This is a genomic window from Pseudarthrobacter sp. lyk4-40-TYG-27 (assembly GCF_030209295.1).
In the GTDB taxonomy this organism is placed as follows: Bacteria; Actinomycetota; Actinomycetes; order Actinomycetales; family Micrococcaceae; genus Arthrobacter.
Genome location: NZ_JARVSH010000007.1, coordinates 173,015 through 230,685, shown reverse-complemented (window position 1 = coordinate 230,685; position 57,671 = coordinate 173,015). Strand labels below are relative to the sequence as shown.

51 protein-coding genes, 1 tRNA gene and 1 riboswitch (2 of these 53 running past the window's edge) are annotated in these 57,671 nt (G+C 65.7%); of the genes, 38 read left to right on the top strand and 14 right to left on the bottom strand.

The annotated features are described in order from the left end of the window. Nucleotides 1-546, bottom strand: partial view of an ABC transporter permease gene (locus QRM96_RS15180; RefSeq protein WP_285320124.1) — the start only. The gene continues 888 nt to the left of window position 1, outside the view; only the first 546 of its 1,434 coding nucleotides appear in the window; the start codon lies at nucleotides 544-546; its stop codon lies beyond the left edge, outside the window. A 351-nt stretch (nucleotides 547-897) separates the two neighbouring features. Between QRM96_RS15180 and QRM96_RS15175 the strand changes: the two genes are divergently transcribed. Then, nucleotides 898-2,283 (top strand): pectate lyase family protein, encoded by a 1,386-nt coding sequence (locus QRM96_RS15175; RefSeq protein ID WP_285320123.1) that lies wholly within the window; start codon nucleotides 898-900, stop codon nucleotides 2,281-2,283. 78 nt (nucleotides 2,284-2,361) lie between these two features. Here the strand turns inward: QRM96_RS15175 and QRM96_RS15170 are convergent, their stop codons facing one another. From QRM96_RS15170 to QRM96_RS15155, 4 genes are all read right to left on the bottom strand, one after another. Then, nucleotides 2,362-3,456, bottom strand: a complete 1,095-nt coding sequence (locus QRM96_RS15170; RefSeq protein WP_043424015.1) for a substrate-binding domain-containing protein — start codon at nucleotides 3,454-3,456, stop codon at nucleotides 2,362-2,364. Between the two features lie 49 nt (nucleotides 3,457-3,505). Beyond that, nucleotides 3,506-4,789, bottom strand: a complete 1,284-nt coding sequence (mmsB, locus tag QRM96_RS15165; RefSeq protein WP_018761952.1) for a multiple monosaccharide ABC transporter permease — start codon at nucleotides 4,787-4,789, stop codon at nucleotides 3,506-3,508. A 45-nt stretch (nucleotides 4,790-4,834) separates the two neighbouring features. Continuing rightward, a complete protein-coding gene (mmsA, locus tag QRM96_RS15160; protein ID WP_018761951.1) occupies nucleotides 4,835-6,394 on the bottom strand; it encodes a multiple monosaccharide ABC transporter ATP-binding protein in 1,560 nt (519 codons plus the stop codon). 131 nt (nucleotides 6,395-6,525) lie between these two features. Beyond that, a complete protein-coding gene (locus QRM96_RS15155; RefSeq protein ID WP_018761950.1) occupies nucleotides 6,526-7,716 on the bottom strand; it encodes an ROK family transcriptional regulator in 1,191 nt (396 codons plus the stop codon). Between the two features lie 237 nt (nucleotides 7,717-7,953). On the opposite strand from QRM96_RS15155, the gene QRM96_RS15150 reads away from it, so the two are divergent. Further along, nucleotides 7,954-8,862 carry a nitrilase-related carbon-nitrogen hydrolase gene (locus QRM96_RS15150; protein WP_109863497.1) on the top strand — a complete coding sequence of 303 codons (909 nt, stop codon included), beginning with the start codon at nucleotides 7,954-7,956 and terminating at the stop codon, nucleotides 8,860-8,862. Here QRM96_RS15150 and QRM96_RS15145 read toward each other — a convergent pair. Continuing rightward, entirely contained in the window at nucleotides 8,859-10,472 is a 1,614-nt protein-coding gene (locus tag QRM96_RS15145) for a PucR family transcriptional regulator (protein WP_285320122.1), read from the bottom strand. The genes QRM96_RS15150 and QRM96_RS15145 overlap by 4 nt on opposite strands. 172 nt (nucleotides 10,473-10,644) lie before the next feature. Between QRM96_RS15145 and QRM96_RS15140 the strand changes: the two genes are divergently transcribed. Continuing rightward, a complete protein-coding gene (locus tag QRM96_RS15140; protein WP_491329553.1) occupies nucleotides 10,645-12,171 on the top strand; it encodes an amino acid permease in 1,527 nt (508 codons plus the stop codon). Then, nucleotides 12,168-13,901 carry a flavin monoamine oxidase family protein gene (locus tag QRM96_RS15135; protein WP_206073946.1) on the top strand — a complete coding sequence of 578 codons (1,734 nt, stop codon included), beginning with the start codon at nucleotides 12,168-12,170 and terminating at the stop codon, nucleotides 13,899-13,901. The genes QRM96_RS15140 and QRM96_RS15135 overlap by 4 nt, the downstream gene beginning before the upstream one ends. Before the next feature lie 20 nt (nucleotides 13,902-13,921). Here QRM96_RS15135 and QRM96_RS15130 read toward each other — a convergent pair whose 3' ends face one another. Next, nucleotides 13,922-14,440 (bottom strand): gamma carbonic anhydrase family protein, encoded by a 519-nt coding sequence (locus tag QRM96_RS15130; protein ID WP_018761945.1) that lies wholly within the window; start codon nucleotides 14,438-14,440, stop codon nucleotides 13,922-13,924. Between the two features lie 108 nt (nucleotides 14,441-14,548). Next, a complete protein-coding gene (gene purU / locus QRM96_RS15125) occupies nucleotides 14,549-15,409 on the bottom strand; it encodes a formyltetrahydrofolate deformylase (RefSeq protein WP_285320121.1) in 861 nt (286 codons plus the stop codon). A 43-nt stretch (nucleotides 15,410-15,452) separates the two neighbouring features. After that, nucleotides 15,453-15,538, top strand: a riboswitch (ZMP/ZTP riboswitch). Between the two features lie 148 nt (nucleotides 15,539-15,686). On the opposite strand from purU, the gene glyA reads away from it, so the two are divergent. The 10 genes from glyA (at nucleotide 15,687) to QRM96_RS15075 (ending at nucleotide 24,939) form a co-directional block, all read left to right on the top strand. Beyond that, the gene (gene glyA / locus QRM96_RS15120; protein WP_133832107.1) at nucleotides 15,687-16,985 is read left to right on the top strand and encodes a serine hydroxymethyltransferase; all 1,299 of its coding nucleotides are present in this window, start codon (nucleotides 15,687-15,689) and stop codon (nucleotides 16,983-16,985) included. 3 nt (nucleotides 16,986-16,988) lie between these two features. Next, nucleotides 16,989-17,891, top strand: a complete 903-nt coding sequence (locus QRM96_RS15115) for a bifunctional methylenetetrahydrofolate dehydrogenase/methenyltetrahydrofolate cyclohydrolase (protein WP_018761942.1) — start codon at nucleotides 16,989-16,991, stop codon at nucleotides 17,889-17,891. A gap of 160 nt (nucleotides 17,892-18,051) precedes the next feature. Further along, complete coding sequence (locus tag QRM96_RS15110) at nucleotides 18,052-18,993, top strand: ABC transporter ATP-binding protein (protein WP_206073950.1); 942 nt, start codon at nucleotides 18,052-18,054, stop codon at nucleotides 18,991-18,993. Beyond that, nucleotides 18,986-19,834: an ABC transporter permease gene (locus QRM96_RS15105; protein ID WP_285320120.1), complete on the top strand. Its 849-nt coding sequence runs from the start codon at nucleotides 18,986-18,988 to the stop codon at nucleotides 19,832-19,834. The genes QRM96_RS15110 and QRM96_RS15105 overlap by 8 nt, the downstream gene beginning before the upstream one ends. Beyond that, nucleotides 19,831-20,667 carry an ABC transporter permease gene (locus QRM96_RS15100; protein ID WP_109863490.1) on the top strand — a complete coding sequence of 279 codons (837 nt, stop codon included), beginning with the start codon at nucleotides 19,831-19,833 and terminating at the stop codon, nucleotides 20,665-20,667. Before QRM96_RS15105 ends, QRM96_RS15100 begins: the two co-directional genes overlap by 4 nt. A gap of 65 nt (nucleotides 20,668-20,732) precedes the next feature. Next, nucleotides 20,733-21,296, top strand: coding sequence for a hypothetical protein (locus QRM96_RS15095; RefSeq protein WP_285320119.1), 564 nt, complete (start codon nucleotides 20,733-20,735; stop codon nucleotides 21,294-21,296). Between the two features lie 10 nt (nucleotides 21,297-21,306). After that, entirely contained in the window at nucleotides 21,307-22,140 is an 834-nt protein-coding gene (locus tag QRM96_RS15090) for an exodeoxyribonuclease III (protein WP_026264634.1), read from the top strand. A gap of 16 nt (nucleotides 22,141-22,156) precedes the next feature. Next, nucleotides 22,157-23,200 carry a tryptophan--tRNA ligase gene (gene trpS / locus QRM96_RS15085; RefSeq protein WP_018761936.1) on the top strand — a complete coding sequence of 348 codons (1,044 nt, stop codon included), beginning with the start codon at nucleotides 22,157-22,159 and terminating at the stop codon, nucleotides 23,198-23,200. Nucleotides 23,201-23,204: 4 nt separating this feature from the next. Next, nucleotides 23,205-23,909, top strand: a complete 705-nt coding sequence (locus tag QRM96_RS15080) for a 2'-5' RNA ligase family protein (protein ID WP_285320118.1) — start codon at nucleotides 23,205-23,207, stop codon at nucleotides 23,907-23,909. A 106-nt stretch (nucleotides 23,910-24,015) separates the two neighbouring features. Further along, complete coding sequence (locus QRM96_RS15075) at nucleotides 24,016-24,939, top strand: YihY/virulence factor BrkB family protein (RefSeq protein ID WP_196803324.1); 924 nt, start codon at nucleotides 24,016-24,018, stop codon at nucleotides 24,937-24,939. Nucleotides 24,940-24,956: 17 nt separating this feature from the next. Here QRM96_RS15075 and QRM96_RS15070 read toward each other — a convergent pair whose 3' ends face one another. Beyond that, on the bottom strand, nucleotides 24,957-27,224 hold the full coding sequence (locus QRM96_RS15070) for a hypothetical protein (protein ID WP_502934894.1): 2,268 nt from the start codon (nucleotides 27,222-27,224) through the stop codon (nucleotides 24,957-24,959). Between the two features lie 318 nt (nucleotides 27,225-27,542). Here QRM96_RS15070 and QRM96_RS15065 point away from each other — a divergent pair, with 318 nt between their 5' ends. Further along, on the top strand, nucleotides 27,543-28,844 hold the full coding sequence (locus QRM96_RS15065; RefSeq protein ID WP_285320117.1) for an ABC transporter substrate-binding protein: 1,302 nt from the start codon (nucleotides 27,543-27,545) through the stop codon (nucleotides 28,842-28,844). Between the two features lie 37 nt (nucleotides 28,845-28,881). Here the strand turns inward: QRM96_RS15065 and QRM96_RS15060 are convergent, their stop codons facing one another. From QRM96_RS15060 to sdhC, 5 genes are all read right to left on the bottom strand, one after another. After that, nucleotides 28,882-29,646, bottom strand: a complete 765-nt coding sequence (locus QRM96_RS15060; RefSeq protein ID WP_018761930.1) for an alpha/beta hydrolase family protein — start codon at nucleotides 29,644-29,646, stop codon at nucleotides 28,882-28,884. A 161-nt stretch (nucleotides 29,647-29,807) separates the two neighbouring features. Further along, nucleotides 29,808-30,590 (bottom strand): succinate dehydrogenase iron-sulfur subunit, encoded by a 783-nt coding sequence (locus QRM96_RS15055; RefSeq protein ID WP_018761929.1) that lies wholly within the window; start codon nucleotides 30,588-30,590, stop codon nucleotides 29,808-29,810. A gap of 1 nt (nucleotide 30,591) precedes the next feature. Continuing rightward, complete coding sequence (sdhA, locus tag QRM96_RS15050; RefSeq protein WP_018761928.1) at nucleotides 30,592-32,391, bottom strand: succinate dehydrogenase flavoprotein subunit; 1,800 nt, start codon at nucleotides 32,389-32,391, stop codon at nucleotides 30,592-30,594. 108 nt (nucleotides 32,392-32,499) lie between these two features. Beyond that, nucleotides 32,500-32,961: a succinate dehydrogenase hydrophobic membrane anchor subunit gene (locus QRM96_RS15045; RefSeq protein ID WP_018761927.1), complete on the bottom strand. Its 462-nt coding sequence runs from the start codon at nucleotides 32,959-32,961 to the stop codon at nucleotides 32,500-32,502. Nucleotides 32,962-32,964: 3 nt separating this feature from the next. Then, nucleotides 32,965-33,345 carry a succinate dehydrogenase, cytochrome b556 subunit gene (gene sdhC, locus QRM96_RS15040; protein ID WP_081624141.1) on the bottom strand — a complete coding sequence of 127 codons (381 nt, stop codon included), beginning with the start codon at nucleotides 33,343-33,345 and terminating at the stop codon, nucleotides 32,965-32,967. Between the two features lie 282 nt (nucleotides 33,346-33,627). On the opposite strand from sdhC, the gene QRM96_RS15035 reads away from it, so the two are divergent. The 23 genes from QRM96_RS15035 to QRM96_RS14925 all read left to right on the top strand — a co-directional run. Further along, nucleotides 33,628-34,761, top strand: a complete 1,134-nt coding sequence (locus QRM96_RS15035) for a mannose-1-phosphate guanylyltransferase (RefSeq protein WP_026264626.1) — start codon at nucleotides 33,628-33,630, stop codon at nucleotides 34,759-34,761. A 100-nt stretch (nucleotides 34,762-34,861) separates the two neighbouring features. Continuing rightward, complete coding sequence (locus tag QRM96_RS15030; protein ID WP_109863486.1) at nucleotides 34,862-36,079, top strand: amidohydrolase; 1,218 nt, start codon at nucleotides 34,862-34,864, stop codon at nucleotides 36,077-36,079. Nucleotides 36,080-36,231: 152 nt separating this feature from the next. Beyond that, nucleotides 36,232-36,666: a MarR family winged helix-turn-helix transcriptional regulator gene (locus QRM96_RS15025; protein WP_018761923.1), complete on the top strand. Its 435-nt coding sequence runs from the start codon at nucleotides 36,232-36,234 to the stop codon at nucleotides 36,664-36,666. 47 nt (nucleotides 36,667-36,713) lie between these two features. Then, nucleotides 36,714-37,145: an organic hydroperoxide resistance protein gene (locus tag QRM96_RS15020; RefSeq protein ID WP_109863485.1), complete on the top strand. Its 432-nt coding sequence runs from the start codon at nucleotides 36,714-36,716 to the stop codon at nucleotides 37,143-37,145. Then, entirely contained in the window at nucleotides 37,142-38,158 is a 1,017-nt protein-coding gene (locus QRM96_RS15015; RefSeq protein WP_285320116.1) for an NADP-dependent oxidoreductase, read from the top strand. The genes QRM96_RS15020 and QRM96_RS15015 overlap by 4 nt, the downstream gene beginning before the upstream one ends. Nucleotides 38,159-38,422: 264 nt before the next feature. After that, nucleotides 38,423-39,535, top strand: coding sequence for a BMP family lipoprotein (locus tag QRM96_RS15010; protein WP_109863483.1), 1,113 nt, complete (start codon nucleotides 38,423-38,425; stop codon nucleotides 39,533-39,535). A gap of 225 nt (nucleotides 39,536-39,760) precedes the next feature. Beyond that, complete coding sequence (locus tag QRM96_RS15005) at nucleotides 39,761-41,356, top strand: ABC transporter ATP-binding protein (protein ID WP_018761920.1); 1,596 nt, start codon at nucleotides 39,761-39,763, stop codon at nucleotides 41,354-41,356. Then, nucleotides 41,349-42,743, top strand: coding sequence for an ABC transporter permease (locus tag QRM96_RS15000; protein ID WP_285320115.1), 1,395 nt, complete (start codon nucleotides 41,349-41,351; stop codon nucleotides 42,741-42,743). Before QRM96_RS15005 ends, QRM96_RS15000 begins: the two co-directional genes overlap by 8 nt. Further along, complete coding sequence (locus QRM96_RS14995) at nucleotides 42,740-44,248, top strand: ABC transporter permease (protein WP_285320114.1); 1,509 nt, start codon at nucleotides 42,740-42,742, stop codon at nucleotides 44,246-44,248. Before QRM96_RS15000 ends, QRM96_RS14995 begins: the two co-directional genes overlap by 4 nt. A gap of 5 nt (nucleotides 44,249-44,253) precedes the next feature. Next, a complete protein-coding gene (locus QRM96_RS14990; protein WP_285320113.1) occupies nucleotides 44,254-44,697 on the top strand; it encodes a cytidine deaminase in 444 nt (147 codons plus the stop codon). After that, the gene (locus QRM96_RS14985) at nucleotides 44,694-46,016 is read left to right on the top strand and encodes a thymidine phosphorylase (protein WP_018761916.1); all 1,323 of its coding nucleotides are present in this window, start codon (nucleotides 44,694-44,696) and stop codon (nucleotides 46,014-46,016) included. The genes QRM96_RS14990 and QRM96_RS14985 overlap by 4 nt, the downstream gene beginning before the upstream one ends. 6 nt (nucleotides 46,017-46,022) lie before the next feature. Next, a complete protein-coding gene (locus tag QRM96_RS14980; protein WP_285320112.1) occupies nucleotides 46,023-46,652 on the top strand; it encodes a DedA family protein in 630 nt (209 codons plus the stop codon). 134 nt (nucleotides 46,653-46,786) lie between these two features. Further along, a complete protein-coding gene (locus QRM96_RS14975; protein WP_018761914.1) occupies nucleotides 46,787-47,518 on the top strand; it encodes a DedA family protein in 732 nt (243 codons plus the stop codon). A 39-nt stretch (nucleotides 47,519-47,557) separates the two neighbouring features. Then, nucleotides 47,558-48,694 (top strand): adenosine deaminase, encoded by a 1,137-nt coding sequence (locus QRM96_RS14970; RefSeq protein WP_285320111.1) that lies wholly within the window; start codon nucleotides 47,558-47,560, stop codon nucleotides 48,692-48,694. A gap of 79 nt (nucleotides 48,695-48,773) precedes the next feature. Further along, nucleotides 48,774-49,346 (top strand): MazG nucleotide pyrophosphohydrolase domain-containing protein, encoded by a 573-nt coding sequence (locus tag QRM96_RS14965; protein WP_081624148.1) that lies wholly within the window; start codon nucleotides 48,774-48,776, stop codon nucleotides 49,344-49,346. A gap of 118 nt (nucleotides 49,347-49,464) precedes the next feature. Continuing rightward, complete coding sequence (eno, locus tag QRM96_RS14960; RefSeq protein ID WP_285320110.1) at nucleotides 49,465-50,745, top strand: phosphopyruvate hydratase; 1,281 nt, start codon at nucleotides 49,465-49,467, stop codon at nucleotides 50,743-50,745. A 137-nt stretch (nucleotides 50,746-50,882) separates the two neighbouring features. Further along, nucleotides 50,883-51,563 (top strand): FtsB family cell division protein, encoded by a 681-nt coding sequence (locus tag QRM96_RS14955; protein WP_285320109.1) that lies wholly within the window; start codon nucleotides 50,883-50,885, stop codon nucleotides 51,561-51,563. Between the two features lie 27 nt (nucleotides 51,564-51,590). After that, a complete protein-coding gene (locus QRM96_RS14950) occupies nucleotides 51,591-52,262 on the top strand; it encodes a DUF501 domain-containing protein (RefSeq protein WP_285320108.1) in 672 nt (223 codons plus the stop codon). Next, nucleotides 52,259-53,206 (top strand): Ppx/GppA phosphatase family protein, encoded by a 948-nt coding sequence (locus QRM96_RS14945; RefSeq protein ID WP_285320107.1) that lies wholly within the window; start codon nucleotides 52,259-52,261, stop codon nucleotides 53,204-53,206. Before QRM96_RS14950 ends, QRM96_RS14945 begins: the two co-directional genes overlap by 4 nt. Before the next feature lie 4 nt (nucleotides 53,207-53,210). Continuing rightward, on the top strand, nucleotides 53,211-54,626 hold the full coding sequence (locus QRM96_RS14940) for a S8 family serine peptidase (RefSeq protein ID WP_018761907.1): 1,416 nt from the start codon (nucleotides 53,211-53,213) through the stop codon (nucleotides 54,624-54,626). A gap of 34 nt (nucleotides 54,627-54,660) precedes the next feature. Next, nucleotides 54,661-56,127 (top strand): NAD(P)/FAD-dependent oxidoreductase, encoded by a 1,467-nt coding sequence (locus tag QRM96_RS14935; protein WP_018761906.1) that lies wholly within the window; start codon nucleotides 54,661-54,663, stop codon nucleotides 56,125-56,127. A gap of 105 nt (nucleotides 56,128-56,232) precedes the next feature. Continuing rightward, a tRNA-Leu gene (locus tag QRM96_RS14930) sits at nucleotides 56,233-56,306 on the top strand. A gap of 246 nt (nucleotides 56,307-56,552) precedes the next feature. Then, nucleotides 56,553-57,671, top strand: the 5' portion of a protein-coding gene (locus tag QRM96_RS14925; protein WP_018761905.1) for a branched-chain amino acid ABC transporter substrate-binding protein. 114 nt of this gene lie beyond the right edge of the window; only the first 1,119 of its 1,233 coding nucleotides appear in the window; it begins with the start codon at nucleotides 56,553-56,555; its stop codon lies off the right edge, out of view.

Sequence of the window (57,671 nt, the reverse complement as noted above, 5' to 3'; positions counted from 1 at the left end):
GGTGTCCACCTCTGCGCCGATCCCCGTGGCAGTGATGGGCAGGGACCTGACGGCCTGGGTGCCCCCGGTGGAACCGGTGGTTCCGTTGGCCTGCTGGTTGCGGTTTCCCAGAGTGCCGGCGTCCACCGCCGCAGTCAGGCTGGTGGTCAGGGTCGCTGCCGACTGGCCGCCGGGGCCGCCCTGGCCCCCGGGACCAGTCTGCCCGGTCTGCCCCGCTGCTGCTTGCGCTGCGGCTTCAGTGGCGTTGCGGAGGCGGAGCGATGAGGTCCCGACGACGGCACTGACGTTGGGCACGGCAGCGGCGGCAGCTGCCTGGTCGGCGGTGAGCGGCTCTCCGCCGCCTTCGAAGCCTTGCCCACCGGCGGGGTTTACGGTCAGCACGGTGCCCACGGAGGCGTTGAGCTCCTGCACTTTCGCTCCGACCGCTTGGTTGGCCACCAGCATGGCCAGAGCCAGTCCAATGGCGACGGCCAGCACCGCGACAACAGCTGCGGTGCGGACCTTGTTTCTGAAGGCATTGCCTACGCTTCGGGCAAGGACGCTCACGTTACTCCTAGGACTCAGGTGCCGGCGCGGAGAGCCGGCTTCGAATCAACCTTCCCCGGGCATGCTGTGCAGGAATCCGGCCAAAGCTGTGTTTGTGCTGTGAAGTGCTATTGACAGCTTTGTCACAGAAGTACTAAATATTAAGAGTCTCCTCAGAAAGCGTTTTCTGACTCGAGTCGTAACCCATCCGATGCACCACGTACCAAGGCATGTGGTCTATTTGGCATGCCGGAAACCAGGCCAATGACGTCCCTGAAAATGCTTCGACCCTTCCCCTTAGCGCAGCGGTGTCTGCCGCGTGTCGCTGCGTTCTCCACTTCCGTCCTCTGCGCGCTGGCCGTCGGAATTGCTGTGGCAGCTCCCGCCCCGGCCACCCCGGCGCCAGCTGGCGGCGGCATCATCCGTGCTGATGATGCGGCACCTGCCGGTTGGGCCGCCGTCGGAAGCGGTACCAATGGCGGCGCCGGCGCACCTGCCGCAAACACCTATGAGGTGAGCACACTTGCCGGGCTGAAGGCTGCGCTCGCCAACCATGGTGAGCCCACGGCGCCGAAGGTGGTTTATGTCAGCGGCACCATCGACGGCAACCAGGCACCGGACGGCCGCATCCTCGGGGAACAGGATTACGCGCCCGGATACGACATCACCAAGTACATGTCCTGCTTCGGGCCGGAGGGCAAGGAGTGGAGCGACCAGGCCTTCGATTACTGCAAAAAGCAGCGCCAACTGCGCCAGACGGGCAGCAACAACATGAAGCGGCAGATCGAGGTCAGCATCCCCAGCAACACCACCCTCGTTGGGGTGGATGGCGGCGCTGGCTTCGTGGGTGCCAACATCGTGATCCTTAGCGCCTCGAACGTGGTCATTCGAAACCTCAGCATTGAAGCGCCTGTGGATTTCTTCACCACATGGTCTCCCGACGACGGCGACGGAGCCTGGAACGCGCGCTTTGATGCTGTCTCTTCAGTGACGTCCAACCACGTGTGGATAGATCACGTCCACCTGTCCGACGGCAGGTTCCCCGACAGCGAGGCGCCGATGGGCTTCCGGAACAAGCCTGCCAACCGGCACGATGGACTGCTGGACCTTAAGGACGGCACCGATTTCGTCACCGTTTCGAACAGCAGCCTGTCCGACCACGACAAGACCATGCTCCTGGGATCGGGTGATGAGCACGTGGACAAGGACGGCGGGAAGCTTCGTGTCACATATATCGGAAACCTCTTCGAGAACATCCAGCAGCGCGGACCGCGCGTACGCTTCGGCGAGGTCCATGTGGTGAACAACTACTTCGTTGGCAGCACAGACAACCCCGACTACCCCATGATCAGCGAAGGGCAGGGCGGCCACAGCTACTTCCTCGGCGCCGGATATGAATCACGAATCTTTTCAGAGCGAAACGCGTTCGAATACACCGGTCCCGGGGCTGACCAGAGCGTCATGGTCAGCAGCTACAACGGCAACCGCTTCAGCGATACCGGGTCCTGGTTCAACGGGGCCGAAGCAGACCTGAATGCCATAGCCCGTGCCTCCTTCGACCAACATCGTGCGCAAGCCCTTGCCGAAGCAGAAGAGACCGGAACTATTGCCCCGGACTGGACCGGTTGGGACTTCACCACGGATGTGGGCTGGAACCCCGCCGACGCCTACGCCTACAAGGCGTTTACCACCCCTGCGGCCGTGAAGAACCACGCGCTGCAGTTCACCGGTCCGGGAGTGCTCCGGGTCCAGCGCTAGGCAGACGCAGGAAAGCCCGGCTCCACGAAGGGACCGGGCTTTCCTGTAGCCGGTTTTACGCCGGCTGTTGCACGGGTGCTACTTGGTGATCGGGCCGAGTACGGGGTCGTCCGTGTAGGCCGTCTTCACGTTGGCGGAGGTCACGATGACCGGCTCCAGCAGGTAGGCGGGTACAACCTTGTTGCCGTTGTTGTAGGACTTGTCGTCGTTGACCTCAGGCTTCTTGCCGGCCTGCAGGTCCTTGACCATGGTGATTGCGTGCTCAACGAGCTTGCGGGTGTCCTTGTTGATGGTGGAGTACTGCTCGCCGGCGAGGATGGACTTGACCGACTCAACCTCGGAGTCCTGGCCGGTGACCACCGGGATCGGCTTGCCTGCGGCCTTGACGGAGGTCAGGATCGCGCGGGCCAGGGTGTCGTTGGGGGACAGGACGCCGTCAACGTTGGCGCTGCTGTAGCTGCCGCTGAGCAGGGTGTCCATGCGGCGCTGGGCGTTCTCAGCCTTCCAGCCCTGGGTTACGGCCTGCTCGAAGCTGGCCTGTCCGGAGACAACCTTGAGGGTGCCGTCGTCGATCTTGGGCTTCAGGACGCTCATGGCGCCGTCGAAGAACACCTTGGCGTTGGCATCGTCCGGTGAACCCGCGAACAGTTCGATGTTGTAGGGACCGGACGGCTTCTTGGCCTTGAGGCCGTCCAGCAGGGCCTGGCCCTGGAGAACGCCGACCTTGAAGTTGTCATACGCCACGTAGTAGTCCACGTTGGCGGTGTTCAGCAGGAGGCGGTCGTAGGCGATGATGGTGGCGCCTGCGTCCTTTGCCTGCTTGAGCTGGGTACCCAGCTGGGAGCCGTCGATGGCGCCCACGATGATGACCTTGGCACCCTTGGTGACCATGGCGCTGATCTGGTTCTGCTGCTCGGAAACGCCGCCGTTGGCGAACTGGACGTCAGCCTTGAACCCTGCGCCGTTCAGGCCGTCGTTGAACAGCTTCTCGGCCAGGACCCAGTTCTCACTGGTCTTCTGCGGAAGCGCGACGCCGATGGAGGAGTTCTGGTCGAATCCCGCGGCACCGCTGCTGGAACCACCGGAGGGTTCCGAGCGTCCACAGCCCGTCAGCGCCAGTGCTGCGATGGCAGCAACCGCTGCGGCCTTCCCTGCTTTACCAAACATTCGCATTGTTGGTTCTCTTTCTTTGTGTGATGGAACAGTATTCAGGCTGCAAACTTCAGGCTTCCCTGGCGATCGCTTCCTTGGTGGAGGTTGTTTCGTCAGGTTGGATGGGGCCGCTGGGGCCGGCGGTGTTGCGGTTCATGTTCCGGGTCAGCATGCCGATGATGGACCGCTTGCCCTGGGACTTGTTGTAGACGTCGAAGGCGACGGCGATCAGGAGGACCAGGCCCTTGATGATCTGGGTGAGGTCGGCGCCGACGCCCAGGAGCTGCAGGCCGTTGTTGAGCACGGCCATGACCAGGCCACCGATGATGGAGCCGACCACGGTGCCCACGCCGCCTGTCACTGCCGCGCCGCCGATGAAGACAGCGGCGATGGCGTCCAGTTCCCAGCCGACGCCGTCAAAGGGGCCGGACGCGGTGGAGCGGCCCACGAAGATCATGCCGGCCAGCCCGGCCAGGATGGACATGTTCATCATGACCAGGAAGTTGACCTTCTTGGACTGGACGCCGGACAGTTCGGCTGCGTGGCGGTTGCCACCGACAGCGTAGACGTGGCGGCCAACGACGGTGCGCGAGGAGATGAAGCCGTAGATCAGGACCAGGACGGCCAGGATCAGGCCGGGGATGGGGAAGGACGTGCCGGGCCGGCCCGTGGCGAACAGGTACGTGGCGTAGAGGATGGCGGCGCAGATCAGCACCAGCTTCACCACGGTCACCCACATTTCGGGGACGCCGGCGCCCAGCGCCTTGGCCCGTGCCCGGGCCCGGAGTTCACCTACGACGACGAAGACCGCAACGGCGATGCCCATCAGGAGTGTCAGGTTGTTGAACCCGGTGTCCGGTCCTACCTCCGGGAGGTAGCCGGAGCCGAGGTACTGGAAGTCTTCCGGGACGGGAATGGTGTTGGACTTGCCTACGAACTGGTTGAAGCCGCGGAACAGGAGCATGCCTGCCAGGGTGACGATGAAGGCCGGAATGCCCACATACGCTGTCCACAGGCCTTGCCAGGCTCCGATCAGGGCTCCGAGCAGCAGGCCCAGGAGCACGCCCGCATACCAGGGGATTCCCCAGTCGCGGATGGCCAGGGCGACGCTGACCCCGACAAACGCCGCGACCGAACCGACGGAAAGATCGATGTGGCCGGCGATAATCACCAGGACCATGCCGATCGCCAGGATCAGGATGTAGGAGTTGCCGTTGAAGAGGTTGATGACGTTGCCGGGAGTGAGGGTGCGGCCGTCGGTGAAGATCTGGAAGAAAATGATCAGCGCAACCAGGGCGAAGATCATGCCGAATTGGCGGGTGTTGCCGCCAAACAGCTTTTTGAGGGCGTTCATGGTGTCAGTCCTTGTGTCCGGAAGGTTCTGGGGATTGCCAGAAGGTCAGGCGGCTTTTCGGGTAGCGGAGGTCATCAGTTTCATCAGGCTTTCCTGGCTGGCCTCGTCTTTGGTCAGGACACCGGTGATGGCGCCTTCGAAGATGGTGTAGATGCGGTCGGACAGGCCCAGGAGCTCGGGTAGCTCCGAGGAAATAACAATGACGCCCTTGCCCTGGTTGGCGAGCTGCTGGATGATGCCGTAGATCTCATACTTGGCGCCGACGTCGATGCCGCGCGTCGGCTCGTCGAGGATCAGCAGGTCGGGGTCCGTGAACATCCACTTGGCGAGGACCACCTTCTGCTGGTTGCCGCCGGAGAGCTTGGCGACACCTTCCTCGACGGAGGGCGTCTTGGTCCGCAGCGACTTGCGGTACTGCTCCGCAACCGTGAATTCCTGGTTGGCGTCCACCACGAAGTTGTGGCTGATCTTGCGCAGGTTGGCCGCCACGGTGGTCGTCTTGATGTCATCCAGGAGGTTCAGGCCCAGCGACTTGCGGTCCTCGGTGACGTAGCCCAGTCCGGCGTCGATGGCCTGCCGGACGTTCTTGAGGACGACTTCCTTGCCATCCTTGTAGATGTGGCCGTCGATGAAGCGGCCGTAGGACCGGCCGAAGACCGAGCGGGCCAGTTCGGTGCGCCCGGCACCCATGAGCCCGGCGAAGCCGACGATTTCGCCACGGCGGACAAAGAAGTTCGAGCCCTTGCAGACCAGGCGGTCCTGGATGGCCGGGTGGCCAACAGTCCAGTCCTTGACCTCGAAGAACACCTCGCCGATCTTGGGTGTGTGGTCCGGGAACCGGGATTCCAGTGTCCGGCCCACCATGCCCTTGATGATCCGGTCCTCGTCCACGCCGTCCTTCTTGACGTCCAGCGTCTCGATTGACTTGCCGTCGCGGATGATGGTGATCGAATCGGCCACCTGCTCAATCTCGTTGAGCTTGTGCGAAATGATGATCGACGTGATGCCCTTCGCCTTCAGGCCCAGCATCAAATCCAGCAGATGCTGGGAGTCGGATTCATTAAGGGCTGCAGTGGGCTCGTCCAGGATCAGGATCTTCACGGACTTGTTCAGCGCCTTGGCGATTTCCACCAGTTGCTGCTTGCCGACGCCGATTTCCTTGATGGGGGTGTCCGGGTCATCCCGGAGGCCTACCCGCGCCAGCAGGTCCAGCGACCGCAGCCGGGCCTCGGCCCAGTCGATGACGCCCCGCTTGGTGGGTTCGTTGCCCAGGAAGATGTTCTCCATGATGGACAGCTCGGGGATCAGCGCCAGTTCCTGGTGGATGATGACGATTCCGGCATGCTCGCTGGCCCTGATGTCCTTGAACTGCTGGACCTGGCCCTGGTACACGATGTCACCGTCGTAGCTGCCGTAGGGGTAGACGCCCGAGAGGACCTTCATGAGGGTGGACTTGCCGGCGCCGTTTTCGCCGCAGATGGCGTGGATTTCGCCGGCCCTGACCCGGAGGCTCACGTTCGACAAGGCTTTAACGCCGGGGAATTCCTTGGTGATGGACCGCATCTCAAGGATGATCGGATCCGTATGCGTGGTCTGGGACGTCATGAGCCCTAACCCTCCAATGCAATGACTTCTTTGTCCGGCCGGCAAAGCGCAGGGCCGTCTGAACCAAAAGTAAACTGGATCACAGCTGTTGTCGTCAAGTCTTTAACGCAATTGCCGGATAACGAAATGGTCTACGAGCGTCGGATACCTGCATGCTGGAACACCAAAGCCGCCGCCCCCAGGGCCTCGGCGCGGTCGCCCAGCGAGGACATCGCCAAGGTGGTTGTTTCGCCGATCACCGGCACGGCGTGCCGGATCAGCCCCCTGCGGATAGGGTCCAGCAGAATGTCGCCCAGGCCTGCCAGCGGCCCGCCCACCACGATGACTTCGGGGTTGATCAGATTGGCCACGTTGCCCAGGGCACGCCCCACCGCCAGGCCTGCGTCGTCCACCACGCGGAGGGTTGCCGAGTCCCGGTTCAAGGCTTTCCTGACGATGTCGGCGGGCGTCAACGGCCGGTCCTCGCCGCGGCTCAGGAGCTCGATCATGGTGGTGGTGGACGCGATGGTTTCCAGGCATCCGCGGTTCCCGCACCGGCACACCAGCCCTTGCTCGTGGATGGTGGCATGGCCGATTTCGCCGGTGATTCCCACGTTGCCGTAGTACGGCGCTCCGTTGAGGATCAGGCCGGCGCCGATACCGGAACCGATCTTCAGGAACAGCAGGTTGCTGACCCCCGAATGCTGCCCCCAGGTCACTTCTGACCATGCGCCCAGATTCGCGTCATTGTCCACAAACACGGGGATTCTCAAGGTTTCCTCAAGATGCTGGAGGATGTTGATGCCCACCCATTCGGGAAGGATTGCCCCCTGCGCGACGGTGCCGGTCCGCCGGTCGATCGGGCCTGGAATTCCGACGCCGGCGCCCACCATGTAGCTCCGTTCCACCCCGCTTTCCCGGAGCAGTTTCTCCAGCAGCACCACCGCCGCCTGGATGCCGTCGTCCGCCTGGTGGCCCAGCGGAAGCATCACCGACTCTTCGGCAATGACGTGGTAGCTGAGGGAGGCCAAGACCACCCGCAGGTGCCGGCGGCCGAAGTCGATGCCGACCGCAACGGCGCCATTGCTGTTGAGCCGCACGTTCAATGCCCGGCGGCCGGAACTGGTAATCGGTTCGGTGGAGGCCAAGCCGGAGTCCAGCATGATTTTGACGATGTTCGAGACGGTGGCAGTGGAAAGCCCCGTCTGCCGGGCGAGCTCCGCCTGCGTGGACGGACCCCCCATAAGGGCCTCAATGATCCGCTGCTGGTTCAGCTGCCGCAGGGCTGACTGCGAGCCGGGATTCTTGGGCTTGCTCCTCGTTGAGCGCGTGGTTGCGGACATGCTAAGAAGATTGCCCTATCGTTCCTCTTGTAGTCAAGAAGTTAACGCATAACGTCGGACGGGTGTCCGGTAAACGCGTCTGACCTCTTTTGCGAGCTGGCCGTGGGCATTCCGTCCCGCGGCAGGGGGCGGACGGGTCCAAACGACCCGTCTCCTTCCCTGCAGCGCTGGCTAGGCTGGAGGCAGTCAACAGTCCGGCCTGTCCAGTCACCACGGACAGGCATACAGAAGGTGGTAATGATGCTGCTGTCCGTCCTGCAGGCAAACGCCGCGGTCCTGGACGTTGAGGCGAATCTCCGGACCATTGACGAGGCTGCCAACCGGGCCGCCCGCGCCGGCGCCGGCCTGCTCCTGACGCCGGAGCTGTTTCCGGTGGGCTACGCCCCACTGCGGCTGCGCAGCGAACTCGACCCGGCAACCCTTCCCGCACTCCGCGAAAGCCTCGCGGGGATTGCCCGCCGCAACGGGATTGGCCTCGTTTACAGCCTCCCGGCCGAAGCCGCCGGTGGCGCAGGTGACGGCGCTGCCGCCGCCCAAAAGGGCAACGGCTCCCGGTACATGGACCGCGCGGGCGGTCCCGGCTGGCACATTTCCGCGTCCCTGGTGGACGCCACCGGCGCGGAACTTCTTCGGTACGCCAAGGTGCACCTCTTCGGCGACGAGGAACGCAAGGCATTCGTCGCGGCCAGCGAGCCGCCCGCCGTCGTCGACTTCCTCGGCATCCGCACCTCATTGCTGATCTGTTACGACATCGAATTCCCGGAAGCCGCGAGGGCCGCAGCCGCGCGCGGCGCGGAACTGCTGCTGGTGCCCACCGCCTTGTCCGCGGGCTATGGGGCGGTGCCCCAGGTCCTTGTCCGCGCACGTGCGCTGGAAAGCCAGCTCAACGTGGCCTATGCCAACCACTGTGGCGCCGAGGATTCCTATACGTTCGGCGGGGGAAGCGTGGTGGCGGGGCCGGATGGCGGCGTGCTGGCTGCGGCGGGCACTGCTCCGGAACTGCTGTTCGCCACCGTGGGCACGGAGGCTGTCCGCGCCGCCAGGAACGACGTGCCCTACCTGAGGGAGCGCCGGCCGGAGCTGTACCGCGCGTGGGAGGCCGGGCTTGCGTCCGGCCCGGCCCAGTCCGCGGATCACCTGGCCTAGCTGCCCGCCGTCGGGCCGGTCAATGCGTCCGCGTACTGCAGTGCAATCCACAGCTCTGCCCGCACCTGCGCCTGGTTCAAGTCCATCCCGAGGAGGTCTGCAAGGACCCCGACCTGGCGCCGCACGCTGTTGCGGTGAAGTCCCAGCAGCTTGGCGGAGCCGTCCCAGCTGCCGTTCTCGGTAAGCCAGCCGCGAAGCACCGCCAGCAGCGGATCGCGCCGGTCCGGTTCCAGGGACAGCACCGGATGAAGGAGCCGTTCCGCCAGCATGGTCCCTGCTTCGCGGCCCAGCAGCCCGGCCACCGACCATTGAACCTCGTCGGCGCGGACGCTTTGCCCGCTCCTCTGCACGCGGCTCCGCAGGGAACCCGCATCCTGATATGCGGCGGCAAGGCCGGTGAGTTCGGTGGGTTCGCCGACCACCAGGCGCCACCCGAGCTTTTCGACCTCGGCGAGCAGGGAGTCGTCCACCTTCAACCGGGTCACTGCAGCGAATCCGTAATCGGTGATTTCCACCAGCTTGGTATCGAACAGGCGCCGCCACTGGAGGAGCTCCCGGACCGGGCTGTCCCCGGCGGGCCACTCCGGTGCGTCCATCTTGATGCCCTGCACCACGCGCATGGCCGCGGACCGGGTGGAGGACAGGCTCTGCGCCATCAGGTCCCTGAGTGCGTTCAGGTGCCTGGCGCTCCCGCTGGTGAGGCTTTCGGGGTGCAGAAGCACAGCCGTAGCCAGCTGGCTGGGTGCCAGCGAACCGCTGGTCCGCTGCCGGACCAACAGTTCGAGGAGTCCGACGGCGGACTGGACCACGTTGTTCTGTGCCGGCGTCAACGGTGCGTCTGAACCCAGGACCAGTGCCCCCAGGTTCGCGTCCTTGGTGCTGCGCAGCGGATGGCCAACCACCAAGGCCGAGCCCGGCAGGTCAAACCCGTCCATCTCCACCCGGGGGCCGCTGCCGGAGAACAAGCGTTTGAGCATGGGTTCCAGCAGGGAAAGCTCGACGGCGGGGCTGCCGCCGCCGCTGGTGCCGCGGGCCCGGACCCGGCCGTCCGCTCCCACCATCACTGCCCAGACGGGCACGCGCTGCACCAGCGCCGCCAGCAGTTCGTGTTCCGGCCTGGGGGAGAGGACTGCGCGCATCAACTGCCGGTTGGTTTCCGCCAGTTGCCGGAAGACCCGCGCAGTATCGGACTCCAGCAGCTGGGAGAATTGGAGGCCGATGGCCGCGAACGGGAGCGATTCCGGTACTTCGAACAAGGTGAGGTTGTGGTGCCGGCACGCGTCGATGACCACGTCCGGGACGGCGTCGAAGTAGGGCCTGATTCCGAATCCCAAGGCCGCTACCTTGGCGTCTACCAACCGCCGGACATACGCGTCCGCGCTGGCGGGCGCCCCGCCGTTGCCCAGGAAGGGAAGGCCGGCGGTCAGCAGGAACTCACCCTCGGGCAGGTAGGGCGTCGGATCCTCCAGCTCACTGGGTTCCACCCAGCGCAGCAGCCGGTCGCCGCTGCCGCCGTCGTGGAGCGTCTTCAACACCGGCGGCAGTTGGTCGAGGAACTGCTGGAGCGTGACGAAGCTCAGCCGGCCGGCTGCTGCGGGCTCAGTGGGCATGGCGGACCGACCCGGCGGAGCGGCCCGCCCGGGCCGCGGTTGACCCGTGGTGGCGGTGTGCAGATAGTCTCATGGTTGGCAACTATAGGTCATATTGCACCGCCTTGAGAGTTGGCTCACATGCCAACCTTGGGGAGGGGAAACCGAAAACTACTCTGAAGGGACGTCAACGGTGACTGTGCCTGTGACCACCGAAAAACCCATTGCGCCGGGTGCCTCCCGGCCGCGGCTGGCAGACCAGCTCCTGCGCCGCAAGCCAATCGGCCAGATGGTCAGCGAAGCCGGGAGCGGCGAGGGCGGCACTGCGCTGGTCCGCAGCTTCGGCGTCCTCCACCTCACCATGATCAGTGTTGGCGCCACGCTCGGGACCGGGATCCTGGTGATCCTTGGCGAGTCGGTGCCGCTGGCCGGGCCGGCCATCTGGATCTCGTTCGTCATTGCCGGCCTGGCCGCGCTCCTCTCGGCGGTGTCGTATGCCGAAATGGCCGGCCTGGTTCCGGTAGCGGGCTCCAGCTATTCCTACTCCTACGCCACCATGGGCGAGGGCATGGCGTGGATCTGCGGGTGGTGCCTTGTCCTTGAGTACGCCGTTTCCGTGGCCGCCGTAGCCGTAGGTGCCGGCCAGTACGTCAATGAAGCGCTGGCGGCGTTTGGGCAGGTGCTGCCGGATGCGATGTCCCAGCCTCCCGGCGACGGCGGACTGGTGAACATCCCGGCGATGGCCATCGTGGTCCTGGCCATGGTCCTGCTGGTCCGCGGCGCCCGGGAAAGCGCCTGGATCAATACGGCAGTGGTGATCATCAAGATCGGCATCCTGCTCTTCTTCTGCGCCGTTGCCTTTACCGCGTTCAATGCGGGCAATTTCGAACCGCTCCTGCCCATGGGCGCCGCCGGTGTTTCCGCAGCTGCCTCGCGGGTGTTCTTCTCCTACATCGGCTTCGACGCAGCCTCCACCGCCGGCGAAGAGGCCCGGAACCCCAAGCGCGACCTTCCCCGGGCCATCCTGCTCTCGATGGTGATCGTCACCAGCGTCTATGTCCTCGTGGCGGTTGCCGCCATCGGGGCCAGGCCCTGGGGCTGGTTCGACGGTACCGAGGCCGCCCTCGTCCAGATCCTGGAGGAGACCACCCACCAGCCGTGGATTGCGCTGGTCTTCTCCATCGGCGCCGTCCTGGCCATCGCCAGCATCGTCCTCACCGTGCTGTACGGCCAGACGCGCATCCTGCTCTCGATGTCCCGGGACGGCCTGGTGCCCAAGGTCTTCGGTCGCGTCTCCGCCCGGACCGGCACTCCTGCCGCCGGAACGCTCATCGTGGGAACCGCCGTCGCCCTGACCGCAGGGCTCGTGCCGCTCGGCGCGCTGGCGGACGCCACCAGCATCGGAACGCTGTTCGCCTTCGCCCTGGTCAACGTCGCCGTCATCTACCTGCGGCGCAACCGCCCGGACCTGGAGCGCAGTTTCCGGGTGCCCCTGTACCCGGTCACGCCCGTGCTGGGAACGCTCATGTGCGCCTACCTCATGGCGAACCTTGGTGCCGATACCTGGGTGGTTTTCGGCGCCTGGATGCTCGTAGGGATTGCCATTTACTTCGGCTACGGACGCCGAAACTCGAAGGTAGCGGCCCTGAGCGAGCTCGACTACCGTGAACTGACCGCCAAGGCCCCGCGCCAGGAACCTGTGAAAGCAGAACACTCATGACCACCGCCACCGAACTGCCGGCCCCTGATCCCTCCAGCACCTCAACCGGGCCGGACACAGCAACCGGGCAGGGCCCCGACGGCCGGGCGCCCATCACCATGCTGAACCCCGATTTCCCCTTCAGCTACGACCACTACCTGGCCCACCCGGACGGCATGGGCTCCGTCCCGCCGGAGCTCTACGGCACGGAAGTGGCCGTCATCGGAGCCGGGCTCTCCGGCCTGGTGACCGCCTACGAGCTGATGAAACTCGGCCTGCGCCCGGTGGTCTACGAGGCAGACCAGATCGGCGGCCGCCTCCGCACGGCAGCCTTCCCGGCAGCTCCCGGCGTGGTGGCGGACCTCGGCGGTATGCGGTTCCCGGTCTCGGGCAAGGCTTTCTACCACTACGTTGACCTGCTGGGCCTGGAAACCTGTGAGTTCCCCAACCCCCTGGCCGAGGCCACCTCCAGCACCGTGATCGAGCTGGCAGGCAAGAAGCACTACGCGGAAAAGCCGGCAGACCTCCCGCCCTTTTTCCGTGAGGTTGCGGACGCCTGGAAAGCGGCCGTCAACGACGGCGCCAAGTTCACCGAAATGCAGGACGCCATCCGCTCCCGCGACACGGCCCGGATCAAGGAACTGTGGAACGAACTGCTCCCGCTCATGGATGAGCAGACCTTCTACGGGTTCATCGCCGCGAGCGATTCGTTCAAGGAGGCAGGGTTCGCCCACCGCGAGGCTTTCGGCCAAGTGGGATTCGGCACGGGCGGCTGGGACACCGACTTCCCCAACTCCATCCTGGAGATCCTCCGCGTGGTCTACACCGACGCGGACGACCAGCACCGGTTCATCCGCGGAGGAGCGCAGCGGCTCCCCGAGGCACTCTGGCAGCACGCGCCGTCGGACCTGGTCCACTGGCCCGCCGGCACCTCCCTTGCTTCGCTCCACTCCGGCTCGCCCCGCGGCGCTGTGGGGAAGATCAGCCGCGATCCGGACGGAAACCTGCGGATCCGTGAACGCTGGGGCCGTGAGGCCAGCTACCCGGCGGTGGTGAGCACGTGCCAGTCGTGGTTGCTGTCCACCCGCATCCACACCGAGGAAGCATTGTTCCCGGCTGAGCTGTGGACCGCCATGGAGCGCTCGCATTACATGCAGTCGTCCAAGACGTTTGTCATGGTGGACCGGCCGTTCTGGAAGGACACCGACCCGGACACCGGGCACGAGGTCCTGTCCATGACCTTGACGGACCGGCTGAACCGCGCCACGTACCTGCTGGACAACGGCCCGGACCAGCCCGCCGTCATCCTGCTGTCCTACACCTGGAACGACGACGCCCTGAAATGGCTTGCCCTGGACGCGGACGAACGCGTGGAGCTGATGCTGCACTCACTGGAACAGATCTACCCCGGAGTGGATATCGCCGGGCACATCGTGGGGCAGCCCATTACCGTGTCCTGGGAAGCCGACCCCAACTTCATGGGCGCCTTCAAAGCCAACCTGCCGGGGCACTACCGCTACCAGCAGCGGCTGTTCACGCACTTCAAGCAGGACGCGCTGCCCGAATCCCAGCGCGGCATCTTCCTGGCCGGCGACGACGTCTCTTTCACGGCCGGCTGGGCCGAAGGCGCCGTCACCACCGGGCTGAACGCCGTATGGGGCGTGGTGAACCACCTGGGCGGGACATCCGCGCCCGGCAACCCCGGCCCGGGTGACCTGCTGGACGCAATGGGGCCAATCAGCCTGGACTAGCGCCGGCTCGGCGTCGAAGCCTACTGGTGGAGCTCGCGGTGTTTCGCTGCGAGCTCCACGTAGTGCGCCGCATTGGCGCGGACGCCGTCGAACTCTTCCTCCGTGAGTTCGCGGCGCACCTTGGCGGGCACCCCGGCAACCAGGGACCGCGGCGGAACTACGGTTCCTTCCAGGACGACGGCGCCGGCCGCCACCAGCGAGCCGGCACCGATCACGGCGCCGTTGAGGACGGTGGCGCCCATGCCGATCAGGCAGTCGTCCTCCACCGTGCAGCCATGCACGACGGCGGCGTGCCCCACGCTGACACCCCGGCCCACCGTGCAGGGGAAGCCGGGGTCGGCGTGCAGCACCACGTTGTCCTGCAGGTTGCTGCCGGCACCCACGCTGATGGCCGCGGTGTCGGCGCGGACGGAAACGCCGTAGAAGGCACTGGAATCCTGGTCCAGGGTCGCCCGGCCAATGATGGAGGCTGAGGGCGCTACGAACGCTGTTTCATGGACAGCCGGCGAATTTCCGGCGAAAGGGTACAGAGGAGCCATGGCTTCACCCTAAGCCACCCCTGCACCCAACTGACTCGCAGCAGATGCCGTTTTGAGGAAGCAAAACGGCATCCTCTGCCAGCTGGTTGAAGCCAGTTGAAGACCGCGTCAGTTGAAGACCACTGTCCGGTTGCCGTCCAGCAGCACCCGGTGCTCGGCATGCCACTGCACGGCCTGGACCAGGGTCCGCCCCTCCACGTCACGGCCCATCTGGACGAACTGCTCCGCCGTGCGGGCGTGATCCACCCGGATGACTTCCTGCTCGATGATCGGACCCTCGTCCAGGGCTGCGGTCACGTAGTGGGCCGTGGCGCCGATCAGCTTCACGCCGCGCGCGTGGGCCTGGTGGTACGGCTTGGCGCCCTTGAAGGACGGCAGGAACGAGTGGTGGATGTTGATGGCCTTGCCGGTCAGCTCGGTGCAGAGGTCGTCGGACAGGATCTGCATGTAACGGGCCAGGACCGTCAGTTCGATGCCGTGTTCGGCGATGATGCCACGAAGCTTGTCTTCCGCCTGCACCTTGGTGTCCTTGGTGACGGGGATGTAATGGAACGGGATGCCGTAGAACTCCGCGAGTCCGGCCAGGTCCCGGTGGTTTGACACGATGGCGGGGATCTCGAGGGGCAGAGTCCCGGAGCGCTGCTGGAAGAGAAGGTCGTTGAGGCAGTGGGCGGCGGTACTGGCAAGCACCAGGGTGCGCACCTTGTCGCCGACGGTGTTCAGGCTCCACTGCATGGAGAAGGCCTCCGCCACCGGTTCAAGGGCCGCACGCAGTTCGGACTTGGCGGCGGGTGTGGTGACCTCGACGCGCATGAAGAAGTTGCCGGTTGAGGGGCTGCCGTACTGCTGTGAATCCGTAATGTTGCATCCTGCCACCAGAAGGGCGCCGGCCACCGCGTGGACGATTCCGGGACGGTCCGGGCAGGACAGGGTTACCACATACGCTTGGTTCAGCAGCTGTTCATTCACGCGTAATAGCCTACCCGCGCTGCGGACGGTGCTTTTGATAGGCTGGAGTGGTCGCAACTGGCGTTGGGTGGCTAACCACCAGGGAGCGGCAATCACGAAGACCACGGATCGTACGCCTGGGCCGAGGGTCATGTTTTGCCGGTTGTGGGGCTGCTCCTGCGTCAATGCAGCAGCACCATGCCCAGTGCTTCCACGCGGTGTCATCAACGCAGTGCGGGGGCGCGCCAGCCGGTAGCCTGACCTAAGCAGTGCCCGTATCCCTAGCCAGGAGTTCTTCGTGACTACTACAGCCACCTCAACCACAGCCGTCAGCAACCAGCCGCTGGCAGAGCTCGACCCCGAAATCGCCGCAGTCCTGGACCAGGAGCTTGGCCGCCAGCGCGGCACCCTGGAAATGATTGCCTCCGAGAACTTCGCGCCCCGCGCCGTGATGGAGGCCCAGGGCTCCGTCCTCACCAACAAGTACGCCGAAGGCTACCCGGGCCGCCGCTACTACGGCGGCTGCGAGTATGTCGACGTCGCCGAGCAACTGGCCATCGACAGGGTCAAGGCCTTGTTCGGTGCGGAGTACGCCAACGTCCAGCCGCACTCCGGTGCCCAGGCCAACGCCGCTGCGCTCTCCGCCATGATCACCCCGGGCGACAAGATCCTCGGCCTGTCCCTGGCGCACGGCGGCCACCTGACCCACGGCATGAAGCTGAACTTCTCCGGCAAGCTGTACCAGGTTGCCGCGTACCAGGTCGAGGAAGACAACTTCCGCATCGACATGGACAAGCTGCGTGAGCAGGCCATCGCCGAAAAGCCGCAGGTCATCATCGCCGGCTGGTCCGCCTACCCCCGCCACCTGGACTTCGCCGCGTTCCGCTCCATCGCCGATGAGGTGGGCGCGCTGCTCTGGACCGACATGGCACACTTCGCGGGCCTGGTTGCCGCCGGACTGCACCCCAGCCCGGTGCCGCACTCCGACGTCGTCACCTCCACCGTGCACAAGACTCTCGCCGGTCCCCGCTCGGGTGTGATCCTGGCGAAGGAACAGTGGGCCAAGAAGCTGAACTCCAACGTCTTCCCGGGCCAGCAGGGCGGCCCGCTCATGCACGTCATCGCCGCCAAGGCCGTTGCCTTCAAGATCGCCGGCACCCAGGAATTCAAGGAGCGCCAGGAGCGTGTCCTCGAGGGCGCCAGGATCATCGCCGACCGGCTGAACCAAGCCGATGTTGCCGAGGCAGGCGTCTCCGTCCTCACCGGCGGCACCGACGTCCACCTGGTACTGGTTGACCTGCGCAACTCCCAGCTGGACGGCCAGCAGGCCGAAGACCTCCTGCACTCCGTGGGCATCACCGTCAACCGCAACGCCGTGCCCTTCGACCCCCGCCCGCCGATGGTCACCTCCGGCCTGCGCATCGGTACCCCGGCCCTGGCCACCCGCGGGTTCGGCGCTGCCGAGTTCACCGAGGTCGCCGAGATCATCGCCACCGCGCTCAAGGCCGGCACCGGCGCCGACGTCGAGGCCCTGCAGTCCCGCGTTGACAAGCTGGCCGCCGATTTCCCGCTGTACCCGCAGCACGAGCAGTGGTGACCAATGACTGAAACCACCACCGCGCAGATCCTTGACGGCAAGGCCACCGCCGCTGCCATCAAGGCCGAGCTGACTGACCGCGTGGCCGCACTCAAGGCCAAGGGCGTCATTCCGGGGATCGCCACCGTACTGGTCGGTGCGGATCCGGCCTCGCAGTTGTATGTGTCCATGAAGCACAAGCAATCTGCGCAGATCGGGATGAACTCCATCCAGCGCGAACTTCCCGCGGACGCCACCCAGGAGCAGGTGGAGGCCCTCATTGACGAACTCAATGCGGACCCTGCCTGCCACGGGTACATTGTGCAGCTGCCGCTGCCCAAGCACCTGGATACCGACGCGATCCTGGAACGCATCGATCCCGCCAAGGACGCCGACGGGCTGCACCCGACCAACCTTGGCCGGCTGGTGCTGAACGTCAACCACAAGATCACCACACCGCTGCCGTGCACCCCCCGCGGCGTCATCGAGCTCCTTGAGCGCAACGGATACAGCCTGGCAGGCAAGCATGTTGTGGTGGTGGGCCGCGGCGTCACGATCGGCCGGTCCATCGGCCTGCTGCTGACCCGCCGGGACGTCAACGCCACGGTGACCCTGACCCACACCGGCACAACGAACCTCTCCGAACTGCTCCGGCAGGCGGACGTGATCGTGGGTGCTGCCGGCGTCAAGCACATCGTCAAGGCGGCGGACGTCAAGCCCGGCGCCGCGTTGCTGGATGTCGGAGTTACCCGCGAGACCGATCCTGAGACGGGCAAGAGCCGCGTCTACGGCGACATCGATCCCGCCGCTGCGGAGGTGGCCGGCTGGATCTCGCCGAACCCTGGCGGCGTCGGACCCATGACCGTGGCGCTGCTGATGACCAACGTGGTGGAAGCGGCAGAACGCGCAGCCGGCATCGCGCAGTAGTCCCGCCACCGGGCGCACGACGGCGGCACGGCACCTTTCGCAGGAAAGGCGCCGTGCCGCCGTCCGCCGTTATAACGAAACTGCAAGCGCACTTCCACATGCGCCGCACCTCAACTAGTCTGCACAGGTGCACAACGAAGCCATCCTGCCCTCCGGCACCATGACCGCGCATCGGCCATCCGGAGTGGTCATCTCCGCAGAGAACCTGACCAAGACGTACGGCGATGTGGCGGCCGTGGACGGCATCACCTTCAGCGTTCCGGCGGGGGAGTCCTTCGGGCTGCTGGGTCCGAACGGGGCAGGCAAGTCCACCACCATGAAGATGATCGGCGGGGTCACCCGGCGCACCTCGGGCAACCTCAGCATCATGGGGCTGGACCCGGACACGCACGGGCCGGAAGTGCGCGCGCACCTGGGCGTGGTGCCGCAGCAGGACAACCTCGACGAAGAACTGCGCGTCCGCGACAACCTCCTGGTCTACGGCCGCTACTTTGGCCTGCCCATGAGCTACCTGAAGCCCAAAGCCGACGAACTGCTGGAGTTCGCGCAGCTGACGGACAAAGCCAAGTCCAAGGTGGACGCGCTCTCCGGCGGCATGAAGCGGCGCCTGACGATTGCCCGGTCCCTCATCAACGAGCCCAGGATCCTGCTGCTTGACGAACCCACCACGGGCCTGGACCCGCAGGCGCGGCACATCCTCTGGGACCGGCTGTTCCGGCTCAAGGAACAAGGCGTCACCCTGATCCTGACCACCCACTACATGGATGAGGCCGAACAGCTCTGCGACCGGCTGATCGTCGTGGACAAAGGCCGGATCATGGCTGAAGGGTCACCGGCGCAGTTGATCCGCGAGCACTCCACCAGGGAAGTGGTGGAGTTGCGTTTTGGCTCGGAACGCAACGCAGCCATCGCGTCCCGGCTTGAAGGCATAGGTGACCGCCTCGAAGTCCTGCCGGACCGGGTGCTGATGTACGCGCACGACGGCGAGTCTGCCCTTGAGCAGGTCTCGGCCCGCGGCCTGAGGCCGCTGACGTCGCTGGTGCGCAGGTCCTCGCTGGAGGACGTCTTCCTCCGGCTCACCGGGCGGAGCCTCGTTGACTGAACCACTGGCCGCTCCGCAGCCCGCCCCTAGGGCGCACCGGCCCGACATCTCGGCTGCCAAGGCCCGGCGCTGGGGCGCCTTCTACTATGCGGAGCAGGTGCTCCGGGTCATGAAGGGGTACTCCTGGTCCATTGTGATGTACAGCGTGGGCCAGCCCGTGGCGTACCTGTTTGCCATGGGCGTGGGCCTGGCCACCCTGGTGGACTCCGGCAACGCAGCGTTCGGCGGCGTGTCCTACCTGGCCTTCATCGCCCCGGCGCTGCTGGTCTCCGCTGCCGTGATGACGGCCGCGAACGAGTTCACGTTCCCCGTCATGGACGGCTTCAAGTGGCGCCGAATCTACTACGGGCCGCACGCGTCACCGCTGACTCCACAGCAGATCGCGGCAGGACAAATCATGGCCGTGACACTGCGCCTGCTGCTGCAGTCTGCCATCTACTTCGCCGCCGTGGCGCTGTTCGGCGCCTCACCCTCCGGCTGGGGCTGGGCCGGGATCCTGGTGGCCACCCTGACGGGCCTTGCCTTTGGGCTTCCGCTGATGGCCTACTCCGCGTCGATCACGGAAGACAAGGGCCAGTTTGCGCTGGTGATGCGGTTCATCGTAATGCCGCTGTTCCTTTTCTCCGGGACATTTTTCCCGCTCGAGAACCTCCCGCCGGCAGTGCGCTGGGTCGGATGGATCTCGCCCATCTGGCACGGTACCGAACTTGGCCGGGTACTCAGCTTCGGCTACCACGAAGCGCCACTGCTGACCATCCTGCACATCGCCGTCCTCGGCGGACTGGCGACGATGGGATGGCTCCTGACCCGGCGCCGCTTTGCCCTGAGGATGGGCCAATGAGCGCCGTCTCAGGCCGCGCCGCCAGCGTGACCGAGGCGGCGCGCAACCGGACGTTCGGGCCGCTGTACTCGCGCAATGCAAAGGCCGTCATCTCCCGGGGACTGATGGCGACGCGCAGCACCAACTGGCTGGTGATGGTGTCCGGATTCTTCGAACCGGTGCTGTTCCTGGTGTCCATGGGGGTGGGCCTGGGTGCCATCGTGGGAGACGTCCGCGGACCCGACGGGACTTCCATCAGCTACGCGGCGTACATCGCCCCTGCCCTGCTTGCCGTGTCGGCGATGAACGGCGCCGTGTACGACTCCACCTGGAACGTCTTCTTCAAAATGAACTTCGCCAAGCTCTACCAGGGCATGCTCTACACGTCGTTGGGGCCCCTGGACGTTGCGGTGGGGGAGATCTTCCTGGCCCTGCTGCGGGGCATGCTCTACGCCACCGGCTTCACCGCCGTCATGGGAGCCATGGGGCTGATTACCACGGCCTGGGCGCTGCTCATGATTCCGGCTTCGGTGCTGATTGCCTTCGGCTTCGCCAGCCTCGGCATGGGGATCACCAGCTTCCTCAAGACATTCCAACAAATGGACTGGATCAACTTCATCCTGCTGCCCATGTTCCTGTTCAGCGCCACGTTCTACCCGCTGAGCGTCTACCCCGAGCCCATCCAGTGGTTCATCCAGGCCATGCCGCTGTGGCACGGGGTGGAACTGCTGCGGCAGATCAGCGTGGGAAGCTTCACGGCCGCCACACCGTTGCACGTGGGCTACTACCTGGCCATGACCGCCGTCGGAATGCTCCTGACCACCCTCCGCCTGCGGAGCCTCTTCCTCAGGTAGCAGCCCCTGTTCGCCCGGGGTGGAAGACGGCCGGAGCACTGCCCGCCATTTGAGACAATGGCTGCATGCGAACTTTGGGCAGCTCACCGTCATCCTCCAAACCCGCCAGGGGCGGCTTTTCGATGTTCCGCATCAGCGGGCCGGGCCTGATGGTCCTGGTAACGGCGTTCATCGTTGCCGTCCTCTTTGCGGCAAACCAGAACGACGTCGTGGGTTGGGTTGTTGCCATCATTGCCGGCTTCTGGCTGGCGCTGGCTGCGTTCGTGGTCTTCAGCATCCAACGGGCCGCCAGGAAGGCGGGGGCAAAGCTCACCGAGGCGCAGAGCGCCTTCAACACCGCCACCGGCCGCGCTCCCGCGCCCGCTTCCGCCGACCACGGCGGAACCCGCGTGATCTACGAACGCTCCGAAGCTGACGAAGTACGTGACCTCAAGCTTGACCACTCCTTCAAGATCGTCCAGGTGCAGGTCCGCGTGGTGGAAGAGGAGCGCGCCAAGGGTGCGTCCGCCAACCAGGACACCATCAACCGTGCCCTGGAGACCATCGAGATCACAGCCACCAACGCCCGGGACATGATCAAGTCCTCCGGCGGCAGCGGAGAGCCGGTCGCCGGAACCATCATCGACTAGAGTGGAGCGGGTGAGCTCGGCATTGAACAAGGACCACCTTCGCATCGCATCCGTCAACGTAAACGGCCTTCGGGCTGCCTACAAGAACGGGATGGCGGCGTGGCTTGAGCCGCGGGACGTGGACATTCTCTGCCTGCAGGAGGTACGCGCCCCTGACGCGATCGTCCGGCAGCTGCTCGGGGATGACTGGCATATCCTGCACGCCGAAGCGGAAGCGAAAGGCCGTGCCGGCGTCGCCATCGCGTCCCGGCAGGAACCCCTCGCCACCAGGAACGGCATCGGCGACGACTACTTTGCCACGGCCGGGCGCTGGGTGGAGGCCGACTTCCGGTACCCGGATGCCGCCGGCAACCCCGTCCAGCTCACCGTAGCCAGCGCCTACGTGCACTCGGGCGAGGTGGGGACGCCAAAGCAGGACGACAAATTCCGTTTCCTGGACGCCATGATCACCCGGCTGCCGGAGCTGGCCAAGCACAGCGACCATGCGCTGGTGGTGGGAGACCTGAACGTCGCCCACACACCGTTCGATATCCGGAACGCCAAGGGCAACGTGAAGAAGGCCGGTTTCCTGCCGGCGGAACGCGCATACTTCGACCGCTTCCTGGGCGAGGAAATCGGCTGGCACGACGTCCACCGGAACCTGTCCGGCGAGATGGACGGCCCCTACACCTGGTGGTCGCAGCGCGGAAAGGCCTTCGACAATGACACCGGCTGGCGCATCGACTACCACCTGGCCACCGCAGGGCTGGCGTCCGGTGCCCTGTCCGCCGTCGTCGACCGTGCCGCCTCGTGGGACACCCGCTTCTCCGACCACGCCCCGCTGGTAGTGGACTACCAGCTCTGAGCCCGAAAGTTCTTCCATGACCAGCCAGACTTCCCAGCCAGCCAAGAAGCGCATACTTTCCGGCGCCAAGCCGACAGCCGATTCCCTCCACCTGGGCAACTACATCGGAGCCGTGCGCAACTGGGTGGATATGCAGGCGGAGTACGACGCCGTATTCTTCGTCCCGGACCTGCACGCCATTACGGTGGACTTTGAGCCCGGGGAACTTGCCAAACGGACCCGCATCGTCGCTGCCCAGTACATCGCCGCCGGTATCGACCCGGACAAGAGCATCTTCTTCGTCCAGTCACATGTGCCCGAGCACGCGCAGCTTGCCTGGGCCCTGAACTGCATCACGGGCTTCGGCGAGGCGTCGCGGATGACCCAGTTCAAGGACAAGACCCAGAAGTCCGGAGCGGATTCCGCCACGCTGGGCCTGTTCGCCTACCCCACGCTGATGGCGGCCGACATCCTGCTGTACCAGAGCGACCTCGTGCCCGTTGGCGAGGACCAGCGCCAGCACCTTGAGCTGACCCGCAACCTGGCCCAGCGTTTCAACACCCGGTTTGGCCAGACCTTCACCGTGCCCGAGGCAACGATCGTCAAGGAAAGCGCCAAGATCTACGATCTCCAAAACCCCAGCGCCAAGATGTCCAAGACGGGTGAGTCGCCCAACGGTGCCATCCAGCTGCTGGAAGATCCCAAGATCGCAGCCAAGCGCATCAAGTCCGCTGTCACCGACGCCGGAACGGAGATCCGCTTTGACGCCGAGGAAAAGCCCGGTGTGTCCAATCTGTTGACCATCTACTCCGCCCTCACCGGCAAAACGGTCACCGAGCTGGAAGCCGAGTACCAGGGGAAGATGTACGGCCACCTCAAGGTGGACCTCGCCGAGGTGGTGGTGGATTTCATCACACCGATCCGCAACCGCACGAACGAGCTCATGGCTGATCCCGCCGAGCTCGACCGGCTTCTGGCCCTGGGCGCCGACCGGGCCCGGGAGATCGCTTCGGTCACCCTCGCACGGGTGTACGAGCGCATGGGCTTCCTGCCGTCCCTCACCCTCGCTGGAGTCCGCTAGCGCCATGTCTTCGAAAAACGCTACCGCCAGGGGAAGCGCGTGCTCTGCCGGCGAGGCGGAGCGGACCCGGCGTAACCGTTACGAGGACCAGCCCGGCCATGATGCCGTGGCGGAAGGCGGCGCGGCCGGGACCGAAGACGTCAGCGTGGGCGTCATCCTGGGTTTCCCGGACGAGATTGCCGCGGAGCTGCAGCGCTGGCGCGCGTCATTTGGGGACCCGATGGCCGGAGTGATACCGGCGCACATCACCCTGATCACCACCACGCCCACGCAGGATTGGGAGGCAACCCGACAGCACGTCCGCGAGGTTGCCCGCTGCCAAAGGCCTTTCACGGTCACCATCGCCGGGACGGGAACATTCCGCCCCGTCTCGCCTGTTGTCTTCATCAAAGTGGAGGACGGGTTCGACCACTGCGTGGATCTGCACCGCAGGCTGCAGCAGGGTCCCCTGCACCGCGAGCTGCCGTTCGCCTACCATCCGCACGTCACGATTGCCCACGACGTCGCCCCGGAAAGCCTGGACGAGGCCGAAACGGCACTAAAGAACTATAAGGCAACCTTCCCCGTGGTTAGCATGGGACTCTATGAGCATGATGCCGACGGCATCTGGCAGCTAAGGGAAGAGCTGGATTTTGGGACCCAAACTAACAACGACGCCGGCACCCCCTTCACGGACGCTGCCGCGAACACCGCAACGGACGCCGGCTGACCAGCAGCCCCTGCCTACTGAAATCGCCCGGCTGAAGCTGGACGTCATCCAGAAGCGCAGCGACTGGCATAAGGCGCGCCGCTCCGGCGGCAAGGTTCCTGCCCTGATGGCGTGGATACAGTTGTTCACTGCCCGGCTGAACGTCGTGCGGCCCATGCGGGCATTCAGGCATTACGGACTCCATTACGGACCGCTGATGAGCGCGGGCATCGGCTTCAACATGTTCTTCTCCATCACGGGCCTGCTGGCCACCGGCTTTTCCGTGGCCGGCCTGGTACTCCGCGGCCAGCCGGCCTTGCTGGACACCATCATCAGCAGCGTGGCCAGGAGCGCCCCGGGTTTGTTGAAGGTCAATGGCGGCGATGGCCTGGTGGACCCCAAGGACTTGCTGGATCCCAGCGGACTGGGCTGGACGGCCGTGATCAGCGCCGTGGTCACCGTGGTTACTTCGCTCGGCTGGATCAACGGCCTCCGGGACGGACTCCGCGGGATTGTTGAGTTGCCTCCGCTGGTGGTCAATCCCATCCTGCTCAAGCTGCGCGACGCCGGGACCCTGCTCCTGCTGGGCGTGGCGCTGGTGATCAGCGCCGGCGCATCGCTGGTGTTCGGCACCGCCGCAGGTTGGGTTGCCGATTTCCTGCATCTCAGTGACGCCTTGGCCGGCCCGCTGACCACGTCCGTCAAGATTGTGGTGCCACTGGTCCTGAACTGGGTCACCGCGCTGATCATGTTCCGGCTGGCTGCCGGGTTGAAGCTTTCCCGCCAGGCCCTGCTCGAGGGGACCATCCTTGCTGCCGTGGGCACCACCGTGCTGCAGATCTTCAGCACGGAACTGCTGGGCGGAGCCAGCCGGAACCCCATCCTGGCGCCGTTTGCCATCATCATCGGCCTGCTCATCTGGTTCAACCTGGTCAGCCAGGCCTACCTCGTCTCCGCAGGGTGGTCAGCGGTGCGCGAGGCCGACCTCGCGTCCGGCGGCAAGCCCCGCAAGACGATCCTTGGTGCCCGCCGGGCGACACCCCAAACCTGACCCGGGCGAACGGGCACCTAGGGAAAGGGCAGCAGCCCTTCCCACCGCACCGTCCAGCCCGGCGGGAAACCGGGGGAGCGATGGCCAGGGCCGTTGTCCCATCCGGCAGCCATCAATGCTGTGGCGGCCAGGAGGCCGCCGTTGCCGGGCAGGTACAACGGCAAGGAATCGGTTTGGCGGTTGTGCCCGTTGGGCAGGACCGTATTCTTGCCCGCATCCTGCAAAAGGACGTCCACAGCGGTCTCCGGACCGCCCAGGCGGGCAGCGGTCATGGCCATGACCGGGTAATCCCAACCCCAGGTACTTTCCCAATCCCAGCCGGCCAGGACATCGGCCAGCGTGGCCCGCATGATGTCTTCGTCAATGAGGTCCGTCCGCGGCAGGACCCCCAAAGCGCACAGCATTGACGGGTGGTCGGTCCTGATGGTGAACGGCTCCACGTCTATCGCTGCGTAGGCGCCGTCGATGACCCGCGGCGGAACGAGTCCTCCCGCAACGTCCTGCCACGCCGCCACAGGTTCCAGGCCCATCCGTTCCCGCCATGAGGCGGCGGTCCGGAGGCCCCACTGCCAGTACGCCAGTTCAAAGGTGGGATTCGTGACGGAGGCCCGGATCGGGCCGTAGCTTTCCTGGGCCGGTACGATGGGCGGCCCCAATTCGAATCCGCGCGCCGTGGGGTGCGCGAAACTGGCCATGAACGAGGCCGACTCGAACACGATCTCCGCGAACTCATCCAGGACCTCCTTGCAGGGATTGGCGCGATAGACAAGTTCTGCCAGGTAGATGGGGTGCGGCTGCTGCCAGAGAAGGAAGGTGCCGATCGGACTGGGGCTCTCCCGCCCGTCCGGGCCCACTTGCTTGGGCCAGCGGACGCCGTCGAACCCTTGGGCCCTCGCCGTCTGCCGCGATGTTTCGAGGACCGTGGCGTACCACCGCAGGGACGGCAGCAGGAGTTCCGAACGGCCCCAGAGGGCGAAGTGTGCAGCGTGCCACCAATGCATCTCCAGATGGAACCGTCCGCGCCACGAATTGCAGACGAGCCCGGTTTCCTGGGGCGGGAGGGACCCGGCGCAGTTGACCGCCGTCAGGTACTGGGAGAGGACAATGCGGCGCTCAAGTTCCTTGGCGCGGGCGTCTCCGGTCGCACCCAGTTCCACGGCGGCGCCCGTGGTCCAAAACCCCTCCCAATGGGCCGCGGAGGCAGCGGCAATGCCGTTGCCGGGGCTGTTGCTGCCGGGGAGGGGCCCGACGGCGGCACTGGCCTTTGCGTCTCCGGGCGGCAGGTCCGTTGGCAGGAGGGCGTCATCCCCGGGTCGCGGGATACAGTCGCCGTCGCCGGCGGGTACAAAGGCCAGCGCGACGTCGAGTACGCCGGGGCCGCCGGGCAATGTGCTGATCCGGATCCGGTGCCTGCCCGTTTGCTCCACGACGAGTCCGCTGCCGCTGACCACCATCCGGTAGCGGGCGTTGTCCAGTTCGCGGTGAATGGTCCACGTTGTCGAGCCGGGATGGACCTCTGACGCGACAGGCTTCCCGAGGGTGGTGGTATGGGCCTCGGGCCGGCTCCAATCGGCGGCGTTGTGCCAGGCCTCGGATCCGTAGGGGAAATCAATGCAGAGCACCAGCCCCTCGTGGAGGGCGGGTGATTCCACGTGGAGGCCCAGTTCATCGCGACGCGGATGGCATGCGGTGAGGACGTCGACCGGACGGCCACCAAGGGTGAAGCGGCTGTGGACGGTGCCAGTCCACAGGTCGAGGGTCTGCACGGTGCCTGCCAGGTCTGTTCGGCTGATGGCCTGTTCGGTTGAGCCTGGCGCCAGCATGAAGCCGATGCGTGCCAGGTCCAGCCGGTGCGGATTGGCCCGCAGCCATGTTTCGGCGGCCGAGGTGCCGGTCTCGCGGTCGTTGACGATGTCTCCCACCATGTCCACGTAGGGCACAGGCCCGCGGGGGGAATCGTAGGAAACGGTGGAGCCGGCCAGTCCGTAGGGTTCCTCGGCGGGACGGGAATGCCAGCCCCACTGGGACTGCGTACCGAGGAGTGTCCCGGGCGGGAGGGCGTCGTCGCGGGCACCCACCGGATAGTCGGCCGGGAAGGTCTGGACGCCGGTCAGGTCCATTGTGAAGGCAAACTCGCCGTTGCCCACCGACACCGGGCTTCGCGGGTCCACTGTTCGCTGGCTGACGTTGTGCCTCGTGACCAAGGCCCTCCTGTCGATGGGCGCGGTGCTGCCCGGCGAGGCCTTGGGCGTCACCGCGCGGTCGGTGGTGCCTTGGCTGTGCACGCTGAACGGCCTCCTGGGGAATGCGGGAATGCGGGGGTAAAGCACCATTACGACAAGCCGCCTGACGGGGTAACTTACCCTGCGGGAAAGGCGCGGTGCGGGAAAGGCGAAGAGTTAGAAAACGTTTTCCCGCCTTTATCCTTGCGGCGCGCCGGGGCCCCTGTCAACCCTTGGTACGCGTTATGCGCGTCAGAAACTCACGGCATTGGCAGGCGAAGCCATGGTGCACATTCGGGTGGGAATGAGCCCTTGACGTCGGAAGCAGGCCTTTGATACGTTTCACGAAATCGCTTTCTCATCTCGGAAGAAGCTTGCCCAATGACGCGAAAAGTTATCCGAACCCTTCGTAAATCAACTGCCATCCTCACGGCCGCGGCACTCCTTGGCCTCACCGCGGCATGCTCCAGTATCCCATCCAACAAGCCTGAGGACGGCCCTGTTGAAATCCGTTTCTCCTGGTGGGGCAACGCAGGCCGCGCCGACCTGACCAACAAGGCCATCGCCGAATTCGAGAAGGCCAACCCGAACATCAAGGTCAAGCCGGAGTACGGCGACATCGGCGGATACTTCGACAAGCTTGCCACCCAGGTGGCCGCCAATGATGCTCCCGACGTCATCACCATGGGTGGCGCCTATCCGGCGGAGTATGCCAACCGGGGTGCCCTGCTGGATTTGGCCACGGTCAAGGGCCCGCTGGATCTGTCAAAGATGGACCAGGGCGCACTGGAAAACGGTCAGGTCAAGGGCAAGCAATACGGGGTGTCCACCGGTGCCAATGCCCTGGCGATCGTCGCCAATCCGGCGGTGTTCTCGGCGGCGGGAGTCCCGCTGCCGGACGATACTTCCTGGAGCTGGGACGACTTCGCGAAGATCGCGGCGGATGTCACGGCCCACAGTCCCAAGGGGACCTACGGAACCGCCACCGTGCTCACCCACGACTCCCTGGACGCCTTCGCCCGCCAGCGGGGTGAATCGCTCTACACCCAGGACGGCCAGTTGGGGCTCGGCAAGGAAACGGTCCAGGACTACTTCGACTACTCACTGAAGTTGAGCGAAACCGGGGCGGCCCCAAGCGCCTCCGAGACCGTCGAGAAGCTCAACGTCAGCACCGAGCAAACCCTTCTGGGCATGGGCAAAGCGGCCATGATGCTGACCTGGAGCAACTCGTTGTCCGCCCTCAGCAAGGCATCCGGCGCCGACCTCAAGCTGCTCAAGCTCCCGGGTGAAAAACCCACGCCCGGCATCTGGCTCCAGTCCTCGCAGTTCTACACCATCTCGGCCCGCAGCAAGCACGCTGACGCGGCGGCAAAGCTCGTGAGCTTCCTGGTCAACGACCAGTCGGCGGCCAAAATCATCCAGAGCGACCGGGGCGTTCCCAGTAACGCCGACATGCGCAACGCCATCAAGGACATGCTCACGCCGCAGGGGAAGGTGGAGGCCGACTACATCAACCAGATCGGCAAGATGGACTTTGCCCCGACGTACATCGGACCCACCGGCTCGACGGCCGTCTCCGAAATCACGGCCCGGATCAACACCGATGTCCTGTTCAAGAGGCTGGCGCCGGACAAGGCCGCCGAGCAGTGGATCAGCGAGAGCAAGGCTGCCATCGGCAAATAGTCCCGGTGCCCGGGCCCTCCCTGGAACGGGGCGTGATTCAGGCGTCGAGGTACTGGTCGGCCCACGCCGCGATGATCCGGGCCGCGCGGGCGGCCTGGCCCTTGCCCGTCAGCAGATGGTCGCTACCCTCGAGGGAGACGAAATTGCGGGGGTGCCGGGCGGTCTGGAAAATCGTGCTGGCGTTCTCGATCCCCACGGTGTTGTCGGTGGGGGAGTGCAGCACCATCAGCGGTTTGTGCAGCTGCCGGATGCAGTCAGTCAAGTCGGCGTTCTCCAGGTCTTCCACGAAGTGCCGGCGGATCTCCACCCGCTTCCCGCCCAGGTCCACCTCGGCGCTCCCCTCGCTGAGGATCCGGTCCAGGGCGGCGTCAAAGACGTGTGCCACATGCTTGGGGGAGAAGGGCGCGCCCACCGTCGCCACGGCGTCGAGCTCGGGGATCTCCCGTGCGGCCGCCAGCACGGCGGCACCACCAAAGGAATGGCCCACCAACAGGGAGATTTCCTTCCCCTCCGCACGCATGAACTCCGCGGCCTTCACCGTGTCGGCCACCTTGTGGCTGAACGAGCCGGCGGACCATTCGCCGGCCGAGCCGCCCAGGCCAAGGTTGTCGAACCGCAGCATGCCAATGCCGCTGTCCGCCAGTGCCTTGCACATCCGGGACGCGGACGGGCTGTCCTTGCCGAGCGTGAACCCATGCGAAAACACTCCCCAGCCCTTGACCGCGCCTTCCGGGACGTCGATTATTCCGGACAGCGTCTCACCGGTTGAGCCTGCGAAGGATACTTTTTCGGAGCGGGACATGCTGTTCCCTTTCGCGTGGTAGGAATGGCTGTGCTCCCACGCCCGCCGGGTTCCCGGGCCAGGCGTGCACGGTCAGGGGACGGGTGGGGAGAAACAACGACGGCGCCCCCACCACATGTGGTGAGTGACGCCGTCGGCCGTTCTTGCTGTTGTTGGACCTGCTAGATCTTGCGGGCGAGGATGGCCTGCTTGACCTCTGCGATGGCCTGGGTCACCTGGATGCCGCGGGGGCAAGCCTCTGAGCAGTTGAAGGTGGTGCGGCAGCGCCACACGCCTTCCTTGTCGTTCAGGATCTCCAGGCGCATGTCGCCGGCGTCATCACGGGAATCGAAGATGAAACGGTGGGCGTTGACGATCGCGGCGGGCCCGAAGTACTGCCCGTCCGTCCAGAACACCGGGCAGGAGGACGTGCACGCAGCACACAGGATGCACTTGGTGGTGTCGTCGAAGCGTTCACGGTCCTCGGCGGACTGCAGGCGCTCCCGGGTGGGCTCGTGGCCCTTGTTGATCAGGAAGGGCATGACTTCGCGGTATGACTGGAAGAACGGCTCCATGTCCACGATCAAGTCCTTCTCCACCGGCAGGCCCTTGATGGGCTCCACCGTGATGGGCTTGGACGTATCCAGGTCCTTCAGGAGGGTCTTGCACGCGAGGCGGTTGCGGCCGTTAATGCGCATGGCATCGGAACCGCACACGCCGTGGGCACAGGAGCGCCGGAAGGAGAGGGTTCCGTCCGTCTCCCACTTCACCTTGTGCAGGGCGTCCAGGACACGGTCCGTGCCGTACATGGTGAGGTGGAAGTCGTCCCAGGTGGCTTCCTCGGAAACCTCCGGGTTGTACCGGCGGACCCGCAGGTGGACATCGAACGTGGGGATTTCCCCGCCCCCGCCAACGCCGGCAGGCAGTTCAACCTTTGAGGCTGGCTCAGCGATTTCAGCGGTCATCTTAGTACTTCCTCACCATCGGCTCGTAGCGGGTAAAGACAACCGGCTTGGTGGCGAGGCGGATGCCGGCGATTGATTCCGCCGATCCGTCGGCCGGCGCATGGTCATCCTTGTACGCCATGGAGTGCTTCATGAATTTCTCGTCGTCACGCTCGGGGAAGTCCTCGCGGAAGTGGCCGCCGCGGGATTCCTCACGGTGCAGGGCAGCCACGGTCATCACCTTGGCCAGTTCCAGCAGGAAGCCGAGCTCAACGGCCTCGAGCAGGTCCAGGTTGAACCGCTTGCCCTTGTCCTGGACGTTGATGCGCTTGTACCGCTCCTCGAAGGAGGCGATGTCGCGCAGCACCTGGTTCAGGGTATCGGCGGTACGGAACACCTGCATGTTGGCGTCCATGGTGTCCTGCAGTTCCTTGCGGATCTGGGCAACCTTTTCGTCACCGGTGCCGTTGCGGGCAATGTCCAGAAGCTCGGTGGTGTAAGCCAACGGGTTCTCCGGCAGTTCCACGAAATCGGCAGTCTTCGCGTACTCGGCGGCGGCCACGCCGGCCCGCTTGCCGAAAACGTTGATGTCCAGCAGGGAGTTGGTGCCCAGGCGGTTGGAACCGTGGACGGACACGCATGCCACTTCACCGGCGGCGTAGAGGCCCGGCACCACGGTGTCGTTGTCCTGCAGTACCTCGGTTTGAATGTTCGTCGGAATACCGCCCATGGCGTAGTGGGCCGTGGGGAACACCGGTACGGGCTCGGTGTACGGTTCCACGCCCAGGTAGGTCCGGGCGAACTCGGTGATGTCCGGGAGCTTGGCGTCAATGTGCGCCGGTTCCAGGTGGGTCAGGTCCAGGAGCACGTAATCCTTGTTCGGACCGCAGCCGCGGCCTTCACGGACTTCGTTGGCCATGGAGCGGGCCACGATGTCGCGGGGCGCCAGGTCTTTGATGGTGGGAGCGTAGCGCTCCATGAAGCGCTCACCCTCGGAGTTGCGCAGGATGGCACCTTCACCACGGGCTGCTTCGGAGAGCAGGATTCCGAGGCCGGCAAGGCCGGTGGGGTGGAACTGGAAGAATTCCATGTCCTCCAGCGGGATGCCGCGGCGGAAGGCGATGCCCATGCCGTCACCCGTGAGGGTGTGTGCGTTCGAGGTGGTCTTGAAGACCTTGCCGGCGCCGCCGGAGGCGAAGACCACGGACTTGGCCTGGAAGACGTGCAGTTCACCGGAGGCGAGGTCGTAGGACACGACGCCGGCCACACGCTTCTGCTTGTAGGGCGTGCCGTCCTCGCGGACAGCATCCTCTTCGACCGTCAGCAGGTCCAGGACGTAGTACTCGTTGTAGAACTCAACGTTGTGCTTGACACAGTTTTGGTACAGGGTCTGCAGGATCATGTGGCCGGTGCGGTCTGCGGCGTAGCAGGCGCGGCGCACGGGAGCCTTGCCGTGGTCGCGGGTGTGGCCGCCGAAGCGCCGCTGGTCAATGCGTCCCTCGGGCGTGCGGTTAAACGGCAGGCCCATCTTCTCGAGGTCCAGCACGGCGTCGATGGCTTCCTTCGCCATGACCTCTGCAGCGTCCTGGTCAACCAGGTAGTCGCCGCCCTTGACGGTGTCGAACGTGTGCCATTCCCAGTTGTCTTCCTCGACATTGGCAAGGGCTGCACACATGCCACCCTGCGCCGCACCCGTGTGCGAGCGGGTGGGGTAGAGCTTGGTCAGTACTGCTGTGCGCGCGCGCTGACCGGACTCGATCGCGGCGCGCATGCCAGCGCCACCGGCACCGACGATGACGACGTCGTACTTATGGACCTGCATACCAGACGCTCTTTCTCTCAAAATTCGCTATCAAACAACGGGGCGGCTTCGCCTGCTCCGCAAAACAGGGCCCGCGGGTAAGCCCGCGGGCCCGGGGTTGTGCCTGGACTAGGCAGGGCAGAATCCGCCCGGAAGGGCCACGCCGTCCACCACGGGGCAGGGGTTGAAGGTGAAGATCACCAGGGTGCCCAGCAGGATGATGACCACGGCGGCTGCGTAGAGGACGGTCTTCAACCAGCGCCGCGTCCCCGTCTTTTCGGCGTAGTCGTTAATGATGGTCCGCACGCCATTGGTGCCGTGCAGCATTGCCAGCCACAGCATGGCCAGGTCCCAGAACTGCCAGAACGGGTCCGCCCACTTGCCGGCGACGAAACCGAAGTCAATGGCATGGATGCCTTCGCCGACCATGAGGTTCACGAACAGGTGCCCGAAGATGAGGACCACCAGCACCACGCCGGAGAGGCGCATGAACAGCCAGGCGATCATCTCGAAGTTGCCGCGCGAACCGCCGCTGCGGCGGTACTGGGGAGCTACCCGGCCGCTGCGGGGGCTCTCGATGGTTGCAGTCATGGCTTAGTGACCTCCGAGGGCGAGGGACAGGTGGCGGATGGAGAACGCAAGCATGGTCACGATCCAGAGGGCCAGGACTGCCCACAGCATCTGCCGCTGGTACTTGGCGCCCTTCTTCCAGAAGTCGACCGCGATGATCCGCAAGCCATTGAAGGCGTGGAACACGATCGCGGCCACAAGCCCGGTCTCGCCCAGCGCCATCAGCGGGTTCTTGTAGGCGCCGATCACAGCGGTGTAGGCCTCCGGCGACACACGCACCAAGGAGGTGTCCAGGACGTGGACCAACAAGAAGAAAAAGATCACTACACCGGTTATGCGGTGTCCTACCCAGGACCACATGCCTTCACGGCCGCGGTACAAGGTGCCAGCTGGTTTTGTCGGCACTGATAAACCTCCCTGCAACACAGCGGCGCTGGCATGAGATCCATGCGGGGGGAACGCCTGCTGCGAGAGCACTCGTAGCTCAGGCCTAAATCTAGGCTTCGCTTACAGCTTATTCAATTTAGGAGATTCTTGGAGACCAGTGCTGGAGCGGTTTTTCGGCGAGAATGAGACGAACGCCACACGGATGCGGTGATTTGGGCCATGCGATGACGGAGCGCGCCGGTGGACAGCCCGTGGCGGGCCGCCGCCGCCGGCCGTGGGCCGTCAGCTAAAGTAGCGGTGATGAGTACAGACAAAGTGACAAGCCCGGCCTCACCCCTTGACCGCTTCATTGCGGTGATTCCGGCAGGCGGAGTGGGGACCCGCCTCTGGCCCCTGTCACGAGCAGCAGCTCCCAAGTTCCTTCACGATCTCACAGGATCGGGCAGCACCCTGCTGCGTGCCACCTACGACCGGCTCCACCCGCTCGCGGGCAGCCGGGTGCTGGTGGTCACCGGAAAAGCGCACCGCGACGCCGTGTGCCGCCAGCTTCCCGAGGTCCAGGACGCGGACCTTGTCCTGGAATCGGAGCCCAAGGACTCCGCAGCGGCGATCGGCCTCGCCGCAGCCATCCTGCACGCGCGGGACCCGGACACCATCATGGGGTCCTTCGCCGCCGACCAGGTGATCAGCCCGGACCACCTCTTCCAGGACGCCGTCCGGGAGGCAATCCATACCGCCGCGGCCGGCAAGATCGTGACCATCGGCATCAAGCCCACGCACCCGTCCACCGGGTTCGGGTACATCCGCTCCGGCAAGGAATTGCACATCGACGGAGCTCCGAGCGCCCACGATGTGGTGGAATTCGTCGAAAAGCCCGACGAAGTGGTGGCCCAGCAGTACGTCGACAGCGGTGACTACGTGTGGAACGCCGGCATGTTCGTAGCCCCCGTGGCACTGATGCTCAAGCACCTCGAGGCCAACCAGCCGGAGCTGTTCAAGGGCCTGCAGGAAATCGCGCAGGCCTGGGACACCCCCGAACGCGACGAGGTCACTGCCCGGATCTGGCCCACCCTGCCCAAGATCGCCATCGACTATGCAGTGGCCGAGCCCGCCGCCGAAGCCGGGGACGTCGCCGTCGTGCCCGGGACCTTCCGCTGGGACGACGTTGGCGACTTTGCCTCCGTCGGGCGGCTCAACAGCGCCAAGGAAGTGGACGACGTCACCGTCCTGGGCGAAGGAGCGCGGGTATTCACGGAGAACTCAAGCGGTGTGGTGGTCACGGACACCAAGCGCGTCATCGCCCTGATCGGCATCCAGGATGTGGTCATCGTGGACACGCCGGACGCGCTGCTGGTCACCACCATGGCCAACTCCCAGCGGGTCAAGGCAGCGGTCGACGCCCTCAAAGCCAGCGGGGACACGGACGTCCTTTGATCGCCCTACCTGCCGGCGCGTCACGGGGCCGGCAGGTTCACGTTGTAACGGGGCGTCAGTGAATGGCCCTTATCGGGGCCGTGATCGCTAGAGTAAAACAGTGCGCAATTACACTACTGAAGCCGAGCCCACCGCCTTGGTGGCGCCGTGGCTTGAACCGCTCCTGCCGGAACTGATCGAATTCCGGCGGGACCTCCATGCGCACCCTGAGCTTTCCTTCAAGGAGTTCCGCACCACCGACAAGCTTGCGGAGAGGCTGGAGGCCGCCGGGCTGAGCCCCCGCCGGCTCGAAGGCACCGGCCTGACCGTGGACGTCGGCGAAGGCCCCATCGCCACCGCGCTGCGGGGTGACATCGACGCCCTCCCCATCATCGAGGAAACCGGCTTGGCTTTCGCGTCCAAGAACCACGGCGTCACCCACGCCTGCGGCCACGACGTGCACACCACCACCATGCTGGGCATTGCCCTGGTGTTGCAGCGCATGCACCAGGAATCGCCCCTGGGCGCTACGGTGCGGATCATCTTCCAGCCCGCAGAGGAAACCATGCCCGGCGGGGCGCACGCGTGCATTGAGCAGGGCGTGCTGGAGGGAGTTCCCAGGATCCTCGCGCTGCACTGCGACCCCCGCATCGAAGTGGGCAAGGTCGGAACCCGGATTGGCGCCATCACCTCTGCCTCGGACACCATCCGCATTGAACTGTCCGGCCGCGGCGGCCACACGTCCCGACCGCACCTCACCGAGGACCTCGTCTTCGCGCTTGCCCAGATCGCCGTCAACGTTCCGGCCGTCCTGTCCCGCCGGGTGGACGTCCGCAGTGGCGTGTCCGTGGTGTGGGGCCAGATCACCGCCGGATCGGCGCCCAATGCCATTCCCGGCTCGGGCTACATGGCCGGAACCATGCGCTGCCTGGACCGTGACGCCTGGCACGCCGCCGGCGAACTCCTCGACGAGGTGGTCCACCAGGTGGCCGCGCCGTATGGGGTGGACGTCCACCTGGAGCACACCAGGGGAGTGCCGCCCGTGGTGAACTCGGAACACGAAACGGCGATTATCGAGGCGGCTGCGCGCGCAGAGATCGGCGAAAGCGCCGTGGTGCTGACCCCGCAATCCATGGGTGGCGAGGACTTTGCCTGGTTCCTTGCGGAACTTCCGGGAGCCATGATGCGCCTGGGCACCAAGACGCCGGGCGGGGAGGACTACGACCTCCACCGCGGCGATTACATCCTGGACGAGCGATCGCTGGGCCTGGGGATCCGCGTGCTCACCGCGGCAGCGTTGAGGACCATCAGGGACATCGAGCAGCCGCCCGCGCTGTAGCCGCGCGGCACACCGTCCACGCCGCGTCCGTGCCGTGGCGGCTTGTTTGCGCCGGCGCTGCTAACGCTGGTGGATCACGACGACGGTCAACGGGATGGTCTCGTGAGTCCAGTTGAGTTGTGCACAATCTAATTGTGGGCTATTGTTTTCTCATGACCGAAGCTCCCCGCCTGGACCGCCAAGTGTGTTTTGCCTTGTATTCGGCTTCCCGGGCCGCCACCGCCGTGTACCGGCCAGTGCTGGATGAACTGGGGCTCACTTACCCGCAGTACTTGGTGATGCTGGTGCTGTGGGAGGACGAGCCCCGTGGGGTCAAGGAACTTGGCGGGGAGCTCGGGCTGGACTCGGGGACCCTGTCGCCCCTTCTCAAGCGGCTGGAAGCACTGGGGCTCGTGGAACGCCGCCGTTCAGGCGAGGACGAACGGCGCGTTGCCATTCACCTCACGACGGCAGGCCGGGAACTCAGCGTCCCGGCCCGGGCCATCCCGCAGCGGCTGGCTGACGCCGCCGGACTCTCGCACGGAGAGCTCGAACAACTGCGCGCCACCCTGGGCAAGCTCACGGCCGCACTGCACCAGTCGCTCTAAGCGGCGCGCCACACTGCACCATCCCACCTACAGGACGGACATTTTTCGTGAAGACTCTCTACACCGCCGAGGCGCTTGCCTCCGGCGAAGGCCGTGACGGCACTGCACGCAGCAATGACGGCAAGCTGGCCGTGGACCTGGCCAGCCCCGTGGAGCTGGGCGGCAGCGGCCGCGGGACCAACCCTGAGCAGCTTTTTGCCGCCGGGTACGCCGCCTGCTTCCACTCCGCACTGCGCCTGGTGGGCCGCAAGGCAGGCGCCGACCTCACCGATTCGGCCGTTGCGGCGAAAGTCCACCTGGGACAGCTGGACGGCGGAACGGGCTTCGGGCTTGCCGCCGAACTGGAAATCGCCCTCCCGGCGCTGGATCTTTCCACCGCCGAGGAACTGGTGGCCAAGGCGCATGAAGTGTGCCCCTACTCGAACGCCACCCGGGGCAACATCACCGTCGACATCAAGATTTTGGAGTACGCAGCATGAGCACCGCACTTGCCACCAGCACCCGTGAAATCCGCCTGGCCTCGCGCCCTGTAGGCCGTCCTGCCAGCGATAACTTCGAGCTCGCCGAGTCCCCGCTGCCCGCCCTCGAGGACGGCCAGATCCTGGTCCGGAACCTCTTCATGTCGGTCGACCCCTACATGCGGGGCCGGATGAATGATGTGAAGTCCTACTCCGCGCCGTTTGCCGTGGGCAAGGCGCTCGACGGCGGCGCGGTAGGCGAGGTGGTCGCGTCCCGTTCGTCGGCACACAAGGAGGGCGACGTCGTCGTGCATTCCCTCGGCTGGCGGGAGTACGCCGTGGTTGACGGCGCTGCAGCCACCCCGGCCCGAACTGACCTGGCCCCGGCTTCCGCCTTCCTTGGCGCCCTGGGCATGACCGGGCTGACCGCCTACTCCGGCCTCTTGAAGGTCGCCGAATTCAAGCCGGGGGACGCCGTGTTCGTCTCCGGTGCCGCCGGTGCGGTGGGCTCCCTGGTTGGCCAGATCGCTAAGGCCATGGGCGCCTCCCGCGTGATCGGCTCCGCCGGTTCGCCGGCCAAGGTGGCCCGGCTGCTGGAGCTCGGTTTCGACGCAGCCTTCGACTACCACGATGGTCCCGTGCTGGACCAGCTGCAGAAGGCCGCCGGCCCAGCCGGCATCGACGTCTACTTCGACAACGTCGGCGGCGAACACCTCGAGGCGGCCCTGGCAGTCCTCAACGTCGGCGGCCGGGTGGCAATGTGCGGTGCCATCGCGCAGTACAACTCCACCGAACCGACTCCGGCGCCCCACAACCTGATGCAGGCCATCGGCAAGCAACTGACGCTCCGCGGCTTCCTGGTAGGCGGTCAGCGGCAGCACGCGGCGGAGTTTGCCGAGAAGATGTCCGGCTGGCTGGCCGACGGCACCGTGCGCTACGACGAGACGATCGTGGACGGACTGGAGAACGCGCCGCAGGCGTTCATGGATCTCCTGGACGGTGCGAACACCGGAAAGATGCTCGTCCGGCTGTAGCCCGTCGCTTACAACTAAAGAACAATCAGCAGTAGGGGCGCCTCCTTTGGAGGCGCCCCTACTGCTTGGTAACAACTTGTAAACAATCTTCGGGGTCAGCTTCCGACGTGCTATGGGGACGTGGCGCAGGCCACTAAAGTAAGTGCCATCAGTGCGCTCCGGCGCAGTGCTGCGTGCCTTCAGTGAAAACAGAATTTCAGCGCCGAAACGGACACTCATTGAATCTCAGCCCGTAGTGCCACTCGCATCATCCCTGGAGGAAAATTGAAGAAATCACTGCGTGCCGGCTTCAAGCGCGGTTCAATGGCCGGTGTGGCCACCCTCGGTGCGTCCGCCTTGCTGCTGACCGGCTGCGGGGCCGCCCCGTCCGCGTCCGGCCCCTCGGGTTCAGCCACCGCCTCGGACTACACCGCCTGCATGGTGTCCGACTCCGGTGGATTCGACGACAAGTCGTTCAACCAGTCCGGCTACGAGGGACTGCAGGCCGCCGTCAAGGACCTTGGCATCAAGGAGAAGCACGTCCAGTCCAAGGCTGACACCGACTACGACCCCAACCTCCGCTCCATGGTCCAGCAGGGCTGCAAGCTCACCGTGACCGTCGGGTTCCTGCTCGGCGATGCCACCAAGTCCATCGCGACGGCCAACCCGAACAGCCACTTCGCGATCATCGACTACAACGACCCCACCTTCCCCAAGAACGTCAAGCCGATCGTCTATGACACGGCCCAGGCCGCGTTCCTGGCCGGCTACCTGGCAGCAGGCACGTCCAAGACCGGCAAGGTGGCAACCTTCGGCGGCATCAACATCCCCACCGTCACCATCTTCATGGACGGTTTTGCCGACGGCGTGAAGTACTACAACGAAAAGAAGGGCAAGAGCGTCCAGCTCATCGGCTGGGACAAGGACAAGCAGGACGGCACCTTCGTCGGCGACTTCAAGCAGGTGGACAAGGGCAAGGTCCTCACCCAGGGCTTCCTCGACCAGGGCGCAGATATCGTCCTTCCCGTGGCCGGACCCGTCGGCAGCGGCGCGGGCAGCGCGATCCTCGACGCCAAGTCCAAGGGCAAGGATGCCAAGCTCATCTGGGTTGACTCCGATGGCTACCTGACGGCCCCCGACTACAAGTCCGTGATCCTTTCTTCTGTCCAGAAGACCATGGCCACCGCTGTGGAGACGGTCATCAAGGACGACAAGGACGGCAAATTCGACGCCTCGCCGTACATCGGAACCCTTGCAAACGGCGGCGTTGCCCTGGCTCCCTTCCACGACCTCGATTCCGCCGTGCCGGCGGATCTCAAGGGCGAACTGGACCAGCTGAAGAAGGACATCATCTCCGGCACCGTCAAGGTCGAGTCGAAGTCCAGCCCCACCAAGTAAGCACTGAACAGCGGGGCGCGCTGCCCTTCCGCCGTTACCCCGGCCGGAGGGCAGCGCGTTCTGTTTTGCTGGCAACGCACGCTTGCCAGCGCCATGCAGGCGTTACTTTTCCTGCCTGCCCGCCCTGCCCAGAAACCACCCGTAACACTAGGCTGGGACTACCCGCTGCCTTGCCGCCGACAGCGCGGCGGAGCAGATCCATACACACACAGATTGGTTGGGGTTTTGAAACTCGAACTGAAGGGGATTACGAAGCGATTCGGGTCCCTGGTAGCCAATGACCACATCGATTTGGTCGTCGAACCGGGGCAGGTGCACTGCCTCCTGGGCGAGAACGGCGCAGGGAAATCCACCCTGATGAACGTGCTCTACGGCCTGTACGATCCGACCGAAGGCGAAATCCTGGTCGATGGCAAGCCTGTCGTCTTCAAAGACCCCGGCGAGGCCATGGCGGCCGGCATCGGAATGGTCCACCAGCATTTCATGCTCATCCCGGTCTTCAGCGTGGCCGAGAATGTGGCGCTGGGCAATGAGACCACCAAGGCCGCCGGCCTGCTCAACCTGGAAGCTACGCGCGAGAAGATCCGCCGCATTTCGGACCAGTACGGCTTCGACGTCGACCCCGACGCCATGGTGGAGGACCTGCCCGTTGGCGTCCAGCAGCGGGTCGAGATCATCAAGGCACTGGTTCGAGATGCCGAGGTGCTCATCCTCGACGAACCCACCGCCGTGTTGACGCCGCAGGAGACCGACGAACTCCTGGACATCATCCGGCAGCTGAAGCGCGACGGGAAGTCGATCGTCTTCATCTCCCACAAACTGCGCGAAGTCAAAGCCATCTCGGACACCATCACAGTCATCCGGCGCGGCAAGGTGGTGGGGCAGGCGGACCCCACAGCTTCCCCCACCGAACTGGCGTCCGCCATGGTGGGCCGCACCGTGAGCCTGACGCTTGACAAGGCGCCGGCCAAGACGGGTGAGGTGACCTTCAAGGTCCGCAACCTGACCGTCACCGACCACAATGGACAGCACGTGGTCGATGACCTGTCATTCGACATCGCCAAGGGCGAGGTGCTCGCCATCGCCGGAGTGCAAGGCAACGGCCAGACGGAGCTGACCGAGGCGATCCTTGGCGTGCAGCCGCACGTGGCCGGGTCCATCACGCTCGACGGCGAGGAATTGTTGGGCAAGAGCGTTAAGCATGTGCTCGGTGCGGGTGTGGGCTTCGTCCCCGAGGACCGCACCCTTGACGGCCTGGTAGGCACGTTCACCATCGCCGAGAACATGATCCTGGACCTCTACGACAAGGCACCCTTCGCCCGCGGCGTGGGGATGAAACCGGGCCTCATCGCGGAGAACGCTGCCAAGAAGGTCGAGGAATTCGATGTCCGCACGCCCTCCGTATCCGCCGCGGTGGGCACCCTCTCCGGCGGCAACCAGCAGAAGGTCGTCCTGGCCCGTGAGCTCTCCCGCCCGCTCCGCCTGTTTATTGCCTCGCAGCCCACGCGCGGGCTTGACGTCGGCTCGATCGAATTCGTCCACAAGCGCGTCATCGCCGAACGCGACCACGGAACACCCGTCATGATCGTGTCCACGGAACTTGACGAAGTACTGCAGCTGGCAGACCGGATCGCGGTGCTCTACCGCGGCCGGCTGGTGGGAATCGTCCCCGCCACCACGTCCCGCGACGTCCTGGGCCTGATGATGGCCGGTGTCCCGGCCGCGGAAGCCGAAGCCAACGCCTCCGCCCATGCTTCCGGCGTAACGGCCGCACCGACGGTATCTGAGCCTGCCGGCCACGAAGGAGAAACCCATGTCTGAGAAGACAACCCCGGACCCGCTGGCCACAGGCAATAACAGCGCCCCGGAGCCCGCCCCGACCCAGGTGCCAGGCGGCATCACCTCCGAGGCCGTCGCCTCCGACGTCGCGCTCGACACCGCCGGCGGCCAGATGCCGCCGTCCGCCGTTCCGGCGGCCACCCAGCTGCGCGGCCGGGACCACCGGGACGGTGACGGATCCGTCCTGCACCAGATCTTCACCGGCAACGCCATGGTCTCCTTCCTCTCCGTGCTGCTGGCCATCGTGCTCGGCGGCATCCTCATGGCGGTGACCAACCCCAAGGTCGCCGTCACGGCCGGTTACTTTTTTGCCCAGCCCGGAGACCTCCTGACCGAGGTCATCCGTCCCTATACCGCACTGGTGCAGGGGTCCATCTTCAACTGGGCCGGCGCCGACCTGGCCGCCCAGCTGTACCCGATCACCGAGACCCTTACGGTCGCAACTCCGCTTATTTGTGCCGGGCTCGGCGTCGCGTTGGCGTTCCGCGCCGGCCTGTTCAACATTGGCGCCCAGGGGCAGATCATCTTCGGTGCGCTCTTCGGCGCCTACGTTGGCTTCGCCTGGCACCTGCCCATCGGCCTGCACCTGCTGGTCGTCATCCTCGCCGGCCTGGTTGGCGGCGCGGTCTGGGGTGGCGTCGTGGGCCTGCTGAAGGCGCGGACAGGCGCCCACGAGGTGATCGTGACCATCATGCTCAACTACATCGCCAACTTCCTGCTGCTCTTCCTGCTCACCACCCCCGCTTTCCAGCGCAAGGGTTCCACCAACCCGATCTCCCCGTTCCTTGACTCCACCGCGTTGTTCCCAGAACTGCTCGGACCCCAGTTCCGCCTGCACGCCGGGTTCCTGGTTGCGATAGCGGCCACCGCCTTCGTCTGGTGGCTGCTGAACCGCTCCACGGTCGGTTTTGAGTTCCGCGCCGTTGGGGCGAACCCGAACGCGGCCCGTACCGCCGGAATCAACGTTGCCCGCAGCACCATCCTGGTGATGGCGATCGCTGGTGCGCTGGCCGGCCTGGCCGGGGTGGCGCAGGTGTCCGGCACGGAAAAGTACCTCTCCGGCGGTGTGGCCGCTTCCATCGGCTTTGACGCCATCACCGTCGCTCTGCTGGGACGCTCCACGCCGTGGGGAACCTTCTTTGCGGGCCTGCTGTTCGGCGCCTTCCGCGCCGGCGGCGTGGCAATGCAGGCACAGACGCAAACCCCCATCGACATTGTGCTCGTCATCCAGTCCCTGATCGTGTTGTTCATCGCAGCACCGCCGCTGGTCCGTGCGATATTCGGACTCAACCCCCGTAAGAAGAAGACCACCACAAGTGGGACCGCAGGTTCGCATACCGGCGGCGTCAAGAGCGGAGCGGCAGCATGAGCGCCACCACACAATCTCCCGCGAGCAAACAACCTGGAACCGGGAAAACCACCGGAGCCAACCGTGCCGCAGGCCGGGCAGGGACAACGGAACTGGTGAGCTGGAAGGCCGGCGTCGGCCTGGGCCTGCTCGCCATCCTGGGCACCGTGCTGTTTGGATTCCTCGCCAACACAAAATCCGCCGGGTTCCGGATCGCCGAAGCCCGCGACCCAAACGCCTCGTCCACCGCAGCCTGGATCACCCTTGTCGTGGCGCTGGCTGCCGCCGGATACCTCGGCTACCGCTGGATCAGCCAGCGCCGCGAGGGCGGGGGAGCGGACCGCTGGATTCCCGCCACCACCATCGCTGCCGTCGTCGTCCTGGGCCTCGCCGCCCTCGGCGTTGCCCAGGTGGAGAAGATCACCGTGCCCTCGATGGTCTTCGGCTGGATTTGCGCCCTCTTGCTGCTCGGCCTGGCCGGGTACGCCATCCTGCTGACCCTGCAGCGGCGGCGCACCCCCGGATGGCTGGGCGGTCTCTTCGCGGTCGTCTTCCTGGTCGGGTTCATGATCTGGATCGTCGCCGGCGGCCGTGACCCTGAACCGTCCATTTCCCTGGGCGGCCTGATGGCAGGCGCGGTGACACTGGCCGTACCACTGGTGTTCGGCTCGCTGTCCGGAGTGCTGTGCGAACGGGCCGGCGTGGTCAACATCGCCATCGAAGGACAGCTCCTGCTCGGTGCTTTCTCCGCCGCCGTCGTAGCCACCGTGACAGGCAATGTCTACGTGGGACTCATTTCGGCGGCCGTCGCCGGTGCACTCGTGTCCCTGGTCCTGGCCGTGGTGAGCATCAAGTACCTCGTCAACCAGATCATCGTCGGCGTGGTCCTCAACGTCCTGATCAGCGGCCTCACCAGCTTCCTGTTCTCCACCCTGCTCACGGCGGACCCGGAACACCTCAACAAGCCCGGCCGGCTCCAGGCAGTGGACATCCCGTTTCTTGCCGACATCCCGATCATCGGACCCATCCTGTTCCGCCAGTCCCTGGTGGGCTACCTCATGTACGTGGCCGTGATCGTGGTCTACGTCGGGCTGTTCCACACCAAATGGGGCCTGCGGGTGCGCGCCGTCGGCGAACACCCCCAGGCGGCGGACACCGTGGGCATCAACGTCAACCGCACCCGCTTCATCAACGTCCTGATGGGCGGCGCGATCGCTGGAATCGGCGGTTCCTTCTTCACCCTGGTGTCGGTGGACGCCTTCAGCAAGGACATGTCCGGCGGTCGCGGCTACATTGCCCTTGCCGCCATGATCTTCGGGCGCTGGAATCCCATCGGGGCCTTTCTGGCCGCACTGCTCTTCGGGTTCGCCGACAACCTGCAGAGCATCATCACCATCATTGGCTCGCCCGTGCCCAGCCAGTTCATGGCGATGCTCCCCTACGCCCTGACCGTCATCGCCGTGGCCGGCCTGGTGGGGCGGTCCCGGCCGCCCGCAGCCGACGGCATCCCGTACGTCAAGGGGTGACCACGGTGACAGAAACCGGAGCCCCCGGCAATCAAGGCAAGCCCGGCGGAGGTACCGGCGTCGATTGGGCCGCCCTCGAGGCTGCCGCCGTTGCCGCCCTGGCAAATGCCTACGCGCCTTATTCGAATTTCGCGGTGGGGGCGGCCGCCCTCACCACGGATGGCCGGATCGTCAGCGGCTGCAACGTCGAGAACGCCAGCTACGGCCTCACCCTCTGCGCCGAATGCGCCTTGGTAGGCAACCTGCACATGACCGGCGGCGGCCAATTGCGCGCCTTCTACTGCGTCGACGCCGGCGGCACGGTCCTGATGCCGTGCGGCCGCTGCCGCCAGCTGCTGTACGAATTCCGCGCCCCGGACATGGAAGTCATGACCACCCAAGGCATCAGGACGATGGACCAGGTGCTGCCCGAGGCATTTGGCCCCCAACATCTGGAGGAGACCCGGTGACCCAAACCACCAGCAACGCCGAGGCATTCGATGCCGTGGACATCATCCGCATCAAGCGGGACAAAGGCACTCTGAGCCCCGAACAGATCGACTGGACCATCGACGCCTACACGCGTGGAGCCATTGCCGATGAACAGATGGCGGCCCTGAACATGGCCATCCTGCTCAACGGCATGGACCGGGCGGAAATTGCCCGCTGGACCGCCGCCATGATCGCGTCCGGGGAGCGAATGGACTTTTCCAGCCTTCGGCGCCCCGATGGCGGCCTGAAGTACACCACGGACAAGCACTCCACCGGCGGGGTAGGGGACAAGATCACCCTGCCGTTGGCCCCGCTCGTGGCAGTGTTCGGCGTCGCCGTCCCGCAGCTCTCCGGCCGCGGCCTGGGCCACACGGGCGGCACCCTGGACAAGCTTGAGTCGATTCCCGGGTGGCGCGCAAACCTGACCAACGGTGAGATCCTGGCCCAACTCCAGGACGTCGGGGCAGTGATCTGCGCCGCCGGCGCAGGCCTGGCCCCGGCGGACAAGAAGCTTTACGCGCTGCGTGACGTGACCGGCACCGTGGAAGCCATCCCGCTCATCGCCTCGTCCATCATGAGCAAGAAGATCGCCGAGGGCACGGGCTCGCTGGTCCTGGACGTCAAAGTGGGCAGCGGAGCGTTCATGAAGGATGAGTCCCGGGCCCGGGAACTGGCCGAGACCATGGTGGCCCTGGGCAAGGACGCCGGCGTCAACACGGTTGCGCTGCTGACCAACATGAACACGCCACTGGGCCTCACAGCCGGCAACGCCATCGAAGTCGAGGAGTCCGTGGAGGTCCTCGCCGGTGGCGGACCGGAAGACGTGGTGGAGTTGACCGTCAGGCTCGCCGAAGAGATGCTCGCCGCTGCGGGAGTGCACGACGCTGACCCCGCCGCCGCGCTCAAGGACGGCCGCGCCATGGACGTCTGGAACCGGATGATCTCCGCCCAGGGTGGCGATCCGCATGCCCCCCTCCCGGCAGCCAGGGAATCCGATGTCGTCTACGCCCCCGCAGACGGAGTGCTGGTGGAACTCGACGCCCTGGCCGTCGGGGTGGCCGCCTGGCGGCTGGGGGCCGGCCGTGCCCGCAAGGAGGATGCCGTCCAGGCCGGGGCCGGGGTGCGGATGCATGCCAAACCGGGCGCCACCGTCAGGGCCGGGGAACCCTTGATGACCCTGCTCACGGACACACCGGACCGGTTTGCCCGCGCCCGGGAAGCTCTCGAACACGCGGTGGTCATCGCGCCGGATGGTTCACGGCCTGCCCAGCAGCTCATCATTGACCGCATAGCATAGGTACCAATGCAGGCCATCAACGACTTCATCCTCGCCGCAGCCGGACAGCCCTGGGTGCTGGTCCTGGTGCTGGCGTGCTGCGTCATTGACGGCTTCTTCCCGCCCGTGCCCAGTGAATCCGTGGTGGTGGGCCTCGCCGCCGTCGCCGCCACCGCGGATGTCCCCAACCCCCTGCTTCTGGCAGGGGTGGCTGCCGCCGGAGCCTTCGCGGGCGACAACATTGCCTACCTCCTGGGCCGGCGGGTGGGCACCACCCGCTGGGCCTGGATGCGCGGACCGCGGATGCAGGCCGCCTTCCGCTGGGCGGGCCGGGAACTGCGCAAGCGGCCGGCGTCGCTGATACTGGTGGCCCGGTTCGTTCCGATCGGCCGCGTGGCGGTCAACCTGACCGCCGGAGTCACCCACTATCCCCACCTGCGGTTCGTGGGTCTGACGGTCCTTTCCGCAAGCCTGTGGGCCGGATACTCCGTGACGATCGGGCTGTTCTTCGGCCAATGGTTCGAGGACAACCACGTCCTGGGCGCCGCGATCGCCATTGTCTGTGCCGTAGCCCTGGGCATCCTGGTGGACCTGGTGATCAACAAATTCCGGGGTAAACCCAACGTGGTGGAACGGATCCGGGAACCCGGGACCTGAGCCCCGCGTTTAACCGGATAATTCCGGGCGCCGGGGCGTAGCGTACTGCGTCCCCGCCATGGGACACTTAGGAACGATTTCCGCTTTGGCTGCGGCGCTTCGGCCGTGCCATTTTTTTACAGGAGCAACACCGCGTGGAGTTTATTAATGAGGCCGTGCTCCATGCAGCGGGCCAGTGGTGGATCTACCCCGTACTGCTGGTGTTCTTCTTCGTGGACGGCTTCGCCATGGTGGTGCCCAGTGAGACCCTCATTGTGGCTTTGGCGGCTTTCTCGCGGCACAGCGGCGAACCCAATCTTTGGATCCTTGGTCTGACCGCCCTGATCGGCGCGATCTGCGGCGACAACATGGCCTATATGCTCGGCCGAAAGATCGGACTGGACCGGTGGGCGTGGATGCGCCGGCCCAAGGTCCGGAAAGTCTTCGCCTGGGCCCGCTACGAGCTCGAGAAGCGCGGAGCGGTCCTCATCTTCACCGCCCGGTACATCCCTTGGGGCCGGGTGGCCGTCAACTACGTGGCCGGCAGCACCGGGTTCTCACACCGCAGGTTCTTCGTCTTCGACGCCTTTGCCTGCGTCACATGGGTGGGCTACTCCCTGGGCATCGGGGTGCTGGCCAGCTCCTTCCCATGGCTGCACCACAACCCGCTCCTGAGCGCCGGCATCGCCGTCGTCTTTGCGATAGTCCTGGGCGTCGTGATCGACCACGCCCTGCGCTGGTGGCACAAACGGCTCGGACGCCACGATGCGCCCGAGGCTGACGCCGACGTGGACGGATGGGCCGAAAACACCCCGGGCCAGGAAGGACGGCCCGGCACCCGGCCCCTAACGGTGCCATCGGCCGATGCGGGTCCCGCAGCCAAGTAGCGGCTGGCTTTGAACCCCGCCCCACCCTAAGGTGGGAACGTGACTGAGCCCATTCTTGACGCTGCCCCTGCCATTGATTTCGACCTGAAGAGCCTGCCCAAGGTTTCCCTTCACGACCACTTGGACGGGGGACTCCGTCCGGCCACGATTATCGAGCTGGCGGAAGCCGTGGGGCACACCCTCCCCTCGACGGACCCGGTTGCCCTGGGGGAGTGGTTCCGCGAATCCGCCGACTCCGGGTCCCTGGTCCGCTACCTGGAAACCTTCGACCACACCGTGGCCGTAATGCAGACCTACGACGGCCTGTTCCGCGTGGCCAAGGAGTTCGTCGAAGACCTGGCGGATGACGGCGTGGTCTACGGCGAGGTCCGGTGGGCGCCGGAGCAGCACCTGCAGAAGGGGCTCAGCCTGGATGAAGCCGTGGAAGCGGTCCAGGACGGCCTGGAAGCCGGCGTCGAGGCCGTGTCGGAGAGCGGCCGGGAGATCCAGGTGGGCCAGCTGATCACCGCCATGCGCCACGCGGACCGCGGCCAGGAAATCGCCGAACTCGCCGTGCGCCACCGCAACCAGGGCGCAGTGGGCTTTGACATCGCAGGGGCGGAGGACGGCTTCCTGCCCAGCCGTTTCAAGGACGCGTTCACCTACCTGGCCCAGCACAACTTCCCCGCCACGGTGCACGCCGGCGAGGCTGCGGGGCTGGAGAGCATCCAGTCTGCACTGGTGGACGGCCGCGCCCTCCGCCTGGGACACGGCGTCCGGATCGCCGAGGACATCATGGTGGAATTCGACGATGACGACGAGGCCGTCGACACCGTCGGCCTGGTCACCCTCGGCGACCTCTCCAGCTGGGTTCGTGACCGCGGCATCGCCCTGGAAATCTGCCCGTCCTCCAACCTCCAGACGGGAGCCATCGCCGAATTTGGCGAGGGTATCGAAAGCCACCCGCTGGACATGCTGTACCAGCTGGGCTTCAATGTCACCATCAACACCGACAACCGCCTGATGAGCGGCGTCACGCTGACGGACGAGTTCAACCTGCTGGTGGAGACGTTCGACTACGACCTTGACGACCTGCTGGAGCTGACCCTGAACGCGGCCGAGGCGTCCTTCCTGCCCTTGGAGGAGAAGGAAGCACTGGTGGAATACATCAACGACGCCTACGCCAACCTTGGCTGACCAGGATCCTCCTCCCGGCAGCTCCGCCACTGCGGAGCTGCTGGAAAAGATGGCCCAGCTGCGCGAGCACTGCCCCTGGATGGGTGCCCTGACGCACGCCTCGCTGGTGGAATACCTCCTCGAGGAGGCTTACGAGGTGGCTGAGACCATTGAGGAGGGCCACCCCGACGCCGAACTCCAGGGCGAGCTCGGTGACGTCCTGCTCCAAGTGGTGCTGCACGCCCGCCTTGCCGAGGAACGAGGCGCGTTCACGTTCGACGACGTCGCGCGCGGACTGGCTGCCAAAATGGTCCGCCGGAACCCCCACGTCTTCCGGCCCGACGGTTCCCTGCAGGACACCTTCCCTGCCACCGTGGCGGAAATCGAGCAGACGTGGGATGCGGTCAAACGGGCGGAGCGCCCGGAGCGGCGCCATGCCTTCGAAGGAGTCCCCGCTGCCCTCCCGGCGCTGGCCAAGGCGCAAAAATCGCTCGACCGGGCGGCCCGGGCAGGGCTCGGGCTGCCCGACGGGGTTCCCGTCCCCGAAAGCGAGGAAGAACTGGGAACCCTGCTGCTCGCCGTCGTGCGTTCCGCCCGGGACCGCGGCATGGACGCCGAGCGCGCCCTCCGTACCGCCGTACGCCGCTACCACGGCGACCAAGCGGCATCATGACGTCCGGGCCTTGACCGGTTTGAGTAACCCGGAGCACTCTCGACTACGCTAGTCCCTGACGAGTACGTCGAGTTTTCTGCCTGATTCCCCCCGTTAATCGCCCATAAGGAGCAAATTCATGGCGCTTATCGATGCCATCCACGCCCGCGAGATCCTTGATTCCCGCGGCAACCCCACTGTTGAAGTTGAAGTCCTGCTGTCCGACGGCCAGATCGGCCGCGCCGCAGTTCCCTCCGGTGCTTCCACCGGTGAGCACGAAGCCGTTGAACTGCGCGACGGCGACAAGGGCCGCTACCTCGGCAAGGGCGTGCAGAAGGCCGTCGACGCCGTGATCGACCAGATCGCCCCCGCCCTGACCGGCTTCGACGCCACCGACCAGCGCAGCATCGACCAGGCCATGCTGGACCTGGACGGCACCCCCAACAAGGGCAAACTCGGCGCCAACGCCATCCTGGGCGTCTCCCTGGCCGTCGCCAACGCTGCCGCAGCATCCGCCGACCTGCCCCTCTACAAGTACCTGGGCGGCCCGAACGCCCACGTCCTGCCCGTGCCGCTGATGAACATCCTCAACGGTGGGTCCCACGCCGACTCCGACGTCGACATCCAGGAATTCATGATCGCCCCTATCGGCGCCGAAACCTTCTCCGAGGGCCTGCGCTGGGGCGTTGAGGTGTACCACAACCTCAAGTCCGTCCTGAAGGAACAGGGCCTGTCCACCGGCCTGGGCGACGAGGGCGGCTTCGCCCCGAACCTGCCGTCCAACCGCGCGGCACTGGACCTGATCCAGGAAGCCATCAAGAACGCCGGCTACACCCCGGGCAAGGACATCGCCCTGGCCCTGGACGTCGCCTCCTCCGAGTTCTTCAAGGACGGCTCCTACCGGTTCGAAGGCAAGGCCCTGTCCGCCAGCGAGATGAGCGCCTACTACGCCGAACTCGTTGCCGACTACCCGCTGGTGTCCATCGAGGACCCGCTGGACGAGAACGACTGGGAAGGCTGGAAGACCCTCACCGACGCCATCGGCGACAAGGTCCAGCTGGTGGGCGATGACCTCTTCGTCACCAACCCGTCCATCCTGCAGCGCGGCATCGACACCAAGACGGCCAACTCCCTGCTGGTCAAGGTCAACCAGATCGGTTCCCTGACCGAGACCCTGGACGCCGTCAGCCTGGCCCAGCGCGCCGGCTACACCACCATCACCTCGCACCGCTCCGGTGAAACCGAGGACACCACCATCGCCGACATCGCGGTGGCCACCAACGCAGGCCAGATCAAGACCGGCGCACCTGCCCGCTCCGAGCGCGTTGCCAAGTACAACCAGCTGCTGCGCATCGAAGAGGAACTCGACGACGCCGCACGCTACGCCGGCCGCAGCGCGTTCCCGCGTTTCAAGGGCTAGTAACCGGCTAAACCCATCGGCGGTGGCTATGGTTGGAAGACCATAGCCACCGCTGTTGCTTTTCGCAGCAATGGTCCCAGCAGTGTTTGTCCAGCACAGATAGTGGCGGCCCAGGGAGGCTGCGTTTCAGGAGTGTCATGGCTACCCGCCGCCCCAAAGTTCCCAAGGTCGCCCCCGCCCGTCCGGCAAAGGATACGGCCGACGACGGTACCTCCGGCGGGGCGGAGGTCATCCGGGCGGATTTCCGCCCGGCCAAGGACACCGGCGCCGCAGGCGCGTCACCGGGACATGGCGCCGGCAGCCGCGGAACTGCAAGCCGCCCGGCCGGAAAGTCGGGGGAGGCAACCACGCCCAAGGCGTCCGCCGGACGCAAGGGCAGCAGCTCCATTGACGGCAAGGACGGCCGGGACAGCGATGGCGATCAGCACCCCGTCCCCGCCAAAGCGTTCTCCGGCCGCATGCTGGCCCTGGCCGTGGTGATGGTGGCCATCACCATCATGCTGGCGCCCACGGTGAAGATCTTCTTCGATAAAAAGGCCGAAATCGACGCGCTGAATGCCGATATCGCCGCACGCCAGGCCCAGGGGGATGCCCTCCGGCAGCAGGTTTCGCGGTGGCAGGACCCCAACTACGTCAAGCAGCAGGCCCGCGACCGCATTAATATGGTTATGCCGGGCGAAACCGGCTACTGGGTTTTTGGCAGCGATGAACCGGCCGGAGAGAGCAGTAGCCCCGCCGGCGCAACAGCACAAGACCCCGCCGATCTGCCGTGGGTGGATTCCCTGTGGGAGTCCATCAGGCGCGCGGCCACAGACTGAACCGCACAGGAAGGACGGCCCGCGACAATGGAACACAGCACGGAAGCCGCCCGGGACGAATCCCGCCAACCGACAGCACACGACCTTGACGTACTGAGCAGGCAGCTGGGACGTCCTGTCCGCGATGTCGTGGAAATTCCGGCACGGTGCGTCTGCGGCAACCCGCTCGTCGCCGCGACCGCCCCCCGTCTCAGCAACGGGACCCCGTTCCCCACCACGTTCTACCTGACCCATCCGGTGATCACCTCCGCGGTGTCCAGGCTGGAAGCCGCCGGCGTCATGAATGAGATGAATGACCAGCTCGCCGGGGACCCCGCCCTCGCTGCGGCTTACCGGTCGGCCCATGACGAATACCTGGCCGCCCGGAATGCGATCGGAGAACGTTCCGGCATCGGCCCGGTGCCGGAAATCGACGGCGTCTCGGCCGGCGGCATGCCCGTACGCGTCAAGTGCCTGCACGTCCTCGTGGGCCACTCCCTGGCGTCCGGTCCCGGCGTCAACCCGCTCGGCGACCAAGCCCTTGGAATGATCAGCGAGTGGTGGACGACGGACAAATGCTACTGCGACGGCGCCTGGGACACCACCGGGGCAGCGCCGTCCCGGGATCTCAGCCGCCACGGCCCCCAGGGCCTGCCGGACATCGTTGGCCGCCCCGCGCCCGTGCGAAAGCCTGCCCGCGACGCCGGGGTGGCGGAATGACGCGCGTGGCCGCCATCGACTGCGGCACCAACTCCATCCGGCTCCTGATCGCGGACATCGACCGGAGCAGCGGCAGTGCGGCCTTGACCGACGTCGTCCGGGAAATGCGCGTGATCCGGCTGGGCCAGGGGGTGGACGCCACCGGCGAACTGGCTCCGGAAGCGCTGGAACGCACCTTTGCCGCCGCCGCAGACTATGCCCGCCTCATCGGTGAGCACGGCGCGGAACGCACCCGGTTCGTTGCGACCTCGGCAACCCGCGACGCACGCAACCGCGACGTCTTCGTAGACGGCATCCGGGACCTGCTGGGAGTTGAACCGGAGGTCATTTCCGGTGATGAGGAAGCGGCCTTGTCGTTCGCCGGCGCCAGCAGTGTGCTGCCCATCCTGGACGGCCACGAAGTCCTGGTGGTCGACCTCGGCGGCGGAAGCACCGAATTCGTCCTCGGCACCGCGGCCGGGGTCACGGCCGCCAAGTCCGTGGACATTGGCTGTGTCCGCCTCACGGAGCGGCACCTGCGCGATGATCCGCCCACCGCCGAACAGGTGGCGGCCGCCGAAGCCGACGTTGACGCCGCCCTGGCCCGCGCCGGACGCGACGTTCCGCTCGAACGCGCCACCGCCGTCGTCGGTGTGGCCGGGTCCGTCACCACCATCACTGCGCACGCCCTCCGCCTGCCCGAATATTCGCCGCAGGCCATCCACGGCGCTGAGCTGCCCATCGAGGTCGTCACGGCCGCGGCCGGTGACCTGCTCGAGATGACCCGCGCCCGGCGCGCGGACCTGCCGTACATGCACCCGGGCCGGGTGGATGTGATTGGCGCCGGGGGACTGGTATGGCGCCGCATCCTGGAACGGATGGGCACGCTGACCGGCGGCAGGATCACCTCCGCCACCGCGAGCGAGCACGACATCCTTGACGGCATCGCCCTGGGCATGGGCTAGCCGCATGCAGTCCACCCCAGCTCCGACCCCGCCTGCGCGCCGGGCCGCCGCGGCCCTTGTCGCTGTCCTGCTCGCAGCATGTTGCCTGTGCGCCGGCCTCTTTACCGCCCCGGCCGCCAAGGCCGACGATTGGCGCGACAAGGAATATTGGCTGGCAGATTCCGGCATCACCAAGGCCTGGGAGGTCTCCAAGGGCGCCGGAGTCAAGGTAGCCGTCATCGACAGCGGCATAGACGCCCAGCACCCGGACCTCAAAGGTGTGGTCACCGGCGGCTATGACGCGTCCGGATCCGGCCAGCCGGACGGCCAGAAAAGCGTCGGTTCCAAGCCCGAACACGGCACCTTGGTGGCCACCATGCTGGCAGGCCGCGGGCACCAGCCGGCCAGTCCCTCGCCCAGCCCCAGCCCCAGCCCCGGGCCCGCCGGCACGCCGCCGGACGGGATCATGGGCGTGGCGCCGGAAGCGCAGCTCCTTTCCGTTTCCACCTGGCTGGGTTCCCCGAACCCTTCCGGCAAGAGCGACCAGGACCAGATTCCAGAGGCCGTCCGCTGGGCCGTGGACAACGGTGCCAAGGTCATCAACATTTCGCTCGGCAGCACCACACCCCAATGGCCCCAAAGCTGGGATGCGGCGTTCCTGTATGCCGAACAAAAGGACGTGGTCATCGTGGCCGCGGCCGGCAACCGGGTAGGCGGCAACACCCAGGTGGGCGCTCCCGCAACCATTCCCGGTGTCCTCACCGTCGCCGGCCTGGACCGCAAGAACACCGCCAGCGTGGATGCTTCCTCGCAAGGGATCAGCATCGGGGTGGCCGCGCCTGCGGAGAACCTGGTGGGCGGGCTCCCCGGCGGGAGCTACGCGGAGTGGGCCGGAACGTCAGGGTCCACGCCGATCGTTGCCGGGGTGGCCGCCCTGATCCGGTCCAAATGGCCGGACATGAGTGCCGAGCAGGTCATTAACAGGATCGTCTCAACGGCGAAGGATGCCGGCGCCCCCGGAAAGGACCCGCTGTACGGCTACGGCATCCTCAACGCGGAGGCCGCCCTCAAGGCAGAGGTCCCGGAAGTGTCGGTGAACCCGCTGGGCACCATTGCCGAATGGATCCGGGTCCACCGGCGCGGCAACGCAGCACCGGCAACCCCGCTTCCCTCCGCCACCCCGGTGCCCAGCGCCGCGCCAACCCTGCCGGAGGCAACCGTCCCCGCCGCCAAGGCCCCCTCGCAGCGCGACAGTGCCATCGGCGCCGCCGTCGTGATTGGTTTCGCCGCCCTGTTCGTGGCCATCATCGCGGCAGCGGCCTTCCAGCTCAGGCGGGCATCCCGCAACCCGGCCCTGGCCAGGGAGGACCCGGACACAGGAGTGGTGGAACGGGTGGATCTGCCCCGGGAACGTCACGTTACGGACCAGCGACCAAGTTAGTGAAGATTTTCACAAACTGCGCTATCCTTAAACTATGGCAACCACCCCACAGCTCCAGGACCGTCCCAGGGTACTCGTCGTCGGCGGCGGGTACGTCGGCTTGTACGTAGCACTGAAACTGCAGAAGAAGATCGCGAATGCCGGTGGCATCGTCACCGTCGTTGATCCCCTGCCCTACATGACTTACCAGCCCTTCCTTCCCGAAGTGGCCGGCGGCAACATCGAAGCCCGCCACGCGGTGGTGTCCCACCGCCAGCACCTCAAGCAGACGGAACTGATCCAGGGCCGCGTCACCTCGATCGACCACGTCAACCGGACGGCTGTGGTGGCACCCGCCGACGGCGGCGAAAACTTTGAGGTTCCCTATTTCGACGTCGTCCTCGCAGCCGGCGCCATCACCCGCACGTTCCCCATCAAGGGCCTGGCGGACAAGGGCATCGGCCTGAAGACCATCGAAGAAGCCGTTGCCCTGCGCAACAAGCTGCTGGAGCGCATCGAAGTTGCCTCCACCATGACGGACCCCGCTGCTCGCGCCAAGGCCCTCACCTTCGTGGTGGTCGGCGGCGGCTTCGCCGGCATCGAGTGCATTACCGAAATGGAAGACCTTGCCCGCGCCGCCGTGCGCAACAACCCGCGCGTCAAGCAGGAGGAAATCCGCTTCGTCCTGGTTGAAGCCATGGGCCGCATCATGCCCGAGGTCACCGCCAAGCAGGCCGACTGGGTCGTGGAGCACCTCCGCAGCCGTGGCATCGAGGTCCTGCTGAACACGTCGCTGGACAGCGCCGAGGGCAGCCTGAAACTCATCAACCTGCCGGACAAGACGCCCGCGCAGGAATTCGAGGCCGACACCCTGGTGTGGACTGCAGGCGTGCAGGCCAACCCCATGGTCCGTTCCACCGACTTCCCGCTCGAGCCGCGCGGCCGCGTCCGCGTCCTGCCGGACCTGCGCATCGCCGGCGACGAAGGCATCGTGGAGAACGCCTGGGCAGCCGGTGACATCGCGGCTGTTCCGGACCTCACCGGGAAGGGCCTCCCGGACGGCACCTGCGTCCCGAACGCCCAGCACGCCCTCCGCCAGGCCAAGCGCCTCGCGAAGAACCTCTGGGCCTCGCGCTGGGAAAAGCCGCTGGGGGACTACAAGCACAAGAACCTCGGTGCCGTGGCCGGCTTCGGCGAATGGAAGGGTGTTGCCAACATCAACCTCCTGGGCCGGATCGGCCTCAAGGGCGGTCTTGCCTGGCTGGCACACCGCGGTTACCACGGCATGGCCATGCCCACCGTTGAGCGCAAGTTCCGCGTCATCCTGAACTGGATCATCAGCTTCTTTGCCGGCCGCGACACCACGCAGCTGCTGGACCTGGACAACCCGCGCGGCGCCTTCGTCGCGGCGGCCACCCCGGCTCCCAAGCCTGCGGCTGCACCCGCAGCCGTTCCTGCGTCCGGCTCCGGTTCATCCGCCACGACCGCTCCGAAGGAAACGGTGGCGGCAAACGCCAAGTAGCGCCTCCGCGCTTCAGCATGCCGACGGCGGCTGTCCCCTTTCCCGGGGACGGCCGCCGTCGGCGTTTCCCGGCAATACGCCGCCGGCAGGTACCATTGACCCGGCGCCCCAGTAGCCCAATTGGCAGAGGCAGCGGACTTAAAATCCGCGTGTTGTGGGTTCGAGTCCCACCTGGGGTACAACTGCCACGCACGGGGAACTGACGCCCACACCAGCGAAAGCCGCCTGCATTGCAGGCGGCTTTCGCCATTTAATTCCACATAGGCAACGACTGTTATAAGGCTGTGACCTCAGTCACTTAGATTCGCTGCCTTCCATGCACTAGCTTGAACCTAAATCAGGAATACCTGGTCCCATTTTCGGGCGCCGCAGCGCCCCATTGATCCGCACGCGCATCGCATGGCCCTGTTTCGGAAGGCAGACAAATGTACCGAAAGAAAGTCCTCACCTCGTTGGCAGCAGCAGCCACATTCAGCATGCTGCTGTCGGCCTGCGCCAACCAGGCGGGCCCCGGCACCACCGAAAGCTCCGGCTCCTCCAGCAAAGTGAACATCCCCGCCATTTCGAAGGTGGATGTTCCTTCCGGCGCGGTCAAGCCGGCCGGCGACGGCAAGGCAACCTGCCCGGCCACCACCACGCTGGCCTATGCCGGCGCTCAGACCGGCCCGAACGCACAGCTGGGCGTCAACATCTTCAACGGCATCCAGCTCGCCATCGACCAGCACAACAAGGCCAACCCGGGCTGCCAGGTCCAGTTCAAGAAGTTCGACACCGAAGGTGACCCGAACAAGGCCACCGGTCCGGTGACCCAGTTGGTGAGCGAGCCCGACATCCTTGGTGTCATCGGCCTGCCGTTCTCCGGCGAGTCCAAGGCAACCGGCAACATTTTCGAGCAGAAGGGCCTGGTCCACATCACCCCGTCGGCCACCAACCCCACGCTGACCGAAAACGGCTGGACCACTTTCTTCCGCGGCCTCGGCAACGACGCCGTCCAAGGCCCGGCCGCCGCGAAGTTCCTCACCGGCAAGCTCGGGGCCAAGAAGGTCTACCTGGTCCAGGATGACTCCGACTACGGCATCGGCCTGGGCACCTCCACCTCTGCAGGCCTGGGCAGCGCCCTGGCCGGCACGGAGAAGGTAACCACGGGGCAGAAGGACTTCTCCGCAGTCATTTCCAAGATCATGAACGCCAAGGCCGACGCCGTCTTCTACGCCGGCTACTACGCCGAAGGCGCACCGTTCGACCAGCAGCTGGTCGGAAAGGGATTCACCGGAACATTCGTGGCACCCGACGGTGTCAAGGATGACCAGTTCATCAAGCAGGCAGGCGATGCCTCGAACAACGCCTACTTCACCTGCCCCTGCCTCCCGGGTGAACTGATCCCGGACTTCGCATCCGCTTACAAGGACGTCTCCAAGGGCGCCGAGCCCGGTACGTACTCCATCGAAGGCTACGATGCCGCAACGGTGCTCCTTTCCGGCATCGACGCGGGCAAGCAGAGCCGCGCAGATCTGCTGTCGTGGGTGAAGTCCTACGACAAGGAC

Excerpts from the sequence above, each read along its gene's own strand:
- QRM96_RS15110 (WP_206073950.1), top strand. The coding sequence starts at position 18,052 with ATGACCGCGCATCGGCCATCCGGAGTGGTCATCTCCGCAGAGAACCTG.
- eno (WP_285320110.1), top strand. The coding sequence starts at position 49,465 with ATGGCGCTTATCGATGCCATCCACGCCCGCGAGATCCTTGATTCCCGC.
- QRM96_RS14980 (WP_285320112.1), top strand. The coding sequence starts at position 46,023 with ATGCAGGCCATCAACGACTTCATCCTCGCCGCAGCCGGACAGCCCTGG.
- mmsB (WP_018761952.1), bottom strand. The coding sequence starts at position 4,789 with ATGAACGCCCTCAAAAAGCTGTTTGGCGGCAACACCCGCCAATTCGGC.
- trpS (WP_018761936.1), top strand. The coding sequence starts at position 22,157 with ATGACCAGCCAGACTTCCCAGCCAGCCAAGAAGCGCATACTTTCCGGC.
- QRM96_RS15145 (WP_285320122.1), bottom strand. The coding sequence starts at position 10,472 with ATGCCCACTGAGCCCGCAGCAGCCGGCCGGCTGAGCTTCGTCACGCTC.
- QRM96_RS15170 (WP_043424015.1), bottom strand. The coding sequence starts at position 3,456 with ATGCGAATGTTTGGTAAAGCAGGGAAGGCCGCAGCGGTTGCTGCCATC.
- QRM96_RS14935 (WP_018761906.1), top strand. The coding sequence starts at position 54,661 with ATGGCAACCACCCCACAGCTCCAGGACCGTCCCAGGGTACTCGTCGTC.
- QRM96_RS15100 (WP_109863490.1), top strand. The coding sequence starts at position 19,831 with ATGAGCGCCGTCTCAGGCCGCGCCGCCAGCGTGACCGAGGCGGCGCGC.
- QRM96_RS14945 (WP_285320107.1), top strand. The coding sequence starts at position 52,259 with ATGACGCGCGTGGCCGCCATCGACTGCGGCACCAACTCCATCCGGCTC.
- QRM96_RS15115 (WP_018761942.1), top strand. The coding sequence starts at position 16,989 with ATGACTGAAACCACCACCGCGCAGATCCTTGACGGCAAGGCCACCGCC.
- QRM96_RS15060 (WP_018761930.1), bottom strand. The coding sequence starts at position 29,646 with ATGTCCCGCTCCGAAAAAGTATCCTTCGCAGGCTCAACCGGTGAGACG.
- QRM96_RS15095 (WP_285320119.1), top strand. The coding sequence starts at position 20,733 with ATGCGAACTTTGGGCAGCTCACCGTCATCCTCCAAACCCGCCAGGGGC.
- QRM96_RS15045 (WP_018761927.1), bottom strand. The coding sequence starts at position 32,961 with ATGACTGCAACCATCGAGAGCCCCCGCAGCGGCCGGGTAGCTCCCCAG.
- QRM96_RS15055 (WP_018761929.1), bottom strand. The coding sequence starts at position 30,590 with ATGACCGCTGAAATCGCTGAGCCAGCCTCAAAGGTTGAACTGCCTGCC.
- QRM96_RS15075 (WP_196803324.1), top strand. The coding sequence starts at position 24,016 with ATGGCGTGGATACAGTTGTTCACTGCCCGGCTGAACGTCGTGCGGCCC.
- mmsA (WP_018761951.1), bottom strand. The coding sequence starts at position 6,394 with ATGACGTCCCAGACCACGCATACGGATCCGATCATCCTTGAGATGCGG.
- QRM96_RS14950 (WP_285320108.1), top strand. The coding sequence starts at position 51,591 with ATGGAACACAGCACGGAAGCCGCCCGGGACGAATCCCGCCAACCGACA.
- QRM96_RS15080 (WP_285320118.1), top strand. The coding sequence starts at position 23,205 with ATGTCTTCGAAAAACGCTACCGCCAGGGGAAGCGCGTGCTCTGCCGGC.
- QRM96_RS14995 (WP_285320114.1), top strand. The coding sequence starts at position 42,740 with ATGAGCGCCACCACACAATCTCCCGCGAGCAAACAACCTGGAACCGGG.
- QRM96_RS15155 (WP_018761950.1), bottom strand. The coding sequence starts at position 7,716 with ATGTCCGCAACCACGCGCTCAACGAGGAGCAAGCCCAAGAATCCCGGC.
- QRM96_RS14940 (WP_018761907.1), top strand. The coding sequence starts at position 53,211 with ATGCAGTCCACCCCAGCTCCGACCCCGCCTGCGCGCCGGGCCGCCGCG.
- QRM96_RS14955 (WP_285320109.1), top strand. The coding sequence starts at position 50,883 with ATGGCTACCCGCCGCCCCAAAGTTCCCAAGGTCGCCCCCGCCCGTCCG.
- QRM96_RS15130 (WP_018761945.1), bottom strand. The coding sequence starts at position 14,440 with ATGGCTCCTCTGTACCCTTTCGCCGGAAATTCGCCGGCTGTCCATGAA.
- QRM96_RS15025 (WP_018761923.1), top strand. The coding sequence starts at position 36,232 with ATGACCGAAGCTCCCCGCCTGGACCGCCAAGTGTGTTTTGCCTTGTAT.
- QRM96_RS15015 (WP_285320116.1), top strand. The coding sequence starts at position 37,142 with ATGAGCACCGCACTTGCCACCAGCACCCGTGAAATCCGCCTGGCCTCG.
- QRM96_RS14965 (WP_081624148.1), top strand. The coding sequence starts at position 48,774 with ATGGGTGCCCTGACGCACGCCTCGCTGGTGGAATACCTCCTCGAGGAG.
- sdhA (WP_018761928.1), bottom strand. The coding sequence starts at position 32,391 with ATGCAGGTCCATAAGTACGACGTCGTCATCGTCGGTGCCGGTGGCGCT.
- QRM96_RS15065 (WP_285320117.1), top strand. The coding sequence starts at position 27,543 with ATGACGCGAAAAGTTATCCGAACCCTTCGTAAATCAACTGCCATCCTC.
- QRM96_RS15150 (WP_109863497.1), top strand. The coding sequence starts at position 7,954 with ATGATGCTGCTGTCCGTCCTGCAGGCAAACGCCGCGGTCCTGGACGTT.
- QRM96_RS15135 (WP_206073946.1), top strand. The coding sequence starts at position 12,168 with ATGACCACCGCCACCGAACTGCCGGCCCCTGATCCCTCCAGCACCTCA.
- QRM96_RS15000 (WP_285320115.1), top strand. The coding sequence starts at position 41,349 with ATGTCTGAGAAGACAACCCCGGACCCGCTGGCCACAGGCAATAACAGC.
- QRM96_RS15035 (WP_026264626.1), top strand. The coding sequence starts at position 33,628 with ATGAGTACAGACAAAGTGACAAGCCCGGCCTCACCCCTTGACCGCTTC.